56 protein-coding genes and 1 pseudogene (1 of these 57 cut by a window edge) are annotated in these 56,611 nt (G+C 62.4%); 34 read left to right on the top strand and 23 right to left on the bottom strand.

The window, feature by feature from the left end; all coding sequences use genetic code 11:
- The 6 genes in view from WH91_RS06635 to WH91_RS06610 are tightly spaced (at most 26 nt apart) and all read left to right on the top strand, a layout consistent with a single transcriptional unit that may run on beyond the window.
- Positions 1-380: the 3' portion of a sugar transferase gene (locus tag WH91_RS06635; protein ID WP_046170207.1), read on the top strand. The gene continues 292 nt to the left of window position 1, outside the view; 380 of the gene's 672 nt are visible here — the last part of the coding sequence; its start codon lies off the left edge, out of view; the stop codon is at positions 378-380.
- Between the two features lie 10 nt (positions 381-390).
- Complete coding sequence (locus WH91_RS22505; protein ID WP_052952639.1) at positions 391-771, top strand: hypothetical protein; 381 nt, start codon at positions 391-393, stop codon at positions 769-771.
- 26 nt (positions 772-797) lie between these two features.
- Complete coding sequence (locus WH91_RS06625) at positions 798-2,000, top strand: glycosyltransferase family 2 protein (RefSeq protein WP_052952638.1); 1,203 nt, start codon at positions 798-800, stop codon at positions 1,998-2,000.
- On the top strand, positions 1,997-3,289 hold the full coding sequence (locus WH91_RS06620) for an O-antigen ligase family protein (protein WP_052952637.1): 1,293 nt from the start codon (positions 1,997-1,999) through the stop codon (positions 3,287-3,289). The genes WH91_RS06625 and WH91_RS06620 overlap by 4 nt, the downstream gene beginning before the upstream one ends.
- The gene (locus WH91_RS06615; RefSeq protein ID WP_046170206.1) at positions 3,240-4,241 is read left to right on the top strand and encodes a glycosyltransferase; all 1,002 of its coding nucleotides are present in this window, start codon (positions 3,240-3,242) and stop codon (positions 4,239-4,241) included. The genes WH91_RS06620 and WH91_RS06615 overlap by 50 nt, the downstream gene beginning before the upstream one ends.
- A complete protein-coding gene (locus WH91_RS06610; RefSeq protein WP_046170205.1) occupies positions 4,238-5,713 on the top strand; it encodes a lipopolysaccharide biosynthesis protein in 1,476 nt (491 codons plus the stop codon). The genes WH91_RS06615 and WH91_RS06610 overlap by 4 nt, the downstream gene beginning before the upstream one ends.
- Here WH91_RS06610 and WH91_RS06605 read toward each other — a convergent pair.
- From WH91_RS06605 to WH91_RS06585, 5 genes are all read right to left on the bottom strand, one after another.
- The gene (locus tag WH91_RS06605) at positions 5,710-6,603 is read right to left on the bottom strand and encodes a polysaccharide pyruvyl transferase family protein (RefSeq protein WP_046170204.1); all 894 of its coding nucleotides are present in this window, start codon (positions 6,601-6,603) and stop codon (positions 5,710-5,712) included. The genes WH91_RS06610 and WH91_RS06605 overlap by 4 nt on opposite strands.
- A gap of 10 nt (positions 6,604-6,613) precedes the next feature.
- Complete coding sequence (locus WH91_RS06600) at positions 6,614-7,393, bottom strand: family 16 glycosylhydrolase (RefSeq protein WP_046170203.1); 780 nt, start codon at positions 7,391-7,393, stop codon at positions 6,614-6,616.
- The gene (locus WH91_RS06595) at positions 7,390-8,586 is read right to left on the bottom strand and encodes a polysaccharide biosynthesis/export family protein (protein WP_046170202.1); all 1,197 of its coding nucleotides are present in this window, start codon (positions 8,584-8,586) and stop codon (positions 7,390-7,392) included. Before WH91_RS06595 ends, WH91_RS06600 begins: the two co-directional genes overlap by 4 nt.
- Positions 8,587-8,819: 233 nt before the next feature.
- Positions 8,820-9,449, bottom strand: coding sequence for a hypothetical protein (locus WH91_RS06590; protein WP_143078075.1), 630 nt, complete (start codon positions 9,447-9,449; stop codon positions 8,820-8,822).
- A 237-nt stretch (positions 9,450-9,686) separates the two neighbouring features.
- Positions 9,687-10,025, bottom strand: coding sequence for a YciI family protein (locus tag WH91_RS06585; protein ID WP_083416363.1), 339 nt, complete (start codon positions 10,023-10,025; stop codon positions 9,687-9,689).
- Between the two features lie 232 nt (positions 10,026-10,257).
- Here WH91_RS06585 and WH91_RS24170 point away from each other — a divergent pair, with 232 nt between their 5' ends.
- The 3 genes from WH91_RS24170 (at position 10,258) to WH91_RS06575 (ending at position 13,224) form a co-directional block, all read left to right on the top strand.
- On the top strand, positions 10,258-10,560 hold the full coding sequence (locus tag WH91_RS24170; RefSeq protein ID WP_074797379.1) for a hypothetical protein: 303 nt from the start codon (positions 10,258-10,260) through the stop codon (positions 10,558-10,560).
- A 108-nt stretch (positions 10,561-10,668) separates the two neighbouring features.
- Positions 10,669-11,415, top strand: coding sequence for an SDR family NAD(P)-dependent oxidoreductase (locus tag WH91_RS06580; RefSeq protein WP_046170199.1), 747 nt, complete (start codon positions 10,669-10,671; stop codon positions 11,413-11,415).
- A 57-nt stretch (positions 11,416-11,472) separates the two neighbouring features.
- Positions 11,473-13,224: an ABC transporter ATP-binding protein gene (locus WH91_RS06575; RefSeq protein WP_046170198.1), complete on the top strand. Its 1,752-nt coding sequence runs from the start codon at positions 11,473-11,475 to the stop codon at positions 13,222-13,224.
- Positions 13,225-13,460: 236 nt separating this feature from the next.
- Here the strand turns inward: WH91_RS06575 and cobM are convergent, their stop codons facing one another.
- From cobM to WH91_RS06535, 8 genes are read right to left on the bottom strand one after another with little or no spacing between them, the layout of a single operon-like run.
- The gene (cobM, locus tag WH91_RS06570) at positions 13,461-14,219 is read right to left on the bottom strand and encodes a precorrin-4 C(11)-methyltransferase (protein ID WP_046170232.1); all 759 of its coding nucleotides are present in this window, start codon (positions 14,217-14,219) and stop codon (positions 13,461-13,463) included.
- The gene (locus WH91_RS06565) at positions 14,216-15,421 is read right to left on the bottom strand and encodes a bifunctional cobalt-precorrin-7 (C(5))-methyltransferase/cobalt-precorrin-6B (C(15))-methyltransferase (RefSeq protein ID WP_046170197.1); all 1,206 of its coding nucleotides are present in this window, start codon (positions 15,419-15,421) and stop codon (positions 14,216-14,218) included. The genes cobM and WH91_RS06565 overlap by 4 nt, the downstream gene beginning before the upstream one ends.
- Positions 15,418-16,179, bottom strand: a complete 762-nt coding sequence (locus tag WH91_RS06560; RefSeq protein WP_046170196.1) for a precorrin-3B C(17)-methyltransferase — start codon at positions 16,177-16,179, stop codon at positions 15,418-15,420. Before WH91_RS06560 ends, WH91_RS06565 begins: the two co-directional genes overlap by 4 nt.
- Positions 16,176-16,898 carry a precorrin-2 C(20)-methyltransferase gene (locus WH91_RS06555; protein WP_046170195.1) on the bottom strand — a complete coding sequence of 241 codons (723 nt, stop codon included), beginning with the start codon at positions 16,896-16,898 and terminating at the stop codon, positions 16,176-16,178. The genes WH91_RS06560 and WH91_RS06555 overlap by 4 nt, the downstream gene beginning before the upstream one ends.
- On the bottom strand, positions 16,895-17,527 hold the full coding sequence (locus WH91_RS06550; protein WP_046170194.1) for a precorrin-8X methylmutase: 633 nt from the start codon (positions 17,525-17,527) through the stop codon (positions 16,895-16,897). The genes WH91_RS06555 and WH91_RS06550 overlap by 4 nt, the downstream gene beginning before the upstream one ends.
- Positions 17,528-17,529: 2 nt before the next feature.
- Positions 17,530-18,714: a precorrin-3B synthase gene (gene cobG / locus WH91_RS06545; RefSeq protein WP_046170193.1), complete on the bottom strand. Its 1,185-nt coding sequence runs from the start codon at positions 18,712-18,714 to the stop codon at positions 17,530-17,532.
- Between the two features lie 41 nt (positions 18,715-18,755).
- Positions 18,756-19,484: a precorrin-6A synthase (deacetylating) gene (gene cobF, locus WH91_RS06540; RefSeq protein WP_046170192.1), complete on the bottom strand. Its 729-nt coding sequence runs from the start codon at positions 19,482-19,484 to the stop codon at positions 18,756-18,758.
- Positions 19,481-19,822 carry an ArsR/SmtB family transcription factor gene (locus tag WH91_RS06535; RefSeq protein ID WP_046170191.1) on the bottom strand — a complete coding sequence of 114 codons (342 nt, stop codon included), beginning with the start codon at positions 19,820-19,822 and terminating at the stop codon, positions 19,481-19,483. The genes cobF and WH91_RS06535 overlap by 4 nt, the downstream gene beginning before the upstream one ends.
- Positions 19,823-19,919: 97 nt before the next feature.
- On the opposite strand from WH91_RS06535, the gene copM reads away from it, so the two are divergent.
- Positions 19,920-20,273 (top strand): CopM family metallochaperone, encoded by a 354-nt coding sequence (gene copM, locus WH91_RS06530; protein ID WP_046170190.1) that lies wholly within the window; start codon positions 19,920-19,922, stop codon positions 20,271-20,273.
- 59 nt (positions 20,274-20,332) lie between these two features.
- Here the strand turns inward: copM and WH91_RS06525 are convergent, their stop codons facing one another.
- Positions 20,333-21,358: a LacI family DNA-binding transcriptional regulator gene (locus WH91_RS06525; protein ID WP_046170189.1), complete on the bottom strand. Its 1,026-nt coding sequence runs from the start codon at positions 21,356-21,358 to the stop codon at positions 20,333-20,335.
- A 137-nt stretch (positions 21,359-21,495) separates the two neighbouring features.
- Here WH91_RS06525 and WH91_RS06520 point away from each other — a divergent pair, with 137 nt between their 5' ends.
- From WH91_RS06520 to WH91_RS25310, 5 genes and pseudogenes are all read left to right on the top strand, one after another.
- Entirely contained in the window at positions 21,496-23,091 is a 1,596-nt protein-coding gene (locus tag WH91_RS06520; RefSeq protein WP_425285336.1) for a sugar ABC transporter ATP-binding protein, read from the top strand.
- Positions 23,075-24,073: an ABC transporter permease gene (locus tag WH91_RS06515; RefSeq protein ID WP_046170188.1), complete on the top strand. Its 999-nt coding sequence runs from the start codon at positions 23,075-23,077 to the stop codon at positions 24,071-24,073. Before WH91_RS06520 ends, WH91_RS06515 begins: the two co-directional genes overlap by 17 nt.
- Before the next feature lie 103 nt (positions 24,074-24,176).
- Positions 24,177-25,127 carry a substrate-binding domain-containing protein gene (locus WH91_RS06510; protein ID WP_046170187.1) on the top strand — a complete coding sequence of 317 codons (951 nt, stop codon included), beginning with the start codon at positions 24,177-24,179 and terminating at the stop codon, positions 25,125-25,127.
- 268 nt (positions 25,128-25,395) lie between these two features.
- Positions 25,396-25,713: pseudogene (locus WH91_RS25315) on the top strand (DUF1428 domain-containing protein).
- Complete coding sequence (locus WH91_RS25310) at positions 25,710-26,108, top strand: DUF1428 domain-containing protein (protein WP_342028104.1); 399 nt, start codon at positions 25,710-25,712, stop codon at positions 26,106-26,108. Before WH91_RS25315 ends, WH91_RS25310 begins: the two are co-directional and overlap by 4 nt.
- A gap of 38 nt (positions 26,109-26,146) precedes the next feature.
- Here the strand turns inward: WH91_RS25310 and WH91_RS06495 are convergent, their stop codons facing one another.
- From WH91_RS06495 to WH91_RS06485, 3 genes are read right to left on the bottom strand one after another with little or no spacing between them, the layout of a single operon-like run.
- Entirely contained in the window at positions 26,147-26,347 is a 201-nt protein-coding gene (locus tag WH91_RS06495) for a heavy-metal-associated domain-containing protein (protein WP_046170186.1), read from the bottom strand.
- Positions 26,340-26,759 carry a Cu(I)-responsive transcriptional regulator gene (gene cueR, locus WH91_RS06490; protein ID WP_046170185.1) on the bottom strand — a complete coding sequence of 140 codons (420 nt, stop codon included), beginning with the start codon at positions 26,757-26,759 and terminating at the stop codon, positions 26,340-26,342. Before cueR ends, WH91_RS06495 begins: the two co-directional genes overlap by 8 nt.
- Positions 26,756-28,999, bottom strand: coding sequence for a heavy metal translocating P-type ATPase (locus WH91_RS06485; RefSeq protein ID WP_052952635.1), 2,244 nt, complete (start codon positions 28,997-28,999; stop codon positions 26,756-26,758). Before WH91_RS06485 ends, cueR begins: the two co-directional genes overlap by 4 nt.
- 243 nt (positions 29,000-29,242) lie before the next feature.
- Here WH91_RS06485 and WH91_RS06480 point away from each other — a divergent pair, with 243 nt between their 5' ends.
- Positions 29,243-29,959 (top strand): Crp/Fnr family transcriptional regulator, encoded by a 717-nt coding sequence (locus WH91_RS06480; RefSeq protein ID WP_046170184.1) that lies wholly within the window; start codon positions 29,243-29,245, stop codon positions 29,957-29,959.
- A gap of 41 nt (positions 29,960-30,000) precedes the next feature.
- On the opposite strand, the gene cydC is transcribed toward WH91_RS06480, so the two are convergent.
- Together cydC and cydD are read right to left on the bottom strand one after the other, a co-directional pair.
- On the bottom strand, positions 30,001-31,650 hold the full coding sequence (cydC, locus tag WH91_RS06475; RefSeq protein WP_046170183.1) for a thiol reductant ABC exporter subunit CydC: 1,650 nt from the start codon (positions 31,648-31,650) through the stop codon (positions 30,001-30,003).
- Positions 31,647-33,374 carry a thiol reductant ABC exporter subunit CydD gene (gene cydD, locus WH91_RS06470; RefSeq protein ID WP_158409527.1) on the bottom strand — a complete coding sequence of 576 codons (1,728 nt, stop codon included), beginning with the start codon at positions 33,372-33,374 and terminating at the stop codon, positions 31,647-31,649. Before cydD ends, cydC begins: the two co-directional genes overlap by 4 nt.
- Positions 33,375-33,676: 302 nt before the next feature.
- On the opposite strand from cydD, the gene WH91_RS06465 reads away from it, so the two are divergent.
- The 4 genes from WH91_RS06465 (at position 33,677) to WH91_RS23260 (ending at position 36,979) form a co-directional block, all read left to right on the top strand.
- Entirely contained in the window at positions 33,677-35,284 is a 1,608-nt protein-coding gene (locus WH91_RS06465; protein ID WP_199533499.1) for a cytochrome ubiquinol oxidase subunit I, read from the top strand.
- On the top strand, positions 35,281-36,429 hold the full coding sequence (cydB, locus tag WH91_RS06460; RefSeq protein ID WP_046170180.1) for a cytochrome d ubiquinol oxidase subunit II: 1,149 nt from the start codon (positions 35,281-35,283) through the stop codon (positions 36,427-36,429). The genes WH91_RS06465 and cydB overlap by 4 nt, the downstream gene beginning before the upstream one ends.
- Positions 36,430-36,438: 9 nt before the next feature.
- A complete protein-coding gene (cydX, locus tag WH91_RS23265; protein WP_074797375.1) occupies positions 36,439-36,570 on the top strand; it encodes a cytochrome bd-I oxidase subunit CydX in 132 nt (43 codons plus the stop codon).
- Positions 36,571-36,832: 262 nt separating this feature from the next.
- Entirely contained in the window at positions 36,833-36,979 is a 147-nt protein-coding gene (locus WH91_RS23260; RefSeq protein WP_074797373.1) for a DUF1127 domain-containing protein, read from the top strand.
- A gap of 76 nt (positions 36,980-37,055) precedes the next feature.
- On the opposite strand, the gene ybaK is transcribed toward WH91_RS23260, so the two are convergent.
- Together ybaK and WH91_RS06450 are read right to left on the bottom strand one after the other, a co-directional pair.
- Entirely contained in the window at positions 37,056-37,529 is a 474-nt protein-coding gene (gene ybaK / locus WH91_RS06455; RefSeq protein ID WP_046170179.1) for a Cys-tRNA(Pro) deacylase, read from the bottom strand.
- A gap of 39 nt (positions 37,530-37,568) precedes the next feature.
- Entirely contained in the window at positions 37,569-37,748 is a 180-nt protein-coding gene (locus WH91_RS06450) for a hypothetical protein (RefSeq protein ID WP_046170178.1), read from the bottom strand.
- A gap of 117 nt (positions 37,749-37,865) precedes the next feature.
- On the opposite strand from WH91_RS06450, the gene WH91_RS06445 reads away from it, so the two are divergent.
- Positions 37,866-38,771 carry a LysR substrate-binding domain-containing protein gene (locus tag WH91_RS06445; protein WP_046170177.1) on the top strand — a complete coding sequence of 302 codons (906 nt, stop codon included), beginning with the start codon at positions 37,866-37,868 and terminating at the stop codon, positions 38,769-38,771.
- A 69-nt stretch (positions 38,772-38,840) separates the two neighbouring features.
- On the opposite strand, the gene rhaI is transcribed toward WH91_RS06445, so the two are convergent.
- A complete protein-coding gene (rhaI, locus tag WH91_RS06440) occupies positions 38,841-40,130 on the bottom strand; it encodes an L-rhamnose catabolism isomerase (RefSeq protein ID WP_046170176.1) in 1,290 nt (429 codons plus the stop codon).
- 169 nt (positions 40,131-40,299) lie between these two features.
- Positions 40,300-42,399: a bifunctional rhamnulose-1-phosphate aldolase/short-chain dehydrogenase gene (locus WH91_RS06435; protein ID WP_046170175.1), complete on the bottom strand. Its 2,100-nt coding sequence runs from the start codon at positions 42,397-42,399 to the stop codon at positions 40,300-40,302.
- A gap of 187 nt (positions 42,400-42,586) precedes the next feature.
- On the opposite strand from WH91_RS06435, the gene WH91_RS06430 reads away from it, so the two are divergent.
- The 13 genes from WH91_RS06430 (at position 42,587) to ertC (ending at position 56,584) form a co-directional block, all read left to right on the top strand.
- Positions 42,587-43,393, top strand: a complete 807-nt coding sequence (locus WH91_RS06430; RefSeq protein WP_046170228.1) for a DeoR/GlpR family DNA-binding transcription regulator — start codon at positions 42,587-42,589, stop codon at positions 43,391-43,393.
- A 37-nt stretch (positions 43,394-43,430) separates the two neighbouring features.
- Positions 43,431-44,417 carry a rhamnose ABC transporter substrate-binding protein gene (gene rhaS / locus WH91_RS06425; RefSeq protein WP_046170174.1) on the top strand — a complete coding sequence of 329 codons (987 nt, stop codon included), beginning with the start codon at positions 43,431-43,433 and terminating at the stop codon, positions 44,415-44,417.
- Between the two features lie 208 nt (positions 44,418-44,625).
- Positions 44,626-46,131 (top strand): sugar ABC transporter ATP-binding protein, encoded by a 1,506-nt coding sequence (locus WH91_RS06420; protein WP_046170173.1) that lies wholly within the window; start codon positions 44,626-44,628, stop codon positions 46,129-46,131.
- Positions 46,128-47,105: an ABC transporter permease gene (locus tag WH91_RS06415; protein ID WP_046170172.1), complete on the top strand. Its 978-nt coding sequence runs from the start codon at positions 46,128-46,130 to the stop codon at positions 47,103-47,105. Before WH91_RS06420 ends, WH91_RS06415 begins: the two co-directional genes overlap by 4 nt.
- Positions 47,102-48,100, top strand: coding sequence for an ABC transporter permease (locus WH91_RS06410; protein ID WP_046170171.1), 999 nt, complete (start codon positions 47,102-47,104; stop codon positions 48,098-48,100). The genes WH91_RS06415 and WH91_RS06410 overlap by 4 nt, the downstream gene beginning before the upstream one ends.
- A complete protein-coding gene (rhaM, locus tag WH91_RS06405) occupies positions 48,097-48,429 on the top strand; it encodes an L-rhamnose mutarotase (RefSeq protein ID WP_046170170.1) in 333 nt (110 codons plus the stop codon). The genes WH91_RS06410 and rhaM overlap by 4 nt, the downstream gene beginning before the upstream one ends.
- A 41-nt stretch (positions 48,430-48,470) precedes the next feature.
- Positions 48,471-50,030: an aromatic amino acid lyase gene (locus WH91_RS06400; RefSeq protein WP_046170169.1), complete on the top strand. Its 1,560-nt coding sequence runs from the start codon at positions 48,471-48,473 to the stop codon at positions 50,028-50,030.
- 94 nt (positions 50,031-50,124) lie between these two features.
- Positions 50,125-51,036: a glycine betaine ABC transporter substrate-binding protein OsmF gene (gene osmF, locus WH91_RS06395; protein WP_046170168.1), complete on the top strand. Its 912-nt coding sequence runs from the start codon at positions 50,125-50,127 to the stop codon at positions 51,034-51,036.
- A gap of 195 nt (positions 51,037-51,231) precedes the next feature.
- A complete protein-coding gene (locus tag WH91_RS06390; protein WP_046170227.1) occupies positions 51,232-52,425 on the top strand; it encodes an ABC transporter permease in 1,194 nt (397 codons plus the stop codon).
- The gene (locus WH91_RS06385; protein ID WP_046170167.1) at positions 52,422-53,357 is read left to right on the top strand and encodes an ABC transporter ATP-binding protein; all 936 of its coding nucleotides are present in this window, start codon (positions 52,422-52,424) and stop codon (positions 53,355-53,357) included. The genes WH91_RS06390 and WH91_RS06385 overlap by 4 nt, the downstream gene beginning before the upstream one ends.
- On the top strand, positions 53,354-54,106 hold the full coding sequence (locus tag WH91_RS06380) for an ABC transporter permease (RefSeq protein ID WP_046170166.1): 753 nt from the start codon (positions 53,354-53,356) through the stop codon (positions 54,104-54,106). Before WH91_RS06385 ends, WH91_RS06380 begins: the two co-directional genes overlap by 4 nt.
- A 124-nt stretch (positions 54,107-54,230) precedes the next feature.
- The gene (locus WH91_RS06375; RefSeq protein WP_046170165.1) at positions 54,231-55,484 is read left to right on the top strand and encodes a Zn-dependent hydrolase; all 1,254 of its coding nucleotides are present in this window, start codon (positions 54,231-54,233) and stop codon (positions 55,482-55,484) included.
- A complete protein-coding gene (gene ertC, locus WH91_RS06370) occupies positions 55,484-56,584 on the top strand; it encodes a thiohydantoin desulfurase (RefSeq protein WP_046170164.1) in 1,101 nt (366 codons plus the stop codon). Before WH91_RS06375 ends, ertC begins: the two co-directional genes overlap by 1 nt.
- Positions 56,585-56,611: the final 27 nt, after the last annotated feature.

Below are 56,611 nucleotides of genomic sequence, written 5' to 3'. Positions count from 1 at the left end.
CTCAGGCACGCGCCGAATGGGACGCGACCCAGAAGCTGCACGACGATCCGCGCGTCACGCCACTCGGCCGCTTCCTGCGGGTGACCAGCCTCGATGAATTGCCACAGCTGATCAATGTCATCCGCGGTGAGATGAGCCTCGTCGGGCCACGTCCCATCGTGCAGGACGAAGTGGTCCGCTATGCCGAGCAGATCGAACATTATGCGGCCGTTCGCCCAGGCATTACAGGCCTTTGGCAGGTTAGCGGCCGTAGCGACGTCGATTACGACCAGCGCGTCCAGCTCGATACACTCTATGTCCGCCAATGGTCTTTCATTGGCGACATCGTGATCCTGGTCAAGACGGTCAAAGTCGTCGTCATGCGTACCGGCAGCCGCTAAAGGAGACGAAATGGTTTTGCTTTCACTACGTCCTCGTGCCTTTCGCGCCCGCAATCCCGGCCGCGACGCAGAGACCGACGAGGCTCGCCTCGGCACCATCAGCAACGCCATCTCCATGGCCCTGAATGACGCCCGTCGCGAGCGCGATGGCCTCGGCCAGCGCATGAACCTCTATTATGCCCAGGCGGCGACGATGCTGGACAACTCGGCCGAATACGGAAAGCGCGATCGCATCGACGAGGCCGCTATCGGCTCGGCCGAAAATAGCGCAGCGCGTGCCCGTCAGCGCGTGGCGCAGCTCGATAGCCAGATCCTGCGGCTGGAGGAAGTGCTAGCTCAGGTCGGCAGCAGCTTTTCGTCCAAGGCCGAGCCGGGTGAAGGCGTCGCCTGAGGGCGCAGCCAGAACAGGCAAATACCATGAAATCAGTTGATCGGGGGCCCCACGACCGGCCGCGCATCTCCGTCGTGATGGCCAATTTCGAGGCCGGCGCGAAGATCGTCCCGGCGCTGCGCTCGGTGCTTGCCCAAAGCATGGCCGATCTCGACGTCATCGTCAGCGACGACGCTTCCAGGGACAACAGCGTGGCACTGGTTCGGGAGATGATGGCCGCCGATCCCCGTATTCGGCTGGTTGCCGGCGCAGCCAATCGCGGCCCGGCCCATTGCCGCAATCAGGCGCTGGATATTGCGCGCGGCGAGTGGGTGGCGGTAGTCGATTCCGACGACATCATCCATCCCGAACGCTTCGAACGGCTGCTGGCCGCTGCCGCGGCGCATGGCGCCGACATCGTCGCTGATGACCTGCTGCTGTTCCACGAGGACGGCAGCCCGCCGTCGTTGATGCTGGGCGAGGCGGCGAATGCCAGCTTCACAGTATCGCCAAAGGATTGGGTTTTGGCGGGCATGGATGGCTCGCCGGCGCTTGGCTACCTGAAGCCGATGATCCGGGCCGACCGGCTCAAGCAGTTGCGCTATGACCAGAGCCTGCGCATCGGCGAGGACTACGATTTCGTGCTGCGCCTGCTCATGGCAGAAGCGAACATGCTCGTCGTGCCGGAGCCGTTCTACCTCTATCGGCGGCATTCGGCGTCGATCTCGCACCGGCTGTCGGTGCCGGACATGAGGGCAATGCTCGAGCGCCAGGATGCGCTGGCGGCAGAGAATTCATCGCTATCCCCCGAGCTTTCCGCGGCCTTTGCCAAACGGCGCTCCATGCTGAAAACCGGGCTGGCTTACGAGAAGCTCGTCGTCAGCATCAAGGCGCGCCAACCGGCAGAGGCCTTGAGCATATTGGCTCGCGATCCATCGCATCTCGGGCGCCTGTGGACATCCTTTGCAGAAGGCCGCACGCGCCGAGGTGAGCAACAAGTCGCCTTAAAGCGACCTGAGACGATCACGCTGGGCGGGCAGGGCACTCCTGATGTGGAACACGTTGTGCCCGATTATGTACCGGCGCATCTGGTGGATTGGTCCGCTCCGGGCTCGCGTCTGGTCTGGCGTGACCTTGCCGCCCACGCCAACGGGCGCTGCATCGCGGTGGACGACGCTGGGCGCTATGCGGCCGGCTTCATCCCCGAGGCAATCCTGGTGCGGCCCGAACTTCTGCGGCGAGCGTCATGAGCGCATCGCCCTATCAACTCACCATCAACCAGGCCTATCTGCTGACCTTTGGCGCCTTTGCTGCCTTGGTGCTCAATGCCATGTTTGGCTCGCTGGCGGCGCTGACCTTTATGGGCTGCGGCGGGCTGCTGATCGTCAGCAATGTGTCAGCCAGCATGGATAGCGTTCGCCGCTGGTGGTTCGTGCTGCTGTTGCCGGCCTATTGCCTGCTGACCGCGCTGTGGTCGCAATATCCCAGCAATTCGCTGCGCTATGGCTTGCAGCTGACCTTCACCTTCATCTTTGCGGTGGTGATGACCGGACGGCTATCGACGGCGTCACTGATGCGGCTGATGTTCTTGGTCTATGGCATCGGCGTTATCGCCAGCATCCTGTTCGGACGGACCGGGGCCTTTGGCGCCTGGCTGGGCGTGTTCGGCAGCAAGAACGCCTTTGCCGCCCATATCGCGGTATTCGCGCTGATCTCGGTAGCCGTCGCGGCCGATAGAAAGTCCCATTGGGCGCTCCGTCTGTTGGGGCTGGCAGGTGCTGGGTCTTCGGCGCCGCTACTGGTGCTGGCGCAATCGGCAGGCGCCAGCATGATGGTACTGCCCTGCATCGGCGTCGTGCTGCTGAGCGTGCTTTCGGCGCGCCTCAGCGGCATGCAGCGGGTGTTCATGTTGTCGATGCTGCTGCTGATCGGTGCCGCGCTGGCGCTGCTGATCACCACCATGGGCGATACGCTGCTCACCGATATCCTTGAAGGATCGGGCAAGGACGCGACGCTGACCGGCCGCACCGAGCTATGGGCGACGGGGCTGAGCTACATCGCCGAAAGGCCGCTGCAGGGGCTGGGCTATCGCTCGTTCTGGGTGATCGGCTTCGCGCCCGCCGAGGAACTGTGGGCCATGTTCGACGTCCCCTCCGGCGCCGGCTTCAACTTTCATAACACCTACATTTCCAACGCCGTCGAAATCGGGCTGGTCGGGCTCGGGCTGCAAATCGCCATCATGTATGGCGGCGCGCTGCTGATGGGTATTTACACCCTGGCGCGCCCCACCGCGCCCAATGCCCTGCTGCTGGCTCTACAGACTTTGATGATCTTGCGCAGCTTCATCGAGGTGGAGGTGTTCTTTGAATTCTCCATTCGCACGATCATGGGCGTTGCCACGCTGATCTATGCGCTTGCCGGGCTTGTCGCCCTGCGTAAACCGGCCGATGCCGCCCACCGGCCACGTCTTTCTAGAGGAGCTTTGAGCCATGTCGCGATACCAGACCGACCGCGTTCACTTCCGCACGCCCACCTATAAGCGGCCGCTGGCCCTGCGCCGCGCGCTGCATTCGATGATCGACCAGACATCGGAGGACTGGGTCTGCGATGTCTACGACGATGACCCCTCCGAGGCTGGCCGCTATGTCGTGGCCGAACTGGCCGATCCACGCATCCACTACACGGCCAACAAGCCGCAGCTGTTTGCCTCCCGCAATATCGACCACTGCTTCACGGCCGAAAACCCTCGTGAGGCGGAATTCTTCTGCGTGGTCGAGGACGACAATTACATAACTCCCGAATTCTGCGCCAAAAACATCGCGCTGGCTCGCCGCGAGCAGGTCGAGATCGTGCTGCGCAATCAGGTGGTGGAATACGCCAGCGGTACCGACTCAGCCAAAGTCGGCACCACCGGCGTGCTCGACGATCTGTTCACGGAAGGTCACTATGAGTCCGGGGAGTTCAGGCTCGCATTACTGGCGGGGATCGGCGTCTCGAACGGCGGGCTGTTCTGGTCGGTGCGAGCGCGCTCGTTGCTGGAAATCCAGTATCCCTGCACGGCAACTTTGCAGGAGTACTTGCGCACCTATTCGATTGCCGAGCCGGTCTATGTGGCCATGACGCCGCTTGCGGTGTGGGCGGAGAACGCCGAGCAGACCACGCGCAATGCCGAGCTCAATGCCGGGTATTTGCGGCGTGAACTGGACCTGAAACGCGCCGTTCAGGCATTGCGTCAGAAGGTGTGGACCGAGACCAGCCCGCAGCGCCAGGCGCAATTCCTGACCAATCCACGCTTTGCCGCTCCTGCCGGGGTGCGAGCGACACATGTTGCCAAGGCCCTCATCCATCAGGGACTGGGCGAACATATGTCCCCGCTCGATGCGCTGCGGCATCGCGCCCGCGGCCTGATGATCCGCACGCTCGGACGTCTCACGCCAGATTTCGACCGCTTCGTTGCGTCGCGTGAGCGCAGGCCGATTCACCCCGCATGAGCGTTGCAACAGACACCACGGCAGGGCGCGATCACCTGACCAAAGGCCGGGCTGCCGCCGCGATCAAGGGTACGCTCTGGTCTCTGGTCAGCAGCTTCGTGCCCGGGGTGCTGGGCTTTCTGGTGTTCCTCGCGAGTTCGCGCGTCCTATCGCCCACCGAGTTCGGCATCGTCGCCTTCGCCGTCAGCATCGCCAGTGTAGGCGTTGCCTTGGCGCCCGCCGGTTTCCGCGAGGCCTTGATCCAGCGCCAGCAGATCACCGCGGCCCATCTCAATACGGTATTCTGGCTCTGCCTGGGCGCGGCGCTCGTTATCTATGCGGCGCTCTGTGTGTCGGGGCCGTTCATCGGCAACGCGGCCGGTCAGCCATTGCTGGCCAGTCTCATCCCGCTTGTCGGTGCGCGGGTTATTTTCGACATGGCTGCCGCCGTGCCCAATGCGCTGATCGTGCGGACGATGTCGTTCAAGATGCTGGCGCTTCGGACCACTGTGGCATCGGTGGTCACAGCTTTGGTTTGTTTGGGCCTTTTGTGGGCCGGCTTCGGCCTATGGGCCCTGGCGTTTTCGCAGCTGGCCGGCTCCATAGCGGCCTGTATCGGGGCCATGGTGGGCGCGCGGTGGCTCCCGCAATTCCAGTTCGACCGGGGCGCACTGCGCGACCTGCGGGCCTTCGGCCTTTTCTCCAACGGCAATCACTTCATAACGACGATCAACATCGACCAGCTGTTGATCGGTACCTTGATGGGGCCGACCTGGCTCGGCATTTACAGCTTCGCCCGCCGCATCTTCCAGATTCTCACCGACCTGATCGCCGGCGCGTTAAATCTGGTGTCCTATTCCCTGCTGTCGTCGATGCAGAGCGAGCCGAAGAAACTGCGCGAGGCCTACCTGCTAGGCACTTTCGCGTCGTCGGTAGTAGCCTTCCCGGTCTTCTCGGGGCTGGCTCTGGTGGCACCGGACCTGATCCCGTTTGCCTTTGGCGAGTCGTGGATTTCGGCGGTGCCAGTGGTTCAGGCATTCTGCGTGCTCGGCCTGCTCACCGCCGTCGGCATCCTGCAATCATCGCTGATTCGCAGTCAGGGCCATGCCAACCTGTGGTTCTACTATATTCTCGGCAAACAGGCCGTGACCGTCCTCTACATCTTCCTGTTCGCCGGCTGGGGCGTCGTCGCGCTCACCAACTCGCTCGTCATCCTCAATCTGACCCTCTGGCTGCCGACGCTCTACATGGTGGTCAGGATGCTCGACATTTCGGTATGGACCTACCTTCGGTCCTTTGCCTTGCCAGTGTTCGCCACCCTCACCATGGGCCTCTGTGGTTGGTTCGTGCAGCTCGAACTGGCGACCGCTGACCCGCTGCTGCGTTTGGTCACAACAATAGGCGCCGCAGCTTTGAGCTACGGCGCCATCATCGTGGTGTTGGGAAGAGGTCAGATCAAAACCCTGACGGGTTTTGTCCGCCGCAGACGCTAGGCCGCTGCTACCCGGCTGCGCACAAAACCATCCACCGCATCTCGTGCCCGCTCGGTAACCCGAAGGATCATCGAGTCGCTGCTGAGCTGCGGTTCGAGACGTGCCATTTGATCGAGATGGGTGGCCGCGACGTTGGTCAATATCTTGTTGGGCAGAGCCGCAACCGGCGACCCACTGAGGCGACCAATTTTGCCCATGGCGCCACCACGGCCGGTCTTGGAAATGTAATATTCCAGAACGCTGCTCGGCTTGAGATCGTTGAGCCGCACGTCGAGATCGAGCGCACCCGCCCAGTCCAGCCACTTCTTGTGATGCCCGCCATAGATCGGCTTTGCGCCGATCCAGGGCGTGCGCAGGGCATCGGCGACGATGGCGCCGTGCATGGCTTCGGTGATCAGAAGGCGTGCGCCCTGGATCTGGCTCAGCACCTTCTCGACCGGCTCGGTGGCGTCGATCAGCGTAATCCCTGCCTGGCGACAGGCTTCCACCCAATTGCCGCGCTCCAGGCTTTCATAATGCGGCATGAAGGCGACGCCTACGCTCTTGTCGGGAGCCGGCAGGTCCATGGCCCGCAGCAGCACGGCGCTGTCGCAGATCGATAGCCCCGGGTCGATGTTCAGCGTCTTGGCGGTATTGGGGCCGCGCACGAAGCGGATATCCCAAGTGCCGTCATGCACGTCGGGCAGGCCCATATAGCCGGCATAGCCCGAGCCCATGACGAACTTGCGCGATTTGGCGGGCAGGTGGTCGCCGATGATCGAGCCAATGCCGACGAACAACTCGGACTCGTCTTCGTCGAGAAACCCCTTGGGTAGCAAAGCTGGCCAGACATGCAGGTTCAACTCGTCGCCGAAATTGGGCACTTTGCCGCGAAAGAACACCAGTTTCATGTTGTCGTCCTCAGTTCTGGCACAGGATGGAACCGTCGAAAGCGCAGCTTTCCCCGAGCGGGGTGAAGGCCACCCAGTCCACTTCAAGTGCGATAGGGGCTGTAACGGGAGTAAAGCTGCCCATCCAGTCGGTCAGCGTGTCGGAGCCCCACAGGCTGAAGAAAATACGCTGCGGATTGGTGGGGATGGTTTTTGGATCGTCCATGGTGCGGACCAGTGCGCCATCGATGTAGAAGCGTATGCTTCCCGGCTCCCAAGTGAAGGCATAGGTGATGAAATCAGCGTCCGATGGACCGGGCAAGGTATGCGACTGGCCGCCGCCGGTTGTGCCGTCGCCACTCTTGCCTTTGACGAATGTGGTGGTGTCGACCTGGGCGGTGTTGCGCAGCAGCACTTCGAAGTCGATCTCGTCATGCGGCTTGCTTTGCTGAGGTCCGATATAGGTGAAGAACGCTGCATTGAGCCCCGATCCGGACGGCGTCTTCATGCGCGTTTCATAGGTGCCATAGCCATAGGCTGTTCGGGTCTGGATTTCGCCACAACGATACTGCCGATCGCCCTTTGGAACAGGGGCGAAGCCGACCTTGAGCTGGCCACCGACAGCCTTGGTCTGGTCGGTGGACCATGTGCAGTTCTGGTGCGCGCCATTGCTCCAGCCATCGGAGACATACCAGCGCCCGGCATCGAGCGTGTCAAAGTCGTCGCGGAAGGCGGTACCTTGCGCAAAAGCCGGGCCCGACTGGGTCAATGCCAGCGCGCCCAATGTGAATAACAGGCGTCGTGCGTTCATGGTGTCAGCTCCACTCGCGCGACCACAACGTCGCCCGCTTCAATTGATGTGTTGAGGTCCGCAGCGACCTCTTCGCCATTGCGGACGATGCTGTAGGCGATGGTGGGAGCTGTTTGGCCTGCCACAGAAACTCCGGTGTAAAGCGCCGCCTCTTGCACCAAACCTTGTTGGGTAGCGATCTTGAGTTGGAGGGCCGCAATCTGGCCATCGACGGTCTGGCGCTCCAGCGACATGTCGGAAAGCCGTTGGTCGGTCAGCCGGGACTGTTCGCGCTCGGCCTCAGCGATATCCTGCTGGGCCTGCATGGTGGTGGTCTGGGTATCGAGCAGCCGGGATTCCAGGTCGGAGACACTGGTCTGTAGCGATGTGACGCGGGACGCCAGTGCAAGACCGTCGTCGGACAGTGCTGTGATCTTTTCGAGCTGGTCGCGTGCGCTGGCCAGCTGCGCTTCGGTGCCAGTCTGCTTTTGGCCAAAAGCCTCGATTTGCCGGTTGAGCAGAGACACCTGATCGGTCAGCGAGGTCGACTGCGCCTCAGCCTGTCGTCTCTGCGCTGACAGGATGGCGGTTTCGGACCCGACCAAGGCGCCCACATCCGGCGCGCCGTCCAGTTCGGGCGGCACGGCGATCTGCTCTAGTCCTGAAAGTTCCGCGTCGAGACGGGCCCGGCGGACCAGCAAACGGCGGTGTTCCTCCAGCAGAACGGTCAGCGCGCCCGATGTGGTGAGCATTTCCCGCTCCGGCCGGGCGACTGCTTCGGTGCTTCGGCGCTCGCCGCCGGCCAGCGCGATGGCTTTGACCACGGTGAGGTTAGGCGCGAATGGATATTCGCCCGGAGTTCCAACATCACCCGTCACATAGATCGGACCATAGGTGGATATTTCCACGGTTACCGTGGGGGCAGTGCTGAGGCCCAGGGTCTGCTGCAAGGTCGCGCCCAGCACAGCCGCCAGATCGCTGCTGGTCTTGCCGGCGCCTTCGATAGGGTTGAGCATGGGGAAATTGACCGTGCCGTCGGCCCCGACGACATATTCTCCGCTCAGCGCCGTCCATTCCTCAAAGGTGGAACTGCCGGCTTTCCATTGCACGACCTTGATCCGGAGCGTGTCGGATACACCCAGCTTGTAAGGCGACGCGGCCTGCGCCCCGCCCATCCAAACCATGCCAATGGCAAGGCCGAGTGCAAGACGCAATGTCGGTCGATTTCCTCGTGGGGTAGTCGCTGTCAAACACCCATCCTCGCTACTGATCGTCAGTGCGAGGATTGTTGATATCGATCACGCCCGCAATGGGGCGGCCAAATGGCAGGGTTCCGCCAAGTTAGGCGGACACTATCTATAAGTCATTGGAAATTATAAGTATTTCGTATGGAATAGAGACTTGCCACTCCGGTAAGAGCTGACATGCACGAGGCGGACAACTCGAACTAGATCCGGGGTACCCGGACCGAAAGGCTGCGGCGGACAAGCGCTCCCAAGGGCGCAAACCCAAGTGACGCGAGGCGACGGCGCTGCTGCGGCGACAGCGCGATCCAGACCAGCCCGCGCTCTCGATCATCGAGATCGCCGAACTCCCGTTGATGGATTTTGCTGCGGGTCTGGACCTCGAACACCTGTGCCTTGGTCTCTTCGCCGATCTGCACCAGGGTCATAAAGAGCTTTGCGGCCCAATGCGGAGATAGCTGCAGGTTGCGGTCGAAATAAACCGCGACCGGCTCCAGATCCGCGTCCACAAGCTGATCCTGGATGCGGCGGATGATGTCCTTGCACGTCTGCTGCTTGAGCCGGGCCGTAAGGCCATGAGCATAGGCCCGCGCCTCCTTTGGCCCCAATGGCTCGCCGTCGATATCGGCACTGATATTGTACCGGGCAACGCAATGCTCGCAAACCCACGCCACCTCCGTCCCACGAGTGACTTCATAGGTGACGCGCAAGGCATTGCGCCCGCAAAAACTGCAGGTGCTGTCAAGGCTGACGTCGTCCTTGATCTGCCAGGTGTAGCGCCATTGGTGGGGATCGCCGACATGCTCAAGCAACGTGTATCTGTATTGAACCAAAGCATACTCTCTCGGTGGCGGCGCCCTAGCAGTGGCTCCCAAACCAGGGTGCAGTCTGCGCGGCCAGCGTTACTCTTGAGCATGGATCGTCAGCAAATCGTCAAAACGATCCATGCGTTTGTAACGATCCCTATGTGAGCCAAATTCGTCCACAGCGTGGCGATGGTGAGGAGTGATCAAGGGCGGTAGGTGAGCCGACCGGAGACGGAATGAGCCCACCCGGTCGCCGAGGCTTTGTCAGAAGGTCATCACCGGGCGGACTTCAATCGCACCCAATCGGGCCATGGGAATATTCTTGGCAATCTCCATGGCTGCGTCGATATCGACTACATCGACAAGGATGAATCCGCCGATTATCTCTTTGCTCTCGGCAAACGGGCCGTCGGTTATCATTGCATCACCATCACGCACGCGGACGGTGCGCGCTGTCTCTGCGCCTTGCAGAGCTTCGGCGTGCACATACGCGCCGCGCTCGATGAGCGAATTGTCATAGGCCTGCGACTGCTCGCCCATCACAGCCCAGTCTTCCGGCTGCATTTTGTCGGCCAAGGTTTGGTCCACGATTACCAGGCACATGAATTTCACGGCTGCTTCCTTCCCAAAATGTCGATTCACTTTAAGAGCGGGCTAATTCCAGACTGAGTGCCCGTCGAGTTGTCTTTCGTATTGAGGCAACGAATGGCGCCGCCGATTTTCGACAACCGCCGCGGAAATATTGAGCGGGGCTCTCCCACCACCTGACGGAACCAACGGTGGCCCCACCCTTGATCGCCATCACCGCCAATATCGTCCCCTGCATCGGCTACTGATGGAAATCCACGGCCGCTATGGGCGACCCGTGTTGCTGGCGGAGACGGGTATCGAATTCGACGCCCGCCCGGCATGGCTGCGCTATGTTGCAGCAGAGGTAGAGCTGGCCCGCGCCAAGGGCGTGCCAATGGAGGGCCTATGCCTTTACCCCGTACTCAACCATTTCGGTTGGGACAGTAATCGCCCATGCCAGAACGGATTGCTTGAGCTCGGCGGTGGGGCGGCAGGCGAGCCATCTACCAGCCGTTCGCTGACGAATTGGCACGGCTGCAGGCGATTGACGGGGGTATCGGTGGTGTGAGGTCGATCGCAACTCTTCGGGGCCCAGCACAGGAACTTGCATAAACGCTCCATTGGACACGCCCCCTCCTCGAGGCTACCCTTGCTGCAGGGAGCGGGGAACAGTTTTATGAATGCTATCAACCTCAAGGATCAGGTCGCCGTGGTGACCGGGGGCGCGCAGGGCATTGGCTTTGCCATCGCTCAGCGGCTGATCGCCTCGGGCGCCAGGGTCAGCCTGTGGGACATGAATGCCGCGGCGCTGGCGCTGGCCGTAAACAGTCTCGGTCCGGACGCAACCAGCAAGCTGGTCGATATTACTGACCTGGCCGGCCTGGGCCGGGTCCATGCCGAGGTCGAGGCCGAGATCGGCCCGGTCTCGATTCTGGTCAATTCGGCCGGTGTGGCGGGGCAGAACGCCACGCTCGAGGATTATGATCCCGACGAATGGCGGCGCGTCGTCGAGATCAATCTCAACGGCACTTTCTACGTCAACAAGGTGGTCATCGCCTCGATGAAGGCCCGCAATTACGGTCGTATCGTCAATATTTCCTCGGTCGCAGGCAAGGAGGGCAATCCGAACCTCTCAGCCTATTCTGCCGCCAAGGCTGGTGTCATCGGCCTGACCAAGTCGCTCGGCAAGGAGCTCGCCAAATACGACATCGCGGTCAATGCCATCACTCCCGCAACCGCCAAGACGCGCATTCTTGATACCTTGACCAAGGAATTCATCGATTACATGCTGGTGCGCATCCCCCGCGGGCGCTTTCTCGAAGTCGATGAGGCCGCGGCCATGGTCGCCTGGCTGGTCAGCCGCGACAACAGTTTCACCACCGCCAGCGTATTCGACCTCTCGGGCGGACGAACCACCTATTGATAATCCTCCGCCTCCCGGCTACGGCCGGGAGCGTCCCAAGCCAAAGTCAGTGCCTTAATGCTCAAGCGGTTCTTTTCCTATTATCTGCCCTATAAGGGCCTGTTCCTGCTCGATTTCGGCTGTGCGGTTGTAGCCGGCCTGCTCGAACTGGCCTTTCCCCTGGCTGTCGCCTATTTCATCGATCAACTGCTGCCGCGCTCCGAATTTGGCCTCATCCTGATTGCCGGTGCTGCCTTGCTGGGCATCTATGTCATCACTGCGGCATTGACCGGCGTGGTCAATTACTTCGGCCACATGCTGGGCATCGGCATCGAAACCGACATGCGCCGGCAGGTCTTCGATCACCTGCAAAAGCTCAGCTTCCGCTTCTTCGACAACAACAAGACCGGGCACCTGATTACCCATGTCACCAAGGATCTCGAAGATGTCGGCGAAGTGGCACACCACGGCCCCGAGGACGTTTTCATCGCGGTGATGACCTTCATCGGCGCCTTCATCCTGATGTTCACGGTCAACTGGAAGCTGGCGCTGCTGACCACGCTGATCGTGCCGGTAATGACCGGACTGGTCAGCCGCTATGGCGCCCGGATGACGGAAAACTGGCGCAAGCTGTTCCGCCAGGTCGGCGACTTCAATACCCGCATCGAAGACGCCATCGGCGGCATTCGCGTCGTCAAGGCCTTTGCCAATGAGCCGCATGAAGCCAAGCTTTTCGCCCGCAATAACGATGCCTATCGCAGCACCAAGCTGCAGGCCTATGGCTACATGACAGCCAGCATCACCATCACCTATCTCAGCACGCGACTGGTGCAGCTTATCGTCATGCTGGTCGGCTCCTGGCTGGTGGTTCAGGGCGAGTTAAGCAATGGCGGCTTCGTCAGCTTCCTGCTGCTGGTCAACGTTTTCATGCGCCCGGTCGACAAGATCACCAGCGTGCTCGAAAGCTATCCCAAGGGCATTGCCGGCTTCCGCCGCTTCACCACGCTCATCGACACCGAGCCCGACATTGCCGACCGCAAGGATGCAGTGGTGGTGGATCACCTCAAGGGCGATATCGTGTTCAAGGACGCGGCTTTTTCCTATGAGGCGGGCCGCAAGGTGCTCGATGGCCTCAACCTTGTGGTCAAGGCGGGCGAGACCGTTGCCATCGTGGGGCCCTCCGGCGCCGGCAAGACCACGCTGTGCTCGCTGTTGCCGCGGTTTTATGAACTTGATGGCGGTACGATCACCGTGGACGGTATCGACATTCGCGACATGACGCAGAACTCGCTGCGCAGCCAGATCGGCATCGTGCAGCAGGACGTGTTCCTGTTCGGCGGCACCATTCGCGAGAACATCGCCTACGGCCAGCTCGGCGCCAACGACGAGGCGATCTGGGATGCGGCCAGGCGCGCCCGCTTCGACAGCGTCATCAAACGCCTGCCGGAAGGGCTCGACACCTTGGTCGGCGAACGCGGCGTCAAGCTCTCGGGCGGCCAGAAGCAGCGTGTCGCCATCGCCCGCATCTTCCTCAAGAACCCGCCGATCCTGATCCTCGACGAAGCCACCTCTGCTCTCGATACCGCCACCGAAGTCGCCATCCAGCGCTCGCTGGCCGAACTGTCGCAAGGCCGCACCACGCTGGTCATCGCCCATCGTCTCGCCACCATCCAGCACGCCGACCGCATCGTCGTCATCGACGAAACGGGGATTGTGGAGGAGGGCAGCCACGATGACCTGCTGGCCAAGGACGGGGCGTATGCAGTGCTGCACAAAGCGCAGTTTGGATACTTGGCGCCGGCCGAAGGCAAAATCACGCCAGTGGCGTGATTTTAGGAGCCAAGACCATGAGGGACACGCCCGAATGGCAGGCGGCATGAGGTTTTTGGATACCCCACTAATCTCCCCATGCTGAGGGAGACACTACGGCCTCCTCAAACGCCGCACGACCCCTCCCCCTCGACGGGGGAAGCTGGGTGGGGGCGCGAGAGCCCCAATATCAGGGCCAACGCCCCCCTCCCAGACCCTCCCCGCAAGTGGTAGGGTGTCGATTGAAAATCCTGCGCCTAAACCCGGTCCCGAAACCGCCGCTGATAGTCCGGGTCATACAATGAACTCTCCCGGAAATCCTCTGACCCCAGCCCGCGCCCGACGAAGATGATCGCAGTACGCTCAACCGGATCGGACGCAAACCGCGCCTCGATATCCGCCAACGTACCGCGGATGATCTTTTCATCCGGCCACGACGCATGAAACACCACGGCGACCGGACAATCAGCCCCATAGACATGCTTCAGTTCCCCCACCACCCGATCCAGCGCATGAATGGCCAAATGGATCGCCAACGTCGCCCCGGTCGCCCCAAAAGCAGCCAGCGTCTCCCGCTCCGGCATCGGCGAGGCGCGTCCGGAAACCCGTGTCAGCACCAGGCTCTGCGCAGTCGCAGGAATGGTCAGCTCGCGCCCCAGCGCGGCGGCCGCGGCGGCAAAAGCCGGCACACCGGGCGTCAGTGTGTAGGGGATGCCCAGTCGATCCAGCCGCCGCATCTGCTCCGCGACCGCGCTCCACACCGACAGATCACCCGAATGCAGCCGCGCCACATCCTCGCCGACCTCATGCGCGAGCACGTATTCAGCCTCGATCTCGTCCAGCGACATCGGCGCCGTATCGACCAGCCGCGTCCCAGTCTCACACCAGTCCAGCATCTCCACCGGCACGATCGACCCGGCATAAAGACACACCGGACAAGCCTGCAGCAACCGCATCCCTCGTACCGTAATCAGGTCCGCCGCGCCCGGCCCAGCGCCGATGAAATGAACGGTCATGGCTTGGTCCAGGCCCATTGCGTGATCGGCATGGCAGGGCGCCAGCCGGTCATGCTGCCGACCGCATCGGCGCGCGATATCGCGATGCGCGTCAGACTGCCGCCAACCTTTGAGTGTACCGAAATCAGTAGCGCCTCTAGTTCCAATGTCACTGCATTGACCACGATCCTACCGCCCGGACGCAGGGTGTTGATTGCGGTTTCGAGCACCCCATCGTCGGTGCCACCGCCGCCGATGAAGATGGCGTTGGGCGGCTCCAGTGCGTAGAGCGCTGTCGGAGCCTTGTCGATGATGAGGCGCAGGTCGGGCACGCCACAGGCCAGCATATTATTGACGATGCGGGTCGCGCGTTCAGGATTGGCCTCGATGGCAATGGCGCGCAGGCTTGGATCGGCCAGCATCCATTCGATAGCGATGGAGCCCGAGCCCGAGCCGATATCCCACAGCGTTTCGCCCCGGCGCGGCGCCAGCGCCGACAGGCTCAGCGCCCGGATTTCACGCTTGGTGATCTGGCCATCGTGCTCGAACAGGCTATCGTCCAGCCCCGGTGTCAGCGGCAAAATCCGCGCATTGGGCAGGGCGACGACACTGATGGCGACGACGTTGAGCGGGTTGATGCCGGTGAGCGCAAAGCTCATGGCGACATGGCTGCGCATGGTCTCTTCCGGCCCGCCGAGCGCCTCCAGCACCGTGACGATGGAGAGGCCAAAGCCGGTCTCTGCCAGCAGTTTGGCGATCGCCGCTGGGCCATGCTCGTCAGAGGTTAGCGCGATGATGCGCACACCCGCATGCAGATGTGGCCGCAAAAGCTCGATGGGCCGGCCGTGCAGAGACAGCGTCACCGCTTCCTGCAGCGGCCAGCCCAAAAGCGCGGCGGCCAGACTGAACGAGGAGGGGTGCGGATAAACCGTGATCTCGTCGGTCTTGATCTGTCGCGACAGCGTCGCGCCGACGCCGAAATGCATCGGATCGCCTGAGGCCAGCACGCAGACTGCCTTTCCGCGCAGCGCCAGGATAGCTTCGATCGACTGTGAAAACGGCGTCAGCCAGGGCCGGCTTTCACCCAGCGACAGGGCCGAAGCCAGCTCCAGATGGCGCGCGCCACCAAATACATAGTCGGCGTTGACCACGGCGCGCTTCGCCGCCTCGCCGAGCCCATCCACACCGTCTTCGCCGATGCCGACGATCGAGAGCCAGCTCATGGCGTGCGGCCGATCGAACGGGGCGAATAGACCAGTGGCGGCAGGCCGTCCCGCTCCACGATGCGCGTTTCAGGCGAGCCGATGATGACGCAGGTGGCCATGTCGGCGCGGGTCGGATCGGCCTCGGCCAAGGTCATGGTGCTGATCGCCTCATCGGATCGACCAGTGGCGCGGCCGAAGATTACCGGCGTTGACCACGGCAGCACTTCTCGCAGGATGGCAAAGGCCGCGCCGAGCTGATGCGGACGTGCCTTTGAAATGGGATTGTACAGCGCAATCACCAGCCCGGCACCGGCGACGGCACGTAGCCGGGACTCGATGACGGTCCATGGCTTGAGATTGTCGGATAGCGATATGGCGCAGAAATCATGCCCCAGCGGCGCGCCGACGCGGGCAGCGACGGCCAGCATGGCGGTAATGCCCGGCACGATGGTCAAGTCGACCTGGCGCCACGCTGGCGGGCCAGCCTCCAGCGCTTCGAGAACGGCGGCTGCCATGGCGAAGACGCCCGGATCGCCGCCCGATACGACGCAGACTTTTTCACCCGACGCGGCGGTATGCAGGGCATCCTTGGCGCGCGCCAGCTCTTCGCGATTATCCGACGCGACGCGGCGTTGGTCTGGACGCAGGGTGAGGCGGTCGAGATAAGGCCCATAGCCAAAGAACACATGGCTCGCCTCGATGGCAGCCAGCGCTTCCGGCGTCGTCTGCTCTGGATTGCCCGGACCCGTGCCGACGACAAACAGCCTGCCACTCATGGCCGCGTGCTCCAGCCAGGCACCAGCACGATGGCGAAATACGGCGCCACATCATCGGTCTTGTCGGCAAGCCGCATCGAGTGGCCATTGGCCATGGTGCCGCGCTCGACATAGACGGCGCTATCAAGCTTTCCGGCAGCCTCGATGGCGCGGCGGATTTTGGGAAGGTTGCGGCCTACCTTCATGATCACCGCACCATCACTGCCATTCAGCCGGTCGCGCAGCTCGATCTCGTCCAGCGTCCCCGGCAGCACGCTTAAAATATCGTCGCCCTGCACCAGCGGCAGTCCGGCCTGCGACCAGCAGCCCGACATCGCAGTAATACCGGGCACCACCTCAGTCGGATAGCGCTGCGACAGCCGCACATGGATATGCATATAGCTCCCATAAAACAGCGGATCGCCCTCGCTAAGAACCGCGACGGTTCGCCCGGCGTCGAGATGGGCGGCAACGCGTTCAGCGGCTTCTGTATAAAAGGCGCTGGTGGCCGATTTATAGTCGTCATGCCGCCGGTCGATTTCCGTCGTCACCGGATAGCCGAGCTGCTCCTCGATCTGCGTCGTGATCAGGCTGGCAACGATGCCACGGGCATTGCTGGAATTTCCCTGCTTGGCGAAATATGCGATAACATCGGCACGTTCGATGGCCCGCACCGCCTTGAGGGTCAGCAGTTCCGGATCGCCGGGCCCTGTCCCAACCCCGATGAGCTTGCCCGTCATATGCCCGACCTCGCCAACGCATTCAGCGCCGCGGCCGTCATGGCAGATCCACCCAGCCGGCCGCGCACTATCGCATAGGGCACATCATAAGAATGCTCCGCCAACGCCGCCTTGGACTCCGCCGCGCCGACAAAGCCCACCGGCATGCCAAGGATCGCCGCAGGCTTCGGCGCCCCATCGCGCAGCAGCTCCAGCAGAAAAAACAACGCCGTCGGCGCATTGCCAATCGCGACAACCGACCCCGCCAGCCTTGGCAGCCACAGGCGCAACGCCGCCGCCGAGCGCGTATTGCCGATCTCCGCAGCGATGACCGGCGTCTGCGCATCGCGCAGGGTGCAGATCACCTCATTCTCGGCCGGCAGGCGCGTCGCGGTTATGCCGCGCGCCACCATTTCCGCATCGCAAAAAATCGGTGCGCCACCCGCCATCGCCGCCTTTGCGGCATCGACAAAACCGGGACCAAATTCGAAATGCTCCGCCGCCTCGACCGAGCCCGCAGCATGGATCATCCGAACCGCAAGTTCCGCCTCGCCGGGCGAAAACCGGGCTAGATCGGCCTCGGCGCGAATGATGGCAAACGACTTCGCATAGATCGCGTCGCCATCCTTGATGTAGTCGTATTGAGGCATCGTCATCCTTGCGCGCTGGCCAGCACGGCGCCGAGCTGGTCCGCGCGCAACAGCGCCTGTGGCGTATCGCTTGCCCGGCCGCCGATGACAAGGCCATAGCCGTCCGAACGTCCCACCAGCGTCACATCGGCCTTGCCGGGATGCGCGCAGCCCTTGGCGCAGCCCGAGACATGCAGGTTGCTCCCTGCTGGCAACAGCGGGGCCAGCCGCGCCGCCTCGCTACGCGCCGCGATATGGCCGGATGCACAGCCCTCACTGCCGATGCAGGCGCTGATCCGCGTGCGGGGATCGCGCGGGTCGACGATGAACCCGATTTGCGCCGCTTCCTCGATCAGGCTGCCATCCGCACCGATGGCCAGCAGGCTGTGATGCGGCCCCAGCCGGAACTCGCTGATGCCAAAGCGCCAAGCGCCATCCGCCAAGGCCGCGATCGATTCCCAGGCGATGGCGCCAAACGGCAGGCCAAGGCCGGTGGCGGCGCTTTTCCGCAGCCGAAAATGCCCGATAGGTGAGGATGTCGGCAGCGACAACGGCGCCATCGGGTCGACCAGTGTGCCCAGAGCCGCCTCGATGTCTGCCCGCGGCAAGTCCGTGGCGCGACCGGCTGGTCCCAACGCCGCCAGCGCCGTCAGCACGATCCGCGCACAATCCAGTGGCCGCTCAGTCGATCCCAGCAAGGCCACACCCCCAAACACCAGCCAGCGATCCCGAGCCGTCGCAACGAGGCGCAGGTCCGCCTTGAGCGCCTGCAGTCCGATTTGCCCATCGCCATCGACCACCACAGTCACCTTCGGCCCAAGGCGTGCCGTCAGCGGCGCCGCAAGCGTCCTGATCTCGACTGCCAGCGGACGCGGATCGACAAACTCCAGCGTATCGTCACCGGCCAGCGGCGGCGTCTCCACCACGGGCCCAGTTTCCAACGTCACCACCTCGCGCACCTCGCGCGCAAACCGGGCGACGATCGCATCGCTTAGCCCGCGCACCTGCAGGTTACCGCGCGCGGTGATTTCGATCACGCCATTGCCATAGGTGCCGCAAATAGTCGCCAGCTGCTCCAGCCGCAGCGGGTCGATCCGCCCACCGGCGAGCCGAATCCGCGCCAGCAGGCCGTCGCCGGTCTGCATCGGTGCATCGAGCGTAGGGCAGGCGCCGCGACGCTGCGGTGCTATGGGAAGGGCGAATGACATGGAGGCTTTTTAGCGGATTGGCGCGATGGGGGGAACCGCTCTCAGTCCCTCTTGCGCAGCAGATATGTATCCATGATCCAGCCGTGCTTTTCCCGCGCCATCTTGCGGGTCTCGACAATCTGCTGGCGCACTGCGCCCAGCCGCCCCGCGATGGTGATTTCGTCCGGCGTGCCGAGATAGGCACCCCAAAAAATATCCAGTTCGGGATCGGCAGTGAGAAAGGCCGTCTGGCCATCGAGCATCACCACCGTGTCGTCCGTCACCATGCCCAGCCTGCGCCCGGTGGTGATATGCACCGGCTTGCCGATGCGGTTGAGCGCAATGCCATGCGCTGCCGTCAGCGCCTGGATCGAGGTAATGCCGGGGATGATCTCGACGGCATACTCGCCTCGCAGTTTTTCGACGATCCGGATGGTGGAATCGTAAAGGCCGGGGTCGCCCCAGACGAGGAATGCCGCGGCGCCATTGTCCGGCACATCCTCCAGCAGCCCGTTGAAAATACCCGCCAGCGCCTCGTGCCAATCATGCACGCCAGCGCCGTAATCGGGATTGGCCGCATCGCGTTTGGGAACGCGATAACCCACCGTCCGGCTCGCTGGATTGGTGACATAGCGCGCGATGATCTCACGCCGCAGGTCCGCCAGATCAGCCTTGCTCGCGCCCTTGTCCGGCACGAACAACACGTCGGCCCGATTGAGCGCATTGATCGCCTGAACCGTCAGATGCTCCGGACTACCGGCGCCGATGCCCACAATAAGAATGGTCTTCATCGCCGTTCATCATCCGCCGTTTCGGCCAGGAAATCGCCCAGCCGGTCGAGCCGTTTGACCCATAGGGTGCGCCGGTCGTTGATCCACTGCTCGGCAAGGCTCAGCGCCTCGGGCTGAATCTGGCAAGTGCGCACGCGACCCAGCTTCTGCGACGTCACCAACCCCGAACTCACCAGCACCGCCAGATGCTGCACCACAGCCGGCAGCGACATCGCAAAGGGCTTCGCCAGTTCGCTGACCGAGGCAGGGCCATGGCTCAGGCGATCGATCATGGCACGACGGGTGGGATCGGCCAGTGCCTGGAACATCAGGTCGAGATTGGGAGTTTGGTTAAGCATAGAATTAAGTAACAAGCTCGTCTGGCAGCGTCAATGCGCTTGACCTTCCCATGCGGCAATCCTGCATGCTGCTGTCGACACCAGCCAGAGGTGCCTCATGAAGACGCTGTTACTTGCCGCATCCCTTGCCATTGGCCTGGCCATTCCTGCATTGGCGCAGGACCATTCAGGTCACGCCATGCCGGCCGCAACCGGCAATGCGGCCACCGAGGCCTTTATGGCCGCAAACTCCAAAATGCATCAGGACATGTCGGCGGAACTCACCGGCAACGCCGACGTAGATTTCATCCGCAGCATGATCCCGCACCACCAGGGCGCGGTCGAGATGGCGCGCATCGAGCTTGAGCACGGCACCGACCCAGAAGTGAAGGCCCTTGCCGAAGCCATCATCGCCGCGCAGGAGGAAGAAATCGCCTGGATGCAAGCCTGGCTAGCCAAAAACGGCGGCTGACTTTTCTATCTTGGACGAAGGAGCCTCAGCCTCCGTGGCCAAACCATCACCCCACACCATCACTCCCGCGCAGCACGCCCCACCGAGTTCCTGACGATCAGCTCCGCCCGCAGCAGCACTTCCTTCTGCCGGGGCGGTTTGCCTTCCAGCAGTGCCAGCAAGAGGTCCATCGCTTCTTCGCCAATTTTAAGCCGCGGCTGCTTCATCGTGGTCAGCGACGGAGTCACGAAGCTGGCGAAGGAAATATCGTCGAATCCCATCACCGAGAATTCGCGCGGCAGGTCATAGCGCCGCGCGTTGAGCGAGATGATGACGCCGAGCGCCGTCGCGTCATTGACGCAAAGGAACGCCGTCGGCAGCACGTCGCGCACGAACATGTGCTCCGTGGCAGCACGACCGGATTCCGTTGTGCCGTCACCATCAAGGATCAGGCGCGGGTCGATCGGAATGCCTTGGCCCTCCAGCGCCGCGCGATAGCCGCGCTCGCGCAGCATGTTGACCGCCTTGCTGGTCGAGTGGCCGATAAAGGCGATGCGGCGGTGACCCTGCGAAATCAGGTGTTCGGTGGCGACACGCGAGCCCTCGAAATTATCAACGCCCACAAACGGCACATCGCTGTTGCTGACGGGCTCGTTCACCGCCACCATCGGCGGCAGCCGCGCCTCGCCGGCTTCATTGCCAAAGCCATAGGGCAGGTGGCCGGTAAACAGGATCAGCCCGTCGGCCTGGTTGGAGCTGATGAAACGCAGATAATCCGTCTCGCGCGTGGCGTCGTTCTGCGTATTGCCAATCAACACGCCATAACCGCGCTTGCTGGCCTCGGTCTCGAGGCCGACCAGGATATTGGAGAAGTTCGGATCACCCACATCGGGCGCCAGAATCAGGATCATGTTGGACCGGCGCATGCGCAGCGAGCGCGCCATGGCATTGGTTGTATAGCCGGTTTGGGCGACGGCTTCGCTGACGCGACGGCGGGTCTCGTCCGCCACTTTGCGCGGCTCGTTGATAGCACGACTGACCGTGGCGATGGATACGCCGGCGATCGCCGCAACGTCCTCGATAGTGGCCAGCTTTTGGTGCTGCAATTGGCGCTCCGCCCCCGCGGCGGTCCCGCTTTGCTGCCTTTAGCAGAAGGCGCTGGTTGCGCCACAACATTTGCACAAGGCTACACGGTTTCCCGTTTGTGTAAACCTTTACATCATTTATGAAAACCTTTACATCGATGTCACGGATGAAGAGCCCGCGCCAAGCGGACCGCATTCGAGGGAGGGGTTTCACGTTGATTATTGCCCAAGGCACCCCTGCGCCAGCCATTCTGTCAGCGAACAGGATTTCCAAGTCGTTTGGCGAAATTCCGGTGCTGTTCAGCATAGATTTCGATATCAGGCCCGGCGAAGTTCACGCCATCATCGGCGAGAACGGTGCTGGCAAATCTACGCTGATCAAAATCCTCTCTGGCATAGAACAGCCAACCTCCGGCTCGATCGGTTTTGACGGCCAGACCGTGGTCCTGCCCCCCAATGGCGCCGCAGAATCCATGGGCATCGTGCTCATTCACCAGGAGCAAAACCTGGCCGAACACCTGACGGTGGCGGACTCGATCTTCCTCGGCCGGGAACTCAAGAAATTCGGCTTTCTCGAGGTTGGCGAAATGCGCAAACGCGCTCGCGCCGTCATGGAAACGCTGCACGTCCGGATCGATCCGGACGCCCGTATCAATACGCTGTCCGTCGCCGACAAGCAGATGGTAGAAATTGCCAAGGCCATCAGCCGCGACGCCCGCGTGCTGATCATGGACGAGCCGACCGCCGTGCTCTCCGTGGGCGAGACGGAGACCCTGTTCGAACAGATCCGCCGCCTGACCGCACGCGGCGTCGCCGTGATCTTTATCTCCCACAAGCTCGACGAAATCATGGAGCTGGCCGACCGCGTCACCGTGCTGCGCGACGGGCAGTGGATCGCCACCGTCGGCACCGAAGCGCTAACGCCTGATTCCATTGCCCAGATGATGGTCGGTCGCGAACTGTCCAATCTCTACCCGCCCAAGCATGAGCCCGATGTCGATGCGCCGGTGGTGCTGGGGGTGCGCAACCTCGTGGCGACTGGCGTCAAGGATATTTCCTTTGACCTGCGCAAGGGTGAAATCCTAGGCTTCGCCGGCCTGATCGGATCGGGCCGCACCGCCGTCGCCGAAGCCATCGTCGGCCTCAGTCACCGCGATAGCGGCGAAATCACGCTCGACGGCAAGCCGGTCAATTTCACCCGCGTTGCGCAATCGGTCGAAGCGGGCCTCGCCTACATGACCAAGGATCGCAAGGGCAAGGGCCTACTGCTCAACATGGGCCTGCGGCCAAATCTGACCCTGCTCACCCTTAAGCGCCATCTCAAGGCCGGCTTCCTCGATACCGCCAGCGAAAGCCGGGCGCTGGAGCGGGCGGTGCGCCGTTTCGATATCCGCGCGCGCGATGCCACGGTGGCTGTCGGTCGCCTGTCGGGTGGCAACCAGCAGAAACTGATGCTGGGCAAGACCATGGAAAGCGAGCCGGACATCATCATCATGGATGAGCCGACCCGCGGCATCGATGTCGGCACCAAGCAGCAGATCTATCATATCATCGCCGCTCTCGCCGCCGAGGGGAAATCGATCATCGTCATCTCCTCCGAGATGCAGGAAGTAATCGGCCTCTGCCATCGCGTGGTGGTGATGCGCGAGGGGCGCCTCGCCGGGCTGCTTGAAGGCGCCGAGATTACCGAAGCAGAAATCATGCGGTACGCCGCCGGCATCAAGCAGAGTGGACACGATGAGCGCAGCGTCTGATATTTCCGAAAAACCCAAGCGCGGCTTCCGCCTCGAGCTCAAGACGGTCGGCCCTTTGCTGGCCCTGCTGCTGCTGGTCCTGCTCGGCATCTCGCTCAACGAGAATTTCCTGAGCTACAGCAACCTGACCAATGTGCTGGCACGCTCGTCCTTCATCGGCATCATTGCTATCGGCGCAACCTTCGTCATCACCGCTGGCGGTATCGATCTCTCTGTCGGCTCGATGGCGGCAGTGATTGCCGGCCTCATGATCATGGTGATGAATTGGCTCATTCCGACCATGGGCATCGGCTGGGGCGTCGTGCTGGCCGGCATGCTGGCAGGCATTTTGCTCGGCGGCGTGGCTGGTACTTTCAACGGATTGATGATCACCCGAGGCCGCATCGAGGCCTTCATCGTGACGCTGGGCACCATGGGCATCTTTCGCTCGCTGGTGACATTTCTCGCCAACGGCGGCACGCTGTCGCTGAACTTCGATGTCGCCGACGTTTATCGTCCGGTCTATTATGACGGACTGCTCGGCGTGCCTTACCCCATCATCGTCTTCGCGCTGGTGGCCATCGGCGGCGAAATCCTAATGCGTCGGACTGCTTTCGGCCGCCACTGCGCTGCCATCGGCTCCAATGAGCAGGTCGCCCGATATTCCTCGATCAACGTCGATAACGTCCGCCTGCTGACCTACATTCTGCAGGGCTTGCTGGTCGGCGTCGCGGTGCTGCTTTATGTGCCGCGGCTTGGCTCGGCCTCCAGCACCACGGGCGTGCTGTGGGAGCTTGAGGCCATTGCCGGCGTGATCATCGGCGGCACCACCCTTAAGGGCGGCTATGGCCGCATCTGGGGCACCGTGGTGGGCGTCGTTATCCTCGGCCTGATCGGCAATATTCTCAATCTGCAGAGCCTGATCAGCCCCTATCTCAACGGGGCGTTCCAGGGCGTCATCATCATTCTCGCCGTGCTGCTGCAACGCGGCAAGCGCACCTAGCGACCACAATTTCCGGCGCCGCTCGCAAGGTCATCAAGCACCGGGTGGCATCGGGGAATACGAAGTTACATCGCCCGAAAAGGGCACTTACGGGAGGACTGAAATGAAACTGGTAAAATCCCTTTTGGCGACGGCCATCGTGGCCGGCAGCCTGGGCGGCGTCGCCGTGGCGCAGGACAAGGTCACCATCGGCGTCTCCGTGCCGGCGGCCGACCATGGCTGGACCGGCGGCGTGAATTACTTCGCCCAGCAATCCATCGATCGCCTCAAGACCACCTATCCCAACGTCGAGTTCGTGTTTGCTTCGGCCCCCGATGCGCCCAAGCAGATCGCCGATATCGAAGACATGGTTTCGACCCGCAATATCGATGCCCTCGTCATCCTGCCGGGCGATCCCGATGCGATGACCTCGGCCATCAAGCAGGTCAAGGATGCCGGCAAGTTCGTCACCGTGGTCGATCGCCAGCTGTCGATCACCGGTGTCGAAAACCTCTATGTGGCCGGCGACAATCCCGGCCTCGGTGCCAACGCCGCTACTTATTTCAAGGAAGCGCTGCCTGAAGGCGGCAACATCGTCATCCTGCGCGGCCTGCCGATCCCGATCGATCAGCAGCGTTTCGACGGTTTCATGAGCGGCATCGAAGGCGGCAACTTCACCGTTCTCGACGACGAATTCGCCAACTGGAACCGCGATGACGGCTTCAAGGTGATGCAGGATTTCCTGACTCGCTTCCCCGACATCAAGGGTGTCTGGACCCAGGACGACGACATCTCCCTAGGCGCTATCGAAGCCATCAAGCAGGCTGGCCGTGAAAGCGAAATGTTCGTCGTCGGCGGCGCTGGCATGCAGCAGATCCTGCAGGCCGTGGCCAATGGCGACGCACTGACCCCCGTCGACGTCAGCTACAGCCCGGCCATGATCGCCACGGCCATCGAGCTGACCACGTCGCACCTCGTCGGTGGCGTGCAGGTTGCCGGTCGCTACATTCTCGACTCGACCCTGATCACCAAGGACAACGCGGCCGACTTCCTGGACGCCGACAGCCCGTTCTGATTTTCGTTCAGAATCCGTTCATCTGGAGGGCGCCCCGCATCGGGCGCCCTTTGCTTTACGCTCACGAGCGTTTGACAACATGCCGCAGGAACGTCGCGTCGTGACCGCCGTTCAGGACATGAGCCTCTGACGACGCCGGACTATTTGGCGCCGTTGAGGCTCACCAAACTCCCATCACATCCCTGCCACGAAATCCTGCGATCTTTTCAAGCAGGAACTTTTGCTGTTTGCTCGGCCTCCTGCCGGCGAGGCAGAAGGGGAGAGAAAAATGACCTATATTTCCGGCTTCGTCGCAGCCGTTCCGGCTGGCAACAAGGACAAGTACAGGAAATTTGCCGAGCACTACGTCGATCGGTTGAAAGGCTGTGGGGCCATGCGGCTGATGGAAGCCTGAGGCGACGATGTGAAGGACGGCGAGCTGACCGATTTCCGCCGCGCGGTGGCCGCCAAGGCGGACGAGGTGGTCGTCTTCTCATGGCAGGAATTTACCGACAAGGCCGCTGCCGATGCGGCCGGCGAAAAGATGAGCAATGATCCAGCCATGGCGCAGATGGAGCCAATATGCCATTTGACGGTGCGCGCTTGATCTATGGCGGCTTCCATGGCGTTCACGAGGTCGGCACGGCTGCTAAACCGGGCTATGTCGATGGTGCGATCATTCCCGTACTGACCGCGCGCAAAGACGACTACAGCGCGCTGCTAAAGCGGCAGGCCGCGATCTTTACCGAGCTGGGCGCGACGCGCTTCATCGATGCCTGGGGCGACAACGTGCCCGATGGAAAGCAAACCGATTTCAAGAAGGCGGTCAACGCCAAGCCAGACGAGACCGTCGTGTTTTCGTTCATCGAATGGCCATCCAAGACCGTGCGCGGTGCGGCTTGGCCGAAGATCTTTCAAGACCCGCGCATGCAGGAGGACAATGCGCCAGGCGATGACACCCGACGCATTTTTGGAGGCTTCCTGCCTCTGCTGGATGCTTGAACGTTCTGACTTCTGAGCCAAAAGAGAAGTAAGAAAAGCTAGGCGGCCTCGGGCGTATAGCCGGCCTCGCGAATGGCGTTTTCGCCCGCCGCCTTGTCGCCGGAAAAGCTTACCTTGTGGGTTGCCAGATCCACCGAGATCTCGGCGCCCAGCAGCGCCTGCTGCAGCGCCTTTGTCACCGTGCCGACGCAATGATTGCAGGTCATGTCGTTGACGATAAACACGGTCTTGTCAGTCATCTCGGTATCTATTCGTTATGGGGCCTTCGCCCGCAAGGTCATCCAGAATCGGGCAGTCCGGCCGCTTGTCGCCGCCGCAGCAATGCGCCAGGTGCTTGAGCGTTTTCACCATCCCCTGCAGCTCGGCAATCTTGGTTTCGAGTGCCGCAATATGGCCGATCGCGATGTCCTTGACCTCGCCGCTGGCCCGCGACTTGTCTTGCCATAGCCCCAGCAGCGTAGCGGTCTCGTCCACCGAAAAACCCAGCGTTCGCGCCCGTTTGACGAAACGCAGGACATGCACCTCGTCGTCGCCATACACCCGATAATTGCTCCCGGTGCGCAGCGGCGCCCGGATCAATCCTATCGACTCGTAATAGCGGATCATCTTCGCCGACACGCCAGTAGCGCTGGAGGCCTCGCCGATATTCATGGGCGTACGCCCTTTATGGTGCGCAAACGTTGCGCATTGGAGACGACGAACACCGAGCTCAGCGCCATGGCGCCGGCGCCGATCATCGGATTGAGCAGAATGCCGAACGCCGGATACAACACCCCCGCCGCTAGCGGTATCAGCAGCACGTTGTAACCAAAGGCCCAGCCGAGATTCTCCCAGATGTTGCGCATCGTCGCCCGGCTCACGGCCAGCGCATTGAGCACGCCGCCAAGATCCCCGCCGAGCAGCACCACATCGGCGCTTTCGATGGCGGCGTCCGTACCGGTACCCACCGCGATGCCGATATCGGCTTCCGCAAGGGCAGGGGCATCGTTGATGCCGTCACCCACATAAGCGACCACGCCAAAAGCCCGCAGCGCCTTGATCGTGGACACTTTTTCGGCCGGCAACACCTCGGCCCGCACCTCGTCGATGCCCAACTGCCGGGCAATCACCTCGGCTGTTCGCCGATTGTCCCCCGATATCATCACGGTCTTCAGCCCAATCGCATGCAGCGCCGCGATCACGGCCTTGCTGGTTGGCTTGATGCTATCGGCAACGACAATGGCTGCTGCCAGCTTGTCATCTATCGCGGCAAACACCGGCGTCTTGCCCGCGTCCGCGAGCTTTTCGATCGCATTTGCGAAGTCCGAAAAATCCAGATGCCCGAGATATCGCTGCGACCCCACCGACACCAGCCGCCCATCGACCCGCGCGGTAACGCCATTACCGGCATGCGACTGGAATTCGGTTGCGACGCCCAGGCTAAGGGCTGCCTTTTCAGCCGCCGCGGCTATAGCAGCCGCAATTGGATGCTCCGACTTGGCCTCCACGGCCGCCACCAGCGCCAGCACCTCGTCATGCTCGAAATCATCGTCGAGGATCAGGTCGGTCAGCGCCGGCTTGCCTTCGGTCAGCGTGCCGGTTTTGTCGAAGGCCACCACCTTGGCATCGCGCAACTGCTGCAGCGCCTCGCTCTTACGGAACAACACGCCGAGCTCTGCCGCCCTGCCAGTGCCGACCATGATCGAGGTCGGCACGGCCAAGCCCATGGCGCAAGGGCAGGCGATGATCAGCACAGCCACCGCATTGACCAGCCCAAATGTATAGGCCGGTTCCGGTCCAAACACCGCCCAGACGCCAAAGGTCAAAACCGCTAGCGCGATGACGGCTGGCACGAACCAAAGCGTGATCTTGTCGACCACCCCTTGGATCGGCAGCTTGCCACCCTGCGCTTCCTCGACCATGCGGATGATCTGCGCCAGCATGGTATCGCCGCCCACCTTGGTGGCGTGGAAGCTGAAGCTGCCCGAGGTATTGAGCGTCCCGCCGACCACCGCAGCGCCGACGGTCTTGGACACCGGCAGGGACTCGCCCGAAATCATTGATTCATCCACATGGCTCGACCCATCGACGATCTCGCCATCGACCGCGATCTTCTCGCCCGGCCGCACCAGGATAATATCGCCCGCCACCACCTGTTCGATCGGCAGCTCCACGGTTTTTCCGTCACGCTGCACCCGCGCGGTCTTGGCCTGCTCGCGCACCAGTCGCTGGATCGCCTCGCCGGTGCGGCCCTTGGCCAGCGCCTCCAGCCAGCGTCCAACGAGGATCAGCGTCACGATGACCGCCGCGGCCTCGTAATAGATATAGCGCGTGCCCTCAGGCAGCAGCTGCGGCGCAAAAGTGGCAACCACTGAGTAGAGGTAGGCCGCACCGGCGCCCAGCGCGACCAGCGAGTTCATCTCCGGCGCACCGCGCAGCAGCGCCGGTATACCTACCTTGAAAAAACGCCAGCCCGGCCCGAACAGCACGATACTGGTGGCAATGAAATACGCCACCCACAGCACCTGCGTCGGAACCAGCGCGGTCAGTGCCATGTGGAACGGCATATAAAGATGGCTGAGCATTTCCAGCACGAATACTGGCAGCGTCAGCACCCCCGCAATCAGCACATCGCGACGAAGGATGGCGGCATCTTCGTCATGGTGATGATGCCCACCGTGATCGTGGACCTCGGGCGTCTTGCTGCCAGTGTACCCGGCTTTGGCGATCGCGCTCAGCAGGGCGTCACCATCACCGCCGTGCACGGTCGCACGCTCGGTCGCCAGGTTCACCGACGCCGATGTCACCCCCGGCACCTTGAGCAGCGACTTCTCCACCCGCAACACGCAGGAAGCGCAGGTCATGCCCGTAATATCGATGGAAAGCGGCTTGGAATGGACGTGTTCGTTCATGGTATTCACCTCGTCCCATCACATATAGACCTTCCCATCATGGGAAGGTCAAGCTTGGAAGCGGCCCGCGGGGACGAATCGCTCCAGTTGAGCGATTTAAGCTAACGAGGCCATGAGAGCTGTGCGCGAGTGTCGGTTGGACTTTTTTTCGGCATCATGCGGCAGGTTGGCACTGCGACAGTTGCGCAACTTATAGGTACCTCGCTCCGCGCCTACATCGGTCTTGTCAGGAGACGATATGCCATGCAGTCCGTCCGCAACGACATCCACACTTCTTCCATTCCCGCGCTGTGCCAAAGCTGCGAGTCGCGCCACCAAGGTATTTGCGCTGCGCTGAACGCCCAGCAACTTTCTGCCCTTTCCAAGCACACGCGCCGCGTCCATCACCATGCCGGCGACCAGCTTCTGGCCGATGCCGAGCCGATTACCAGCTATGGCAATGTGCTGCATGGGGTGGTGAAGCTCTCGAAAATTCTCGAAGACGGCCGCCAGCAAGTGGTGGGCCTGCAGTTTGCGCCCGACCTGCTCGGACGCCTGTTTGCCAACGAAAGCCGGGTGACGGCCGAGGCCGCTTCCGACGTCGATATCTGCATGATCCCCAAGTTGGCGCTCGAAGCGCTGGTGCGGCAAAATCCGGAACTCGAACACCGCGTAATGCTGCAAACCCTGCGCGAGCTCGATGAAGCGCGCGACTGGATGGTGACGCTTGGCCGCAAGACCGCCGCCGAAAAGGTCGCCAGCTTCCTCTATCTGATCGCCAGCCATATCGATCCAGGTGGCGAGGTCACCACCTTCGACCTGCCGCTGAGCCGCGCCGATATCGGCGATTTCCTCGGCCTGACCATCGAGACTGTCAGCCGTCAAATGAGCAAGCTCAAGGCCGACAACGTCATCGAAATCGAAAACTACCGCCACGTCTTGGTCCCCGACCTGGCCCGGTTGCGCGTTCGCTGCGGCTAGACTTTTCTCATTTCGCTCCTCTGGGAAGAGGTGAAGTGGCGCTACCTCAGCATTCCATTCCTCATTTCCAGCACCCGATCCATCGTACCTTCGGGGATCGCCGCATGCGTGACCACGATCACGCTGCAGCCCTTGGCAGCTTTATGCAGCGTTTCGAAAAACGCCACTTCCGCGGTCCGGTCCAGTCCAGTTGTCGGCTCGTCGAGCAACAGAATCCGGGCCGGCGATAGCAGCACGCGCGCTAGGCACAGTCGACGCGCCTGGCCGACCGAAACCGTGCGGCCGCTTTCCCCGAGCAGTGTATCCAGGCCGTTCGTCAGTGCTCGCACAAACTCCTCGACGCCTGCATCGAGCAGCGCCGACCACAACGCTTCGTCATCGGCATCCGGCCGGCCGATCAGCAGGTTGGCGCGGATGGTGTCATTGAACAGCGGGCTGTCCTGACTCAGCAGGGCCAGGCTAGCATGAATATCGGCCTGCCGTAGTTGAGCCAGAGCAGTGCCGCCCAGCGTGATGCTGCCGAGTTGGGGATCGGCGAGACGAAGCAACAGGTTGAGCAAGCTCGACTTGCCGCCGCCACTAGCGCCGGTAATCGCCACATGCTCGCCGGGCAAAATGGTAAGATCGAGATTGGCCAGCACCGGCGGGCCACCATAGCTGAAGGTGACATCGCTCAGAGTGATCGTCGTGTCGGCGGGCAGGGCAGCAGGGGCTGCCGGGTCGGCAACCACCAGAGGCGTTTCTGCAATCGCAGTCAGTCGTTCGGCGGCAGCCATGGCGGTGGTCAGCTTGCTGACGCTGCGCACGATGACGTTGGTGGCCTCAAAGCTGCCCATGATGGCGAGCAGCAGGCCAGCCAGCACAGCGCCGTCGATACTACCCGTTTCGAAAGCCTGCAGACCAAGCCAGAGCGAGCCTACCAACGCCAAAGCTGCCAATACCTGCACGGCAAAACCCGCACAGGCGGTGAAGCTGGCCAGACGCCCCTTGGCGGCAGTGAGCCTGCTGGCGGTATCGACAAAGCCGGCCTGCGCCGTGCCCAGCACGCCATAGACCGTCAGGTCCACGTGCCCCTCGATGCCGTCCAGCACGGCAGCACGCGCATCAGTGGCGCGGCGCACCATATCGCGGCCAGTGCTGCGGCTGGCGAGAACGAGGCCTGTGGGCACCACCAAAACGGCAGCCCCGTAACAGATCCCGAACACCAAAGCGGCGCTCGGCAGCAACCACACCAGCACACCCGTCAGTGCGCCGCCGATAATCAGTGCGGCAGCAATCGGCCCGATGGCGACCAGAAAGGCCGTGTCCAGCGCATCCACATCGGCCGTGAGGCGGCTGACCAGATCGCCATGGCGCAGGCTGCGATCCACCAGTGGCAGGCGCGGAAAAAGCCTGGCAAACAGCCAGCCGCGCAGGTCGGCGAGCAGCCGCAGCGTCGCATCATGGCCGCTGAGGCGCTCGCCATAGCGAGCCAGGATGCGGACAAAGGAGAAGGCCCGCACCAGCGCCGACGGCACGAACAGGTTGAACGCCAGTCCCGCCGTGGTAAGCGCGGCAGAGGTGATGAACCAGCCAGACGTTCCCAGCAGCGCAACGCCCGCGGCCACGGCGACCAGCGACAACAGCAGCGCAAGGGTGAAACCCTTGGCCTGGCTGAGGAGCAGGCTACGAAAGGTAAGGAGCGACTTCATGCGACTTGTCCATGCTTGCGAGCCGGCAGCGGCATGGGCAACAAGGCTTCGCCGGCAATCCGCCAGGCCTTGTCCATGCGGGCGGCAACCGCGAGCGAATGGGTGGTGATGATCAGGGTGCGGCCCCGCGCATAGCGCTTGAGTTCGTCCAGCACGTCCTGCTCCAGCCCTGCATCGAGATGGGCGGTCGGCTCATCAAGCAGGATCAGCCCGGCATCGCGCAGGTAGACCCGCGCCAGAGCAATGCGCTGCGCCTGCCCGCCAGACAACCCCAATCCACCTTCGCCCATGTGGGTATCCAGTCCATCGGGCAGGGCATCGGCGAAACCTGCCACATGGGCCAGTTCAGCCGCGCGCCGAATCTCCGCCAGGCTGGCGCCAGGCCGTGCCAATGCGATGTTGCTTGCCATCGAGCCGGCAAAAATGCGCGGCTTTTGTCCCAGCATGGTTACGCGGCCCCGCAGATTAGACAGCGGCCAATCCGCCAGCGTAAGCTTGTCGAGGGCAATGTCGCCCTCGTATAGTCGCAGCCCGGCGATGGCCTCCAGCAGCGTGGACTTGCCAATGCCGCTCGGGCCGAGAATGGCAATGTGGTCGCCGGGGGCGACGTTGAAACTGCTGTCAGCGAGAATAATCCGGGCATCATCCGGCGTGCGCAGGGTCAGGTTGCTAAGGGCAACGCCAAGCGCTCCCTTGTTACGAATGACCGGAGCATCCACCAGCGTCGATCCTGCCTTGGGCAGTGCGCCGAGCTGCGCCTCGATTTCGCCGATCGCTGCCTTGGCCGATGCGCGATCATGATAATGCGCCGCCAGCAGGCGCAGCGGATTGTAGATTTCCGGCGCCATGAGCAGCAGGAAAAGGCCGAGCTCCAGCGTCATCGGGCTCGAGCGCAAATTCAGGTATTCGATCAGGCTAAGCCCGATATAGAGGGCCACGCCTGCGACCCCAAGCGCCGCGAAGAATTCGAGCACAGCCGAAGACAGGAAGGCGATGCGCAGCACCCGCAAGGTGCGTTTTCGCAGCTCATCGCTGGCGGCAACAATGCCGTCGGTCTCTGCTTCGGCACGCCCGAACAGTTTCAGTGTCACCAGCCCTCGTAATCGATCGGAAAATCGGCCATTTAACAGGCTCAGCGCGCGAGCCTGCTTGTTGGTGGCAACCTGCGCGCCCCAGCCGGCCAGTGCCATGAACAGCGGGATCAGCGGCGCGGTGATGAGAAAAAGCAGGCCGGTCAGCCAGTCCAGCGGCAGTATGATCGCCCCAAAGGCGATAGGCAGAATGGTCGCCCCGACCATGGCCGGCAGGTAGCGCGAAAAGAACGCGTCGAGCGCTTCGACCTGATCGATGATGGCCGACGACGCTGCACCAGATTGCGCCTGCTCGGCCTCCCGTGGCGACCGCGCCAGCAATTGGGCAAACAGTGCATTGCGCAGTCCCGTCTTGATGGTCTCGGCAGCCGCAGTCCCGGCGCGATCACCGATGGCGCCCAACGCGGCACGCACCGACAGGATCATCAGGATCAAACCCACAGACGGCCCCAGCGTCGCAATCGGCGCTCCACCCTCGATGGCCCGTCCTACGACAGCGGCCAGCGTCCAGGCCTGCCACACCAGCAGCGCCCCACCCAGCAGCGGCGCCGCGATCGCGGTGATCAGCCAGCCACCGCCATGTCGGCTTAGCCCCGAAAGCGTCTTGCCATTCTGGCGATCTGTATCTGTCACTGAGCCACCGCGGAGCACGGAACGGTACCCTCCGCCTTGCGGAGAGGGCTAGGGAGGGGGGCGTTTAGCCAGCAAGTATCTGGGCTAATCCACACCCCCGACCCCAACAAACCTCCCCCATCGAAGGGGCGGTGCCGCGCTGTGGTTGTGCAAATGCGGGAGATGGACATAGGCCTCCACTATATCGCGCCGCAGCTCCAACCCTTGATCTGAATCAAGGCATGCTCAAATCTTGAAGAGCATATGATCGTCAGGGCGACGCCGACTCGGGCGCTGCCAAGCATAGGGGCAGTCGCGCCATGATCGACATGACCATTGTCGAACTTTCGCGGTGGCAATTTGCCGCCACCGCCATGTACCACTTCATTTTCGTGCCGTTGACCATTGGCCTGTCCGTCATGATGGCCATCATGGAAAGCGTGTACGTGATGACCGGCCGCGAGGTCTGGCGTAAGGCGACCCTGTTCTGGGGCACGCTGTTCGGCGTCAATTTCGCCATGGGTGTCGCTACCGGCATCGTCATGGAATTCCAGTTCGGCATGAACTGGAGCTATTATAGCCACTATGTGGGCGACGTGTTCGGCGCGCCACTGGCCATCGAGGGCCTGATGGCCTTCTTCCTCGAAGCCACCTTTATCGGCCTGTTCTTCTTTGGCTGGGATCGCCTGAGCAAGCTGGGCCACTTGACAGTCACTTGGCTGGTGGCGATCGGCGCCAATTTCTCCGCCCTGTGGATTTTGATCGCCAACGGCTGGATGCAAAATCCGGTCGGCGCCAAGTTCAATCCCGATACCATGCGCATGGAAGTCACAGACTTCATTGCGGTGATTTTCAATCCGGTGGCACAGGCCAAGTTCGTCCACACCGTCAGCGCCGGCTATGTCTGCGGCGCAGTGTTCATCTTCGCCATTTCCTGCCTGTTCCTGCTGCAGGGCAAGCACGTCGAAATGGCCAAGCGCTCGATGATCGTAGCCGCCAGCTTCGGCCTCGCTTCGGCGCTGTCTGTCGTCGTGCTCGGTGACGAAAGCGGCTATGTCGCGACCGAGCATCAGAAGATGAAGATCGCGGCCATGGAGGCCAGCTTTCACACCGAGCCGGCTCCCGCGCCCTGGACTATATTTGCGTTGCCTGGGCCCGACGGCGGTGCCCCGACCTGGTCCCTGCAGGTTCCGTGGATGGGCGGGTTGATCACCACGCGCTCGTTCGACACTGTCCTGCCTGGCATCGAAGAACTGGTCGACCACGCGCAGACCCGCATTCGCTCGGGCATGGTGGCCTATGACGCGCTGCAGGAAATCCGCGCTGGCAACGTCGACGGCGACGATGTCGATGCACGCCTTGTGTTCGAACAGCATTGGCCCGACCTCGGCTATGGCCTGCTGCTCAAGCGCTACCGCGAAGATGTCGGCAACGCCACTGACGAGCAAATCGCGCTGGCTGCGGCCGATACGGTGCCTGAAGTCTGGCCGCTGTTCTGGACCTTTCGCATCATGATGGGGCTGGGCTTCTTCTTCATCGCCTTCTTTGCCTTGTGGTTCTACCGCGCCTCGCGCGGCTGGCTGGAAACCAATCGAACTCTGCTGTGGGTCGGCTTCCTCGTGTTGCCATTGCCGTGGGTCGCTATCGAGGCAGGCTGGTTCATCGCCGAGTTCGGCCGCCAGCCATGGGTGGTGGAAGGGGTTCTCCCAACGTTCTACGCCGCATCCGGCCTCCACTTCTGGGACCTGGTCATCTCGCTGAGCTTCTTCACGCTGCTCTATTCGACCCTGTTCGTCATCATGATCATGCTGATGGTCAAGATCATTAAGGCCGGCCCGCAGGACAAGCTGTTTGCCGACGAAGAGGATGACCAGGACTTCGTCATCGCCGCCCTGCCATCGACACCCGCAACACAGGAGCTCGGATCGTGAACGCCATTCCACTCGACTACGAAACCCTGCGCCTGATCTGGTGGATGCTGCTCGGCGTGTTGCTGATCGGCTTTGCCGTCATGGGCGGCCGTGACATGGGGGTCGGCGCTCTGCTGCCCTTTGCCGCCCGCACCGACGATGAACGCCGCGTACTGCTCAATCTTGTTGGGCCGACCTGGGAAGGTAACCAGGTCTGGCTGGTCCTCGGCGGTGGCGCCATTTTTGCGGCCTTTCCGCCGCTCTATGCCGTCAGTTTCTCCGGCTTCTATCTCGCCATGATCGTGATCCTCTTGGCGCTGATTCTGCGCCCAGTCGGCTTCAAGTTCCGCGGCAAGATCAAGGACCCACGCTGGCGCGCCACCTGGGATTGGGCTCTGTTCATCGGCGGCTTCGTGCCGGCGCTGATCATGGGCGTCGCGGTGGGCAATGTGCTGCTCGGCGCACCCTTCCATCTCGATGACACCATGCGTTCCTTCTACACCGGCAACTTCTTCCTGCTGCTGATGCCCTTTGGCCTGCTCACCGGCCTCGTCAGCGTCGGCATGATCGTCACTCAGGGCGCCGCCGTCATCGCCGGTCGCACCACCGGCCCAGTGGCCGAACGCGCCCGCACCTATGGCAGCCTAGCCGGCGTGCTGACGCTGGTTCTGTTTGCCCTTGGCGGCATCTGGGTCTCCTTCTGGATGGATGGCTATGCCATCACCAGCGTGGTGGACGGCAATGCCGCCATCAACCCGCTGGCCAAGACCGTGGTGCTGACCCGCGGCGGCTGGGTTGCCAACTACGGGCTCTATCCCTGGATGATCGCGGCGCCCGTGCTGGGCTTCATCGGCCTGATCGGCGCCGTGGTGGGCCTCCAGGCACGCTTGCGGCTACCAACGCTATTGTCATCGAGCCTTGCCATCTTCGGCATCGTCTCGACGGCAGGCCTCTCGCTGTTCCCGTTCCTGCTGCCATCCTCGACAGTGCCGAATTCCAGCCTGACCCTGTGGGACGCCAGCTCCAGCCACCTGACGCTGTTCATCATGCTGCTGGTGACCGCATTCTTCCTGCCGATCATCCTGCTGTACACCGCTTGGGTGTTCCGCGTCATGCGCGGCAACGTCAGCACGCAGTCGCTCGAAAAGAACCCCAACGCCTACTAGGAGACGCTCATGTGGTATTTCTCGTGGATCCTCGGCCTGGGCCTGGCCGCAAGCTTCGCCATTCTCAACGCCATGTGGTTTGAGCTGCGCGAAGACCGGCGCATAGCAAATGAAGAGGGCAGGGAGCCAATTCAGCGCTGAACGCATGGCTCTTTACCAGATGGTCAAAAAACCATTAACGCGGGCGTCACGAGAGTGACGTTCGTTTTTCTTTGTAAAATCAATGGATTGGCGCGGGGTGGCGCTACCATAGACATGGAATGTCCAAATAATAGGCTGAACCGAATATGAAGGAACTGCCTCTTTTGTTTGCACTGGATGCATAACGGATGTGCAGAGAGTCCATCTTCTAATCACTAGGGGCAGGGTCTACATAGAGGTCATCAAACGAAGGGGAACCAAAATGACCATCCGCCAGAAAATCGCACAGTTTGCTCAGTATCAGCGCACCATGCGCGAGCTCAACGCTCTCGACACCCGTCAGCTCAATGATCTCGGCATCACCAAGGGCGACATCAAGAACATCGCTCGCGGCACTTACGCCAACTAAGACTTGGTAGCTGCATAAGACTTGAGATGAAGGCGTCCGCTCGGGCGCCTTTTGTCTTCTATGGGTTTGGTTTTTACTACCGTATCAAGTCCGCGGCCTTGCCACCGAGCGCCGCCACCAGATCATCCGGTTTCATTCGGATCTGCAGCCCGCGCTGCCCGCCGTTGAGGAACACTTCATCCTCCAGCGTCGCCAATTCCTCGACCGCAGTCGGCACCTGCTTTTTTTGCCCAAACGGGCTGATCCCGCCCACCTTGTAGCCAGTCAGCCGCTCTGCATCGGCTGGCTTCATTATATGCGCCGACTTGCCGCCAAACGCCGCCGCCAGCTTTTTCATGTTCACTTCCTCATCCGACGGCACCACAACGCAGACTGGCTTGCCATCTACTTCCGCCATCAGCGTCTTGAGCACGATGCTAGGCGATACGCCCATCGCCTCGGCCGCCTGCAGCCCGACCCGATCCGCATCGGGATTGTAGGCATAGGTGGCCGTGGCAAAGGCGATGCCGGCACTGGTCAGCGCGAGGGTGGCAGGCGTGGTCTTGGACATGGGCAGATTTAGTGAAACCTCACGCGCAAATGCAAGGTCTTAGCGCCGCCGTTCCACCACACGATCCTCGATCAAACCGATATCGCGCAGCAGGTGCGGCGACGAATGGATCAGGTCGATGGTGACCTGCCGGCGTCGGTGCGCGGCGCTGAACAGCCGCGGAAAACTCCAGCGCGGCAAATGGATCGCGGGCAGCAGCGGCTTGGCTATAATGTTCATGACTATAACCACCCTTATGCGGATGGCTCCTGCTTGGTTTCCAGGAGCCCAGAATGGCTGGCATAACGATGGATTTCCAACTAAAGCTCGATAGGTATGCATAAGGAGATTTGATCCATGTCATCTCTGCCGCCACTGACCGCCGTGCGCGCCTTCGAGGCTGTTGCCCGCCATCTGAGCTTCACCAAAGCCGCCGCAGAACTCGGCATGACCCAAGCAGCGGTGAGCTACCAGATCAAAATTCTGGAGGAGCGCGTCGGTGCGCCATTGTTCCTGCGCAAGCCGCGCCAAATCTCCTTGAGCGAAACAGGTACGCGCCTCGCGCCCGATGTCAGCGCGGCATTCGACACGCTGCGCAGTGCGTTCGCCACCTCGCGCGGGCAGGTTGATGGACTGCTGTCGATCACCTCTGTGCCCACCTTTGCCAGCCAGTGGTTGGCGCAGAATCTGGGCCTTTTCCAGATCGCGCATCCCGACATCGCGGTGCGTCTCGATAGCTCCAGCGACCTTCGGGACATGGTGCATGACGAGTTCGACGTTGCCATCCGGACGTTGCCGGCGCCGCCTGGCGGAGGAATGGTGTCGCATCTGTTGATTAAGGCCGACTTCAGCCCGCTGCTTAGTCCCGGCCTAGCGGAAAGCATTGGCGGTGTCAGCAAGCCCGATGACCTATTGCGACTGCCCGTTCTCGATCCAGAGGATGAGTGGCTTGACCAGTGGTTCGCCGCGGCGGGCGTTCCCGGCTACACTGCGCTGGGGCGCCCAAAGAGCTCATTGGGGCTGCAAAATCTCTTGGGAACGGCAGCCATGGCCGGGCGCGGTGTGGCCATGCTGACTCCCGGCTTTTTCCGCGACGAGATTACCTCCGGCCGGCTTCTCCAGCCCTTTAACCTGCTCGCGACGGACGGGCGGGCTTACTATCTGGTCTACCCCGAGAGCCGCCGCAATGCGCCCAAGATCAGGGCTTTCCGGGACTGGATGATTTCAGCCACCGCGCCACTGCGCGCCGAGCAGCCGGAATAAACAAACGCCCGGTGATCGCTCACCGGGCTTCTGCCTTTTCCGTCTCTGGGAGGAGCGTCGGAAAACTCGTTAGACGATGCCGCCCGAACCGCCTTCGACGACGGGACGAATTTCGGAAACCTTGGCGCGATAGCCCGACGCGCGGTAGGTGCCGAGGATGTCGATGGCGCCGCCCTTTTCGAAGCGCGCCATGGCCAGAATTGGCTCGACATCGGTGCGATAAGCCACCCGCAGCGCCTGCGTTGCCGCCAGCGCGTCATCGGCTTCCTGCGCGCCCTTGAGGCCGGCACGGTCCACCAGCAATGCCTGCGCATAGGCGCGCTGCACGTCAGATGCCGACAGCATCAGCGACTCGATCGGGTCAGTCACATTGTGGCTCTGGTCCAGCATATGGGCCGGATGGAAGTCCGCATCGCGACCTTCGATATCCACCAGCTCGTTGAACACCAGGAACAGCCGGTAGGGGTCGATCGAGCCGGCGTCGAGATCATCGTCGCCATACTTGCTGTCGTTAAAATGGAAGCCGCCGAGCTTGCCGAACTGGGCGAGGCGGGAGACGATCATCTCGATGTTGACGTTGGGCGCATGGTGGCCGAGATCGACCAGGCACATGGCCTTGTCGCCCAGTTCCTTGGCGATGATGTAATTTGTGCCCCAATCCTGCACGACGGTCGAATAGAACGCCGGCTCATACATTTTGTGTTCGGTATAGACGCGCCAGTCGTCGGGCAGGGCGGCGTAGATCGCCTTAGCCGAGTCAAGATAGTTTTCGAACTGGTTGGCAAAGTTGACCTGACCCGGGAAGTTGGAGCCGTCACCAACCCAGATCGTCAGCGCCTTGGAGCCGATGGTCTTGCCAATCTCGATGCATTCGAGATTGTGCTCGATTGCCTGGTCGCGGGTGCCCTTGTCGGCCGCCGACAGCGAGCCGAACTTGTAGCTCTGCAACTGTCCGCGCGCGTCCGAGAAGGTGTTCGAATTCATCGCGTCGAAGCCGAGATTGAAGCGGCTTGCCGCCTGCTTCAATCGATTGGGATCGGCTTTGTCCCACGGAATATGCAGCGACACGGTCTTGGTCGCCTGCGTCAGCTGCGCGATCACGGCGCAATCCTCGATCTTGTCGAAGATGTCGCGCGGCTCGCCCTTGCCGGGAAACTTGGCAAAGCGCGTGCCGCCGGTGCCAACGCCCCATGACGGAACTGCGACAGAAAATTCGGCGACCTTGGCCTTGATGGCCTCGATCGAAATCCCGCGCCGGTCTAGCCGTTCGCCCAGGCTTTCATAATCGGCGCGCAGGTCGTTTACCCTGCTGGCGTTCTCCGCCTCGACGACGGATGGGTCGATGATGTGTTCGGTCATTGTGTGGCTCCCAAGAAAGCGACCCCTCATCCGCCCTTCGGGCACCTTCTCCCTCGAGGGGAGAAGGGGGCACCGCGCTCGAACATCCACCGGGTCACCCCTCGCCCCTTGAGGGAGAGGGTGGATCGGCGCAGCCGAGACGGGTGAGGGGTCTCTTCTTCCCTTTTCTTTACCGCGTGAACGACTGGGCATTGCCCGCGTCGACATTGAGAATGTTGCCAGTCGATTTGGCCGAGGCGTCCGACGCGAAGAAGTAGATCGCTTCGGCGATATCCTCGGGGAACACCGACCGCTTCAGCAGCGAGCGCTGGCGATACATGTCCTCAAGGCCATCCTTGTCGGTCTTGTAGGTCGATGCGCGCTGCTCGAGCCATTCGCCAGCCCAGATCTTGGAGCCACGCAGCACCGCGTCGGGATTGACCACGTTGACGCGGATCTGCGCCTCGGCGCCTTCGAGCGCCAGGCAGCGCGCCAGGTGGATTTCGGCAGCCTTGGCGGTGCAATAGGCGGCAGCGTTGGGCGAAGCGGCGAGGCCGTTCTTGGATGCCACGAACACCACATTGCCGCCGATCTGCTGCTGGCGGAACAGTCGGAACGCTTCGCGGCTCACGAGGAAATAGCCCGTGGACAGGATGTCCATGTTTTTGTTCCACAGGTCCATCGTCGTCTCTTCGATCGGTGCCGAGGAGGCGAGGCCGGCGTTCGACACCAAAATGTCGATACCGCCGAATTCAACCACGGCATGGGCAAAGCCGGAGATGACCTGCTCTTCCTTGGTGACGTTGATGTTGACCGGACGGACGAAGTCCTTGCCGAACACGCCACTAAGTTCCTCGTTGGCAGCGTCGAGAGCGGTCTGGTCGATATCGGCCAGCACCACACACGCACCTTCGCGCAGCAGCCGGATGGCGGTTGCCTTGCCGATGCCGCCGGCGCCGCCGGTGACCAGGGCAATCTGCCCGGCCAGCGACTTCGGCTTGGGCATGCGCGCCAGCTTTGCTTCTTCAAGCAGCCAATATTCGATGTCGAAGGCTTCCTGCTCGGGCAGGCCGACATAGGTCGAGACTGTCGAAGCGCCGCGCATCACGTTAATGGCGTTGACATAGAACTCGCCGGAAATGCGGGCGGTGGCCTTGTCCTTGGCGAAGGTGAACATGCCGACGCCGGGCATCAGGTAAACCACGGCATTCGGATCGCGCACGGCAGGCGAATTGTCATGGCGGCAGCGGTCGTAATAGGCCTGGTAGTCGACGCGATAGGCGGCGATGTCTTCCGGGATCTTGGCCACGACAGCGTCGACATCGGGGGTGGCCGGGTCGAATTCGATCACCAGCGGACGGATCTTGGTGCGCAGGAAATGGTCGGGGCACGAGGTGCCCAGGGCCGCTAGTGGACGGAGATTGTTGGAATTGACGAATTCCAGCACGGCAGCCGAGTCATCGAAATGGCCCAGCTTGTGGCTATCGGCCGAGATCAACCCGCGAATTTTGGGCATCAGTTTGGCAGCGACGGCACGGCGTTCTTCCACCGGCAGCGAGGTGACAGCTTCGCCACCGAAGATGGTCTTGCCTTCGGTCTGCGGCTCGAACCACGCGATGGCCTGGTTGATGATGGCGATCGTGGTCTCGTAGCATTCCTTGGGCGTGTCGCCCCAGGTGAAGAGGCCGTGGCTCTCAAGGATCAGGCCCTTGGAGGTGGGGTTTTCTTCGCAATACTTGCCCAGCCACAGGCCCAGCTCGAAGCCTGGCTTCTTCCATGGCAGCCAGCCGATGCTGTCGCCGAAGATTTGGCTCGTCAGTTCCTTGGAATTGACCGAGGCAGCGATGGCGATGATCGCGTCAGGGTGCATGTGGTCCACATAGGCGTGGTTTACATAGGCATGCAGCGGAGTGTCGATCGATGCGGCGCGCGGGTTCAGGTTGAACGTCGCGTGGGGCAGGTAGCCCACCATTTCGTCTTCGAATTCGACGCCGCGATACAGCCCCTTCAGCGCCCGCAACTTGTCCATATACAGCGTCGAAAAGCCATCGAGCTTGATCGATGCGCTGTCGCCGCCCGAGCCCTTGACCCACAGCACTTCGACGGTCTCGCCGGTCAGCGGATCCTTCTGCATGATCTTGGAGGAGGTGTTGCCGCCACCGTAATTGGTGACGCGCTTGTCGCTGCCGAGCAGGTTGGAACGATAGACTAGGCGTTCGGGCTCGCTCATGGCGGCGGCCTTGGCATCATCCCAAAGATTGGCGAGGCGCTTGGGCGCGGAAGTGGACATGAGACTCCTCCCAGAGGGTAGTGAAGGGCTTTGATTATTCGGCCGGACATGGCCACGATCGATCATCGCTGTCAATCACAAACGATCATCAACGCGCATATGACGCTTTCGTCTTTTGAAGTTGACGGTTTGATGATTGACAGTGATCGAATTCGATGTGAAGGAATGCGCCAGGGAGATAGCAGCCTTGCACGAAACAGAGCGCCAGAGAGTGATCGTCGCAGCCGTTCAGACACGGCCAGTGGTGACTGTTGCCGAGCTTTGTGAGGTCACGGGCTCCTCCGAAGCCACCATTCGCCGAGACATTGCGGCCCTGCATGTCCAAGGCAAGCTGCGCCGGGTCCGCGGTGGCGCCGAGGCGGTCAACCCGCCCGAGCAGGCCGCCCTGATGGGCCGGCCGTTCTCGGTCAACGAAACCATCAACATCGCTCAGAAGCGCGCCATTGCCCGCACCGCCGTCGAGCTCTGCCGCGATGGCGAGCCGATCATCATCAATGGCGGCACCACCACCTACCAGATGGTGCATCACCTGACGGGCCGCCGCCTTTCGGTGTTCACCAACAGCTTCGGCATCGCCGAATTCCTCATCCACAACTCGCGCAATTCCGTCGTCATTCCCGGCGGCACCGTCTATCGCGAGCAGAATGTCATCCTGTCGCCGTTTGGTGGCGTGGTGGCATCGCACTTTTACGCCAAGCGCATGTTCATCGGTTGCCAGGGCATTGGCCCGCATGGCCTGATGGAGGCCGATCCGATGGTCGTGCAGTCCGAGCTCGGGCTGATCGGCCAGGCGGACGAGCTGATCGTGCTGGCTGACTCATCAAAGTTTTCGGGGAGATCGAGCCTCATCCTGTGTGGGCTCGACCGAATTACCGCTGTCATCACCGATCGCGGTATCCGTGACGAGGACCGCCAAATGCTGGAAACGGCAGGCGTGCGGCTCATCGTGGCGGAGAAGAATGCTCAGATCGACCGTCAATCGACGGTCGCCTGAGAAGGACAGACCAGAACGTCCCAGGGAGGGATTACGAATGAAACTCATCAAGCTCCTGGCTACCACCACTGCCGTTGCAGTGCTGCTCGCCGCTCCGGCCTATGCCCAGACCCGCATCGCGCTTGTCGTCAAGTCGCTGGGTAACGGCTTCTTCGACGCTGCCAACAAGGGTGCGCAGGAAGCTGCTGCCGAGATCGGTGGCATCGAAGTCATCTATACCGGCCCGACCGCCGCGACCGCCGAAGCCCAGATCGAAGTCATCAACTCGCTGATCGCTCAGCAGGTCGACGCCATCGCCATCTCCGCCAACGATCCCGATGCACTGGTTCCGGCGCTGCAGAAGGCCATGGAGCGTGGCATCAAGGTCGTCTCCTTCGACTCGGGCGTTGCCGAGGCTGGCCGTCAGATTCATCTGAACCCCTCTGAAACCAACCTGATCGGCGAGACCATCATCAAACTGGCTGCCGATTACCTGCCTGAAGGCGGCGACGTGGCCATCCTGTCGGCCGCTTCGACCGCGACCAACCAGAACGCCTGGATCGATGCCGCAAAGGCTGTGCTGCCCGAGAAGTTCCCCAACATCAACCTCGTCGCGACCGTTTATGGCGACGATGACTCGGTCAAGTCGACCGACGAAGCCAAGGGCCTGATCGCTGCCTATCCGAACCTTAAGGCCATCATTGCTCCGACCACCGTCGGCGTCGTGGCTGCCGCCCAGGTCGTCACCGACATGGGCCTGATCGGCAAGATCAACGTCACCGGCCTCGCGCTGCCGTCCGAGTTCAAGCAGTTCATCGACAATGGCGCTTCGCAGGCCGTTGCCCTGTGGAACCCGATCGACCTCGGCTACTCGGCCGTTTTCCTCGCCAATGACCTGATCAAGGGCGAAGAAGCTGCACCGGGCAAGACCTTCTCGATCGGCCGCGTCGGCGAAGTGACCCTCGATGACACCAACTCGGCCGCAATGGCCGTGCCGTTCCAGTTCGACAAGACCAACATCGAAGAATTCTCCAAGATCTATTGATCTTCGAGGCGTCCAGCAAATCGCTCCAGTGGAGCGATTTGAGCCGAGAAGGCCATGAGAGCTACGCTCGAATGGCCCAGACGTGAAGCATACGGTGAGGGGGGGCTTTCCAAGCAAAGGAGGGCCCCCTCATCCTGACCCTTTCGCTTACAGGAGAGGGAGCAAATCGAGCGCGTGGCGATAGTCATGCGACGCGAAGGAAATCCAAATGACCGACCCGATCCTCACCCTTTCCGGCATCTCCAAAAGCTTTCCCGGCGTACGGGCGCTCAACGACGTGTCGCTCGAACTCTACGCCGGCGAAGTCACCGCGCTGATCGGGGAAAATGGCGCGGGCAAGTCGACCCTGGTCAAGACCATGACCGGCATCTACCAGCCCGACACCGGCGAAATTCGCGTCGCGGGCAAGTTGGTGACCCTGCCGACGGCGCATTCCGCCTCGGCCGCCGGCATCACCGCCATCCATCAGGAAACCGTGCTGTTCGACGAGCTGACGGTCGCCGAAAACATCTATATCGGCCACGCGCCAACCAATCGCTTCGGGATGATCGATTGGAAGACCATGCGCGCCGAGGCCAAGGCGACGCTCGATTCCATGGCTGCTGGCGTCGACCCCGACATCAAGCTCAAGGAACTTGGCATCGCCAAGAAGCATCTGGTGGCCGTGGCGCGGGCGCTCTCGGTCGACGCCCAGGTCGTCATCATGGATGAGCCGACCGCAGCCCTCAGCCAGAAGGAAATCGAGGAGCTCTACGTGCTCATCGAACTGCTGAAGCAAGACGGTAAGGCCATCCTTTTCATTTCGCACAAATTCGACGAGATCTACCGCATTGCCGACCGCTTCACTGTGTTCCGCGATGGCGAGCTGGTCGGCAAGGGCCTGATCAAGGACACCAGCCAGACCCAGATCGTGCAACTGATGGTCGGCCGTCCGGTGGAAAACATCTTCCCGCCGCGCAACGCCACTTTCGGCGATGTGGTGCTCGAGGCCAAGGGCCTAAGCCATCCCACCGAATTCGAAGACATCTCCTTCACCGTCCGCAAGGGCGAGATTTTGGGCTTCTATGGCCTGGTCGGGGCAGGACGCTCTGAAGTCATGCAGGCAGTGTTCGGCCTCACCCAGACCTCCGGCGGCACGCTGGTACTCGACGGCCAGACCATCGCGCCGAAGTCACCCGCCGACGCCGTGGAAGCCGGCATCGTCTATGTGCCCGAAGAGCGCGGCAAGCAGGGCGTCATCACCGGCGAGCCCATCTTCAAGAACGTTTCGCTGCCCTCGCTCGGCAAGACCAGCAAGAACGGCTTCCTGCGCATGGCCGAGGAATTTGCCCACGCCCGCACCTATACCGAACGCCTCGACCTGCGCGCCTCCTCGCTTAGCCAGAACGTCTCGACCCTCTCCGGCGGCAACCAGCAGAAGGTGGTCATCGCCAAATGGCTGGCCACCCACCCCAAGGTCATCATCCTCGATGAACCCACCAAGGGCATCGACATCGGCTCCAAGGCCGCCGTCCACGAATTCATGGGCGAACTGGTCGCCCAAGGCCTTTCGGTCATCATGGTCTCGTCTGAACTGCCCGAAGTACTCGGCATGAGCGACCGCATCGTGGTGATGCGCGAAGGCCGCGTCATCGACACCCTGGAAAATGACGGGCTCAAGCCCGAGACGCTGGTACGCCTGGCTGCCGGTATTGCCGAGGAGCAGGCAGCATGAACCGCCTTTTGAAAAACCGCGAAATCTTCCTGTTCCTCGCCATCCTGCTGGTGCTGGTGCTGGTAACGCTGCGCTTCCCGCGCTTTGCCCAGCCGAACAACCTGCTGACCATCTTCAACGATAGCTCCATCCTGATGATGCTGGCGCTCGGCCAGATGGCGGTCATCCTCACCCGCTCCATCGATCTGTCTATGGCCTCCAATCTCGCCCTAACCGGCATGATCGTCGCCATGACCAATGCCGCCTTTCCCGGCATTCCGATCCCGCTGCTGATCGTCATGTGCGTGTTCATCGGCGGCGTGCTCGGCGCCTTCAACGGCATTCTGGTCTGGAAGCTGGAAATTCCGCCCATCGTCGTGACGCTGGGCACGCTGACCATCTTCCGTGGCCTGGTTTTCGTCATCTCCGGCGGCGCCTGGGTCAATGCCGCCCAAATGAGCCCCGATTTCGTCAGCCTGCAGCGGACGATCTTCCTCGGCCTGCCGCTGCTCAGCTGGTTCGCCATTGCCACGGCACTGCTGTTCTACCTGCTGATGACCCGCACCCCGCTCGGGCGCGCGCTCTATGCCATTGGCGTCAATCCGACCGCCTCGGTCTATACGGGCATCGACGTTGGCCGCACCAAGTTCTACGCCTTCGTCATCGCCGGTGCCGTCGCCGGGCTATGTGGCTACCTGTGGATTTCGCGCTATGTCATTGCCTCGGTCGAAGTCGCCGGCGGCTATGAGCTGAACATCATCGCGGCCTGCGTCATCGGTGGCGTCTCCATCGCCGGCGGCATCGGCAGCGTCGCCGGCGTCCTGATGGGCGCCATCTTCCTCGGCGTCATCAACAATGCCCTGCCGGTCATCAACATCTCCCCCTTCTGGCAGATGGCTATTTCGGGCACCGCCATCCTGCTGGCCGTGGTGCTCAACGCCCGTGGCGAACGCCGCAAGGGCCGCATTATCCTGAAGAAGGCTGAAGCCGTATGACCGATATTCACGCAACCGGCCGCAGCCTGCCCAATCGCCTCGACAACCCGCTCAAGTCCGCCGTTTTGAGCTGGGAGAGCCTGCTCGTCCTCGTGGCCGTCGGCATCTTCCTGCTCAATTCCTTCGCCTCGCCGTATTTCCTCAACGCCTATAGCCTCAGCGATCTCACTTTCAACTTCACCGAGAAGGGCCTTATCGCGCTGGCGATGGCGTTGCTGATCATCTCCGGCGAGATCGATCTGTCGGTGGCCGCCATCATCGCGCTGGCCTCGACCATGATGGGCCTGGCGCTGCAATATGGCGCCGATACCCCGACGCTGGTTGCGGTGGGCGTCGGCGTCGGCATTCTCTGTGGCGCCTTCAATGGCTTCCTCGTCACCGGCCTCAAGCTGCCGTCCATCGTCGTCACCATCGGCACCATGAGCCTGTTCCGCGGCATCGCCTTCATCGTCCTGGGCGACCAGAGCTTCAAGGGCTATCCGCCGAGCTTCAGCTGGTTTGGCCAGGGCTATGTCTGGTGGGTCATTTCTCTCGAACTGATGCTCTTCCTCGTCTCTGCCGTCATCTATTGGGTGCTGCTGCACCGCACCAATTTCGGCCGCCGGGTCTTCGCCATCGGCAATAATGACGTCGCTGCACAGTTCTCCGGCGTCCGCGTCGACCGCATCAAGTTCATCCTGTTCTGCCTCACCGGCCTGATGAGCGGCATTGCGGCAGTACTGCTGACTGCCCGTCTCGGCTCGACCCGTCCGTCCATCGCCGAAGGCTTCGAGCTCGAGGCCATCACCATGGTCGTGCTCGGCGGCGTCTCCATCCTCGGGGGTGCCGGCTCCATTGTGGGCGTCGTGCTCGCCGCTCTGATCATCGGTCTCGTGACCTTCGGCCTCGGCCTGCTCAACGTCCCGGGCATCGTGATGACAATCTTCACCGGGTCGCTGCTGATCGTTGTGATCGCGCTGCCCATCCTGTTCCGCATGTGGAGGCTGCGCGCATGATAGAAGACGCCGGCTACGAAAAACACGCCTTCAAGATGCAGCTCAATCCCGGCATGGCCGCCGAATACAAAAAGCGCCATGACGAGATATTCCCCGAGCTGGCAGACCTGCTGCATGAGGCGGGCGTGAGGGACTATTCGATCCATCTCGACGAAGAAACCAACACCCTGTTCGGCGTCCTCTGGCGCCGCACGGATCACACCATGGCGGCGCTGCCGGCCACCGCCGTCATGCAGCGCTGGTGGGCCCACATGGCCGACGTCATGGCCACCAATGACCAGAACGAGCCCATTTCGGTGAATCTCGTGCCGATGTTCTGGATGAAGTAGCCCGGCTAGGCAGCGCGCGGCCAATACCATAGGCTTGGCGCATGAATGAACGACCCGCCAGCCTGCACCAATCCGCCATCACCCTCAACGGCAAGCCGCTCAGCTTCTCCGACATCGCCCGTATCGGCGCGCGCCGGGTCTGCCTCGTCGCCGACTCCGATGCGATGCAGCGGGTCGCTTTGGCGCGCGAAGTGGTCGAGATCGCCATTGCCAGCGGCCAGCCGGTCTATGGATCCACCACCGGCGTTGGCGCCATGAAGGACGTCGAGTGGACCCCCGACCAGCTCGATACCTTCAATATGGGCCTCGTCCGCGCGCATCACTTCGGCACCGGCGAGCCATTTTCCAGCGAGATCGTCCGCACCGCCATGGCCATTCGGGTCAATATGGCGCTGACCGGTCGCGTCGGCTGCACCACCGATTTGGTGGAAGCCTACCTGGCGTTGCTCTCAGCTGACGTGGTGCCCGTGGTGCGCCGCACCGGCTCGATCGGCTGCGCCGATATCGGCCTGATGGGCCAGATCGGCGCCGTGCTGACCGGGGCAGGGGAGGCAATGTATGACGGCCACCGCCAGCCGGCCGCCGAAGCGCTCGAAGCCGCCGGCCTCAAACCCGTCCGCCTCGCCCCACGCGACAGTCTTGCCTCGATCTCCACCAATGCAGTTGGCTATGCCGCCGCCGCCGCCGCCATCCGCGATGCAGCCGGCGTCGTCCGCGTCATGCTGGCCACAGGCCTCACCACGGCGGGCGCGCTCGGCGCCTCGCGCGATCCGTGGAAGGCTGTCGCACATGTCGGCACCGAGCGCGAAGCCGGCATCGGCGCCTGGCTCTATTTTAACGCCAAGGGCTGGGACTGGCCCGACGCCACGCATATTCAAGACCCGCTGAGCCTCCGCATGATGAGCCAGGTGTTCGCGACCGGCTTCGAAACGCTGGTGGCAGCCGGCAAGATCCTGTTGGCCGCCACCGGGCGGACCGACGATAACCCCGTGGTCGCAGGCGGACAGGTATTGACCTCGGGTGGCTCATTGCCGCTCGACGTCACCGTCTTCCTCCAGACCGCCCAGCTTGGTCTGGCCCACATCGCCCGCAACTCGTTTAACCGCTGCGTGCTGCTCGGCAATGGCCAGCGCCGCGGCCTGTCGGTCAATCTCGTTGCCCACGGCGAAATCGCCACCGGCTTCGGCCCGATCATCAAGCTGGCCGGCGAACTGTTCGCCCGCGTCCTCACCATGACCAACCCCATCTCCGCCAATTCCATGGTCGTCGCCGGTGGTCTCGAGGACGAGGCGACCTTCCTGCCGCTGGTCGTCGAGCGGCTGGAGCGCCAGGTGCTGGCCCTGCGTCGTCTTGCGGCGCTCGAAGCCATGCTTGCGGCACAGGCCATGGACATTTCTGGCGACACGCCGGGCAATGTTCCCGGCATCATTTATGCACTGGTGCGACGCCATGCTGACACGTACCGTCAGGACCGCCCGCTATCGGCTGAGGTCGAGGCCATCGAAGACGCTCTTGCGTCCGATGAACTGATGAACGAACTAATTTCTCACTCGACTATTATGGAGTTGGACGAGTTTTTCGCGTTAGGCCCCATTGCCTAGCATGAGCGGCCTCGCTCAATTCTACCAACAGGTTAGGTTAGGGACAGCCGGGGACCACGAGCAGTGGAACACCCGGATAAAACGGAGAAACCAAATGCGCCTTAAGTCCACGCTTCTCAGCGCCGTCGCCGCGCTCGCTATTTCGGTGTCTGCGGCTCAGGCCCAGGTCGTCGTTTCCTCCAAGATCGACACCGAGGGTGGCGTTCTCGGTAACATCATCAAGCAGGTGCTTGAAGCCAACGACATCGCCGTAACCGATCGCATCCAGCTTGGTGGCACGCCGATCGTCCGCGAAGCCATCATCGCCGGCGAAATCGACATCTATCCCGAGTACACCGGCAATGCCGCCTTCTTCTTTGAGAAGGCCGATGATCCGATCTGGAACGACGCCGCATCGGCCTATGCAGAAGCCGGCAAGCTCGATTTCGAAGCCAATAAAATCGTCTGGCTGACCCCGTCGCCGGCCAATAACACTTGGGCCGTCGCCGTCCGCAACGACGTCGCCGAAGCCAACAAGCTTGCCACCTTCACCGAATTTGGTGCCTGGGTTGCCGGCGGTGGCGAGGTCAAGCTCGCGGCCTCCGCCGAGTTCGTCAATTCGCCTGCGGCCCTGCCCAAGTTCCAGGAAGTCTATGGCTTCACCCTGACGCCAGACCAGCTGGTCACCCTCTCCGGTGGCGATACGGCCGCGACCATTGCCGCTGCCGCTCAGCAGACCAATGGCGTCAACGCCGCTATGGTCTACGGCACCGACGGTGGCATCGCCCCCTCGGGCCTGACGGTTTTGCAGGACGATAAGGGCGTGCAGCCGGTCTACCAGCCCGCCCCGATCATCCGCCAGGAAGTGCTGACCGAATACCCGCAGATCGAAGAACTGCTCAAGCCCGTCTTTGAAGGCCTGACCCTCGAAGTCCTGCAGGACCTCAACGGCCGCGTTCAGGTCGGCGGCGAAGCTGCCGCAGCCGTCGCCACCGACTACCTCACCAAGGGCGGCTTCCTGAGCTAAGGCCTTTGGGGCGAGGCTCCGGCCTCGTCCCAACCTCGATCGTCACCCTCGGGCCTGACCCGAGGGCACTTCACTCAACCAGCGTGCAGCAAGTGAAGCCCCCTCGGGTCAAGCCCGAGGGTGACGCGCGGTGGTTATGGGGAAATCTCGCCCAATCGCCTGCGCCGCAAGCCAGCCACCGACATCGGAGCCAGCATGAGCATCGCCGATACCGCCCATGCGACGACCCGCCCCGCATGGCTTGCCCTCGACAAGCTCGGCGTTCTCATCGCACTGATTGCCGCCGCTGGCGCAATCCTCCCCTTCGCCCTGTTCCGCGCCAACCGCATCGTCGTCGGCAAACCGAAATCCCTGCTCGAGGCGCTGCCCAGCTTCCCCTCCGGCCTCCTGATCGGCATCCTGCTTGTCGGCGTCGTCATCGCCTTGCTGCGCTTCCCCGTCACAGCCAAGCTCGCCGCCGGATTCGCGGTCCTCGCGGCACTGATGATCTTCATCGGCCAATCCGCCAGCTACCTCACCCCCGAAGGCGATACCTTCGCCCGCGTCTCCCCCGGCGCGGGTTTCTGGCTGCTGCTGTTCGCCTTTGCCCTTCTCGTCACCGACGCACTGACCCGCCTGCGCTTCAAACCTTTGATCCGCATCGCCATCCTCGTCGCCGTCATCGCCGCCATTGCGCTCCTCTTATGGAGCGGTAGCTGGAACAGCCTCTCCATCCTCAAGGAATACGCCACCCGCGCCCCCGCCTTCTGGGCCGAGGGCCGCACCCACCTCGCGCTGGCCTTCGGCTCCGTCGCCATCGCCACCGTCATCGGCATCCCGGTCGGCATCCTGTGCTACCGCGTCAAACCCCTGCGGGCCGGCGTGCTCAACGTCCTCAATATCGTCCAGACAATCCCCTCTATCGCGCTGTTTGGCCTGCTGATCGCGCCCCTCGCCTGGGTCGCCGCCAATATCCCCGGCGCCCGCGACATCGGCATTTCTGGCATCGGCGCCGCACCGGCCCTAGTCGCACTATTCGCCTATTCCCTGCTGCCAATCGTTTCCAACACCGTCGTCGGCCTGCAATCGGTTTCGCCCGCCGCTATCGACGCCGCCAAGGGCATGGGCATGACCGGGCGCCAGCGCCTGTTTGCCGTCGAACTCCCCCTGGCCTTCCCGGTCATCCTCACCGGCATTCGCATCGTGCTGGTGCAAAATATCGGCCTCGCCACCATTGCCGCGCTGATCGGCGGCGGCGGCTTTGGCGTCTTCGTATTCCAGGGCATCGGCCAGACGGCGATGGACCTGGTGCTGCTCGGCGCCGTGCCAACCGTTGCTCTGGCCTTCGCCGCCGCCGTGGTGCTCGACGCTCTGGTTGAACTGACATCGCGTGGGAGCCGCCGGCCATGATCGAGATCGACGACATCACCAAGACCTACACCGGCACCACCGTTGTGGATCGGGTCACCCTGACCATCCAGCCGCATACCATCTGCGTCATCGTCGGCACCTCCGGTTCCGGCAAGACCACGCTGATGCGCATGATCAACAAGCTGGTCGAGCCCACCTCCGGCCATATCCGCATCGACGGCGAGGACATCGCCGGCATTCCCGCTTACGAACTCCGCCGCCGCATCGGCTACGCCATCCAGGGCCACGGGCTGTTTCCCCACCGCACCGTCGGCCAAAACGTCGCCACAGTCCCCAAACTCCTCGGCTGGGACAAGAAGAAAACCGCTGACCGCGTCGAGGAGCTCCTCACCCTGTTCCAGCTCGATCCCGCCGAGTTTCGCGATCGCCTGCCGCATGAGCTTTCCGGCGGCCAGCAGCAGCGCGTCGGAGTCGCCCGTGCGCTGGCGGCCTCGCCCAATATCCTGCTCATGGACGAGCCCTATGGCGCGCTCGATCCGGTCATTCGTGCCAAGGCGCAGGAAGACCTGCTCGCCATCCAGCGCAAGTTCGGCACCACTATCGTTCTGGTCACCCACGACATGGAAGAGGCAATCCACCTCGGCGACACCATCGCGGTGATGGACAAGGGCAAGCTGTTGCAATGCGCCAGGCCCGCCGAAATCATCGCCAATCCCGCCACGCCCTTCGTGGCTGAGTTGATCGGCACCAGCGAACGCCCGTTCCGCCTGCTGTCGCTCGCCAAGGTCGCCGACCACATCGAGCCCGGCGAGGTTACTGGCGAACCCATCGAAGCCACCGCCTCGCTGCGTGAGGCCTATGCCGAACTCCTCTGGTCCGGCCGCCCGTCCTTGCCGGTCAGCAGCGATGGCCAGATCGTCGGCCAGGTCACTCTCGCAGCCCTGTCGCGCCTCGCCGCGAGGCCGCAATGAAACCCGGCAACATCATCCGGCTGATAGTCTTCGTCACGCTCATCCTCTTCCTCGCCAAGCCGGAGCTGTTCAGCGGCTTCTTCAGCCTGTTCACCAAGAACAACCAGCCCGCCATCTACAATCAGGGCAGCCTGCTCGACATCACGCTGAACCACCTCGGCATCGTACTAGCCGCCACCGCCGCCTCGACCATCATCGCCGTCGGCCTCGCCATCATTGTTACCCGCCCATTCGGTGCCGAATTCCTGCCGCTGTCGCGCTCGCTCGCCAATATCGGCCAGACCTTCCCGCCCGTCGCCGTGCTGGCCCTCGCCGTCCCGATGCTCGGCTTTGGCACCGCGCCCACACTGGTAGCCCTCTTCCTCTACGGCCTGCTCCCCATATTCGAAAATACCCTGACCGGTCTCACCAACCTACCGCCAGCCGTCACCGATGCTGCCAAGGGCGTCGGCATGACCGGCTGGCAGCGCCTGATCAAGGTCGAACTGCCGCTGGCCTTGCCCGTCATCCTCGCTGGCATCCGCCTCTCGGTGGTCATTTCCCTCGCCACCGCCACCATCGGCTCCACCGTCGCCGCCCGCACCCTGGGCGAAGTCATCATTGCCGGCCTGCTCTCCAGCAACACCGCTTTCGTGCTGCAAGGCGGCCTTATCGTCGGCGTCCTCGCTGTGCTGATCTATGATGCGCTCTCGGCGCTCGAGCGCTACCTGATGGCCCGCACCGGCCAACTCGGCCGGGCGGCAGCATGATGCCAATGTCCTACCTCTCTCCGCCCTTTGAACTCGATCCAGTCAAAGTCACCGGCAGGCACCTCCCCCTTGAAGGGGGAGGCTGGGTGGGGGTGTCGGGAGCCACGATGATCGGCTCAATCCTATGATCCCAAACTCCCCAATCCGGGCTGATCGTATCGGCGGCGATATCGACGCACTTGCGGCAATCACCGAGCCTGGCCGCCCCTGGACCCGTCGCGCCTTCACGCGGATGTTCCTCACTGGCCGCAAATGGCTTGAAATGGCCATGCAGGATGCCGGCGCCGTCACGCAGATCGACGCGGCGGGAAACCTCATCGGCACCATTCCAGGGCGTAAGCCGGAACTCGGCAGCATCATGCTCGGCTCCCATTCCGACACCGTACCCGATGGCGGGCGTTTCGACGGCATAGCCGGCGTGGTCGTGGGGCTTGAAGTTGCGCGAGCCTTGCGTGATCAGGGCATTGTCCTCGATCACACGTTGGAGATTGTCGATTTCCTCGCCGAGGAAGTCTCCATCTTTGGCGTCTCCTGCATCGGCAGCCGCGGCATCAGCGGCACGCGTCCGGCCGAATGGTTGACCCGCGCCAGCGACGGTCTGACGCTGGAGCAGGGCATCGCTCAGGTCGGCGGCAAACCACACACACCCGCCCAGCGCGACGACATCAAGGCCTTCCTCGAACTGCATATCGAGCAAGGCCCTGTGCTGCAGAACCAACAGCTCGACGTCGGCGTCGTCACAGCCATTGCCGGCATCACGCGCATCGAGATCATCGTCGAGGGCCGCGCCGATCATGCCGGCACCACGCCCATGAGCGCCCGCCAGGACGCGCTGACCACTGCCGCCTGGATCGCCTTGGGCGTCGAGGAATTGGGCAAGGCCCTGTCCAGCGGCGCCGAGCATTTTGCTGCGACGGTCGGCGAATTCGAAATGACCCCCAATGCGGCCAACGTCGTCCCCGCCCGGGTCCGCATGCTGATCGACGCCCGCGCCGAGCTGCGCGATGACATGACCCGCTTCATCGAGGAACTGGCCAACGGCGTTGCTGCCATATCGGAAAAAACCGGGGTAACCGTCAGTGAGCCTCGCATCGTGTCCGACAACCCGCCGACGCCCTGCGACGCCGACCTGCTGAACATCCTCGATGCCGCCTGCGAGACCTCCGGCGCCCGCCATCGCCGCATGGCCTCCGGCGCCGGCCACGATACCGCCTGGATGGCCCGCATCACCAAAGCCGCAATGATCTTCGTGCCCTGCGTCGATGGCCGCAGCCACTCGGCCGACGAATTTGCCGCAACCGACGACATCGCGCTCGGCGCGTCTGTCCTGCTGGACGCCGTCAAGGCGCTCGATATTAAACTACAAGGGAATTTCTGATGGGGCGCATTCTCACGCAAAAAGACGTCGAAGCAGCCGTGCGCGGCGGCTCGATTTACGCGGCCGGCGGTGGCGGCTGGGCCGATCACGGCCGCATGCTGGGTACCGCCGCCGTCAATGCGGGCAAGCCGGAACTGGTCAGCATCGACGAGCTCGACGAGAATGACTGGATTGCCACCTCTGCCGCCATCGGCGCCCCGGCCTCCACCACGCCATGGGAAATGCAAGGCGTCGACTACATCCGCTCCGTGCAACTGCTGCAGGACGCGCTGGGCGAAAAGCTGACCGGCTTGATGATCGGCCAGAACGGCAAGTCATCCACCCTCAATGGATGGCTACCCTCGGCAATCCTGGGCACCAAAGTCGTCGACGCCGTCGGCGATATCCGCGCCCACCCGACCGGCGACATGGGTTCCTTAGGCATGGCAAGCTCGCCCGACCAGACCATCCAGACCGCTGTCGGCGGCAACCGCGCCGAAAACCGTTATATCGAGCTGGTAACGCGCGGCGCCACCGCCAAAGTCTCGCCTATCCTGCGCACCGCCGCCGACATGTCGGGCGGCTTCATCGCCTCCTGCCGCAACCCCCTGCGCGCAAGCTACGTAAAAAGACATGCGGCGCTGGGTGGTATCTCGCTGGCGCTCAAGCTCGGAGAAGCCATGATCGCCGCCGAGGGCAAGGGCCCGGGCTCGATGATCGACGCCATCGAAAAGACCACTGGCGGCACCATCCTCGCCAAGGGCTACATCACCGATATCCAGGTCACCTACACCAAAGAAGCCTTCGACATCGGCAAGGTCACCATCGGCACCGGCGACAAATCCACCGTTCTGCACGTCATGAATGAATACATGGCCGTCGATGATGCCGGCGGCACCCGCCTCGCGACTTTCCCCGACGTCATCACCACGCTCGACGCCGCCGGCCAAGCCCTCTCGGTCGGCCAACTCGGCAAGGGCCTCTACGTCTTCGTGCTGCACGTCCCCAAATTCATCATCCCCCTCAGCTCGTCGGTGCTGGACCCGGCTGTCTATCCCTTCGTGGAAGATCGCATGGGCATCGATTTGGCCAGCTACGCGCTGGACGGCGTTCAGAAATAACCGAGTAAATCATGCCCACCCCAAATC

It is taken from the genome of Devosia psychrophila (assembly GCF_000971275.1).
Classification (GTDB): Bacteria; Pseudomonadota; Alphaproteobacteria; order Rhizobiales; family Devosiaceae; genus Devosia; species Devosia psychrophila.
The sequence above is the reverse complement of the archived record's forward strand: the minus strand, read 5'-3'. Positions and strand labels throughout refer to the sequence as shown.

Bases quoted from the DNA above. Each gene is read 5' to 3' on its own strand.
- WH91_RS22505 (WP_052952639.1), top strand. From the start codon at position 391: ATGGTTTTGCTTTCACTACGTCCTCGTGCCTTTCGCGCCCGCAATCCC.
- WH91_RS06625 (WP_052952638.1), top strand. From the start codon at position 798: ATGAAATCAGTTGATCGGGGGCCCCACGACCGGCCGCGCATCTCCGTC.
- WH91_RS06620 (WP_052952637.1), top strand. From the start codon at position 1,997: ATGAGCGCATCGCCCTATCAACTCACCATCAACCAGGCCTATCTGCTG.
- WH91_RS06615 (WP_046170206.1), top strand. From the start codon at position 3,240: ATGTCGCGATACCAGACCGACCGCGTTCACTTCCGCACGCCCACCTAT.
- WH91_RS06610 (WP_046170205.1), top strand. From the start codon at position 4,238: ATGAGCGTTGCAACAGACACCACGGCAGGGCGCGATCACCTGACCAAA.
- WH91_RS06605 (WP_046170204.1), bottom strand. From the start codon at position 6,603: ATGAAACTGGTGTTCTTTCGCGGCAAAGTGCCCAATTTCGGCGACGAG.
- WH91_RS06600 (WP_046170203.1), bottom strand. From the start codon at position 7,393: ATGAACGCACGACGCCTGTTATTCACATTGGGCGCGCTGGCATTGACC.
- WH91_RS06585 (WP_083416363.1), bottom strand. From the start codon at position 10,025: ATGTGCCTGGTAATCGTGGACCAAACCTTGGCCGACAAAATGCAGCCG.
- WH91_RS24170 (WP_074797379.1), top strand. From the start codon at position 10,258: ATGGAAATCCACGGCCGCTATGGGCGACCCGTGTTGCTGGCGGAGACG.
- WH91_RS06580 (WP_046170199.1), top strand. From the start codon at position 10,669: ATGAATGCTATCAACCTCAAGGATCAGGTCGCCGTGGTGACCGGGGGC.
- WH91_RS06575 (WP_046170198.1), top strand. From the start codon at position 11,473: ATGCTCAAGCGGTTCTTTTCCTATTATCTGCCCTATAAGGGCCTGTTC.
- cobM (WP_046170232.1), bottom strand. From the start codon at position 14,219: ATGACCGTTCATTTCATCGGCGCTGGGCCGGGCGCGGCGGACCTGATT.
- WH91_RS06565 (WP_046170197.1), bottom strand. From the start codon at position 15,421: ATGAGCTGGCTCTCGATCGTCGGCATCGGCGAAGACGGTGTGGATGGG.
- WH91_RS06560 (WP_046170196.1), bottom strand. From the start codon at position 16,179: ATGAGTGGCAGGCTGTTTGTCGTCGGCACGGGTCCGGGCAATCCAGAG.
- WH91_RS06555 (WP_046170195.1), bottom strand. From the start codon at position 16,898: ATGACGGGCAAGCTCATCGGGGTTGGGACAGGGCCCGGCGATCCGGAA.
- WH91_RS06550 (WP_046170194.1), bottom strand. From the start codon at position 17,527: ATGCCTCAATACGACTACATCAAGGATGGCGACGCGATCTATGCGAAG.
- cobG (WP_046170193.1), bottom strand. From the start codon at position 18,714: ATGTCATTCGCCCTTCCCATAGCACCGCAGCGTCGCGGCGCCTGCCCT.
- cobF (WP_046170192.1), bottom strand. From the start codon at position 19,484: ATGAAGACCATTCTTATTGTGGGCATCGGCGCCGGTAGTCCGGAGCAT.
- WH91_RS06535 (WP_046170191.1), bottom strand. From the start codon at position 19,822: ATGCTTAACCAAACTCCCAATCTCGACCTGATGTTCCAGGCACTGGCC.
- copM (WP_046170190.1), top strand. From the start codon at position 19,920: ATGAAGACGCTGTTACTTGCCGCATCCCTTGCCATTGGCCTGGCCATT.
- WH91_RS06520 (WP_425285336.1), top strand. From the start codon at position 21,496: ATGTCACGGATGAAGAGCCCGCGCCAAGCGGACCGCATTCGAGGGAGG.
- WH91_RS06515 (WP_046170188.1), top strand. From the start codon at position 23,075: ATGAGCGCAGCGTCTGATATTTCCGAAAAACCCAAGCGCGGCTTCCGC.
- WH91_RS06510 (WP_046170187.1), top strand. From the start codon at position 24,177: ATGAAACTGGTAAAATCCCTTTTGGCGACGGCCATCGTGGCCGGCAGC.
- WH91_RS06495 (WP_046170186.1), bottom strand. From the start codon at position 26,347: ATGACTGACAAGACCGTGTTTATCGTCAACGACATGACCTGCAATCAT.
- cueR (WP_046170185.1), bottom strand. From the start codon at position 26,759: ATGAATATCGGCGAGGCCTCCAGCGCTACTGGCGTGTCGGCGAAGATG.
- WH91_RS06485 (WP_052952635.1), bottom strand. From the start codon at position 28,999: ATGAACGAACACGTCCATTCCAAGCCGCTTTCCATCGATATTACGGGC.
- WH91_RS06480 (WP_046170184.1), top strand. From the start codon at position 29,243: ATGCAGTCCGTCCGCAACGACATCCACACTTCTTCCATTCCCGCGCTG.
- cydC (WP_046170183.1), bottom strand. From the start codon at position 31,650: ATGAAGTCGCTCCTTACCTTTCGTAGCCTGCTCCTCAGCCAGGCCAAG.
- cydX (WP_074797375.1), top strand. From the start codon at position 36,439: ATGTGGTATTTCTCGTGGATCCTCGGCCTGGGCCTGGCCGCAAGCTTC.
- WH91_RS23260 (WP_074797373.1), top strand. From the start codon at position 36,833: ATGACCATCCGCCAGAAAATCGCACAGTTTGCTCAGTATCAGCGCACC.
- ybaK (WP_046170179.1), bottom strand. From the start codon at position 37,529: ATGTCCAAGACCACGCCTGCCACCCTCGCGCTGACCAGTGCCGGCATC.
- WH91_RS06450 (WP_046170178.1), bottom strand. From the start codon at position 37,748: ATGAACATTATAGCCAAGCCGCTGCTGCCCGCGATCCATTTGCCGCGC.
- WH91_RS06445 (WP_046170177.1), top strand. From the start codon at position 37,866: ATGTCATCTCTGCCGCCACTGACCGCCGTGCGCGCCTTCGAGGCTGTT.
- rhaI (WP_046170176.1), bottom strand. From the start codon at position 40,130: ATGACCGAACACATCATCGACCCATCCGTCGTCGAGGCGGAGAACGCC.
- WH91_RS06435 (WP_046170175.1), bottom strand. From the start codon at position 42,399: ATGTCCACTTCCGCGCCCAAGCGCCTCGCCAATCTTTGGGATGATGCC.
- rhaS (WP_046170174.1), top strand. From the start codon at position 43,431: ATGAAACTCATCAAGCTCCTGGCTACCACCACTGCCGTTGCAGTGCTG.
- WH91_RS06420 (WP_046170173.1), top strand. From the start codon at position 44,626: ATGACCGACCCGATCCTCACCCTTTCCGGCATCTCCAAAAGCTTTCCC.
- WH91_RS06415 (WP_046170172.1), top strand. From the start codon at position 46,128: ATGAACCGCCTTTTGAAAAACCGCGAAATCTTCCTGTTCCTCGCCATC.
- WH91_RS06410 (WP_046170171.1), top strand. From the start codon at position 47,102: ATGACCGATATTCACGCAACCGGCCGCAGCCTGCCCAATCGCCTCGAC.
- rhaM (WP_046170170.1), top strand. From the start codon at position 48,097: ATGATAGAAGACGCCGGCTACGAAAAACACGCCTTCAAGATGCAGCTC.
- WH91_RS06400 (WP_046170169.1), top strand. From the start codon at position 48,471: ATGAATGAACGACCCGCCAGCCTGCACCAATCCGCCATCACCCTCAAC.
- osmF (WP_046170168.1), top strand. From the start codon at position 50,125: ATGCGCCTTAAGTCCACGCTTCTCAGCGCCGTCGCCGCGCTCGCTATT.
- WH91_RS06390 (WP_046170227.1), top strand. From the start codon at position 51,232: ATGAGCATCGCCGATACCGCCCATGCGACGACCCGCCCCGCATGGCTT.
- WH91_RS06385 (WP_046170167.1), top strand. From the start codon at position 52,422: ATGATCGAGATCGACGACATCACCAAGACCTACACCGGCACCACCGTT.
- WH91_RS06380 (WP_046170166.1), top strand. From the start codon at position 53,354: ATGAAACCCGGCAACATCATCCGGCTGATAGTCTTCGTCACGCTCATC.
- WH91_RS06375 (WP_046170165.1), top strand. From the start codon at position 54,231: ATGATCCCAAACTCCCCAATCCGGGCTGATCGTATCGGCGGCGATATC.
- ertC (WP_046170164.1), top strand. From the start codon at position 55,484: ATGGGGCGCATTCTCACGCAAAAAGACGTCGAAGCAGCCGTGCGCGGC.